This is a genomic window from Crocinitomix catalasitica ATCC 23190 (assembly GCF_000621625.1).
Taxonomy (GTDB): Bacteria; Bacteroidota; Bacteroidia; order Flavobacteriales_D; family Crocinitomicaceae; genus Crocinitomix; species Crocinitomix catalasitica.
The window spans coordinates 173,014-224,171 of sequence record NZ_JHXV01000006.1 but is presented as its reverse complement, the minus strand read 5'-3'; the positions used below and the strand labels follow the sequence as shown (position 1 = coordinate 224,171).

38 protein-coding genes and 1 pseudogene (1 of these 39 running past the window's edge) are annotated in these 51,158 nt (G+C 34.5%); 20 read left to right on the top strand and 19 right to left on the bottom strand.

Annotated elements, in window-relative coordinates; all coding sequences use genetic code 11:
- The 4 genes from T367_RS0104955 to T367_RS0104940 form a co-directional block, all read right to left on the bottom strand.
- Window positions 1-1,883, bottom strand: a 1,883-nt coding sequence (locus T367_RS0104955; protein ID WP_027418852.1) for an immunoglobulin domain-containing protein, incomplete at its 3' end; no start/stop codon positions are given.
- 20 nt (window positions 1,884-1,903) lie between these two features.
- Window positions 1,904-2,254, bottom strand: a complete 351-nt coding sequence (locus tag T367_RS0104950) for a hypothetical protein (RefSeq protein ID WP_027418851.1) — start codon at window positions 2,252-2,254, stop codon at window positions 1,904-1,906.
- Between the two features lie 361 nt (window positions 2,255-2,615).
- Complete coding sequence (locus T367_RS23675; RefSeq protein ID WP_027418850.1) at window positions 2,616-3,317, bottom strand: energy transducer TonB; 702 nt, start codon at window positions 3,315-3,317, stop codon at window positions 2,616-2,618.
- Between the two features lie 143 nt (window positions 3,318-3,460).
- A complete protein-coding gene (locus T367_RS0104940) occupies window positions 3,461-3,895 on the bottom strand; it encodes a hypothetical protein (protein ID WP_027418849.1) in 435 nt (144 codons plus the stop codon).
- Window positions 3,896-4,021: 126 nt separating this feature from the next.
- On the opposite strand from T367_RS0104940, the gene T367_RS0104935 reads away from it, so the two are divergent.
- Window positions 4,022-4,453, top strand: coding sequence for a RidA family protein (locus tag T367_RS0104935; RefSeq protein ID WP_027418848.1), 432 nt, complete (start codon window positions 4,022-4,024; stop codon window positions 4,451-4,453).
- Window positions 4,454-4,464: 11 nt separating this feature from the next.
- Window positions 4,465-5,040 (top strand): tetratricopeptide repeat protein, encoded by a 576-nt coding sequence (locus T367_RS0104930; RefSeq protein WP_027418847.1) that lies wholly within the window; start codon window positions 4,465-4,467, stop codon window positions 5,038-5,040.
- Between the two features lie 240 nt (window positions 5,041-5,280).
- Here T367_RS0104930 and T367_RS23670 read toward each other — a convergent pair whose 3' ends face one another.
- Window positions 5,281-8,322, bottom strand: coding sequence for a M1 family metallopeptidase (locus T367_RS23670; protein ID WP_051568354.1), 3,042 nt, complete (start codon window positions 8,320-8,322; stop codon window positions 5,281-5,283).
- A 222-nt stretch (window positions 8,323-8,544) separates the two neighbouring features.
- On the opposite strand from T367_RS23670, the gene T367_RS0104915 reads away from it, so the two are divergent.
- The 3 genes from T367_RS0104915 (at window position 8,545) to murA (ending at window position 12,643) form a co-directional block, all read left to right on the top strand.
- The gene (locus tag T367_RS0104915; RefSeq protein ID WP_027418846.1) at window positions 8,545-10,569 is read left to right on the top strand and encodes a thioredoxin domain-containing protein; all 2,025 of its coding nucleotides are present in this window, start codon (window positions 8,545-8,547) and stop codon (window positions 10,567-10,569) included.
- An 85-nt stretch (window positions 10,570-10,654) separates the two neighbouring features.
- Window positions 10,655-11,329 carry a DUF4290 domain-containing protein gene (locus T367_RS0104910; RefSeq protein ID WP_027418845.1) on the top strand — a complete coding sequence of 225 codons (675 nt, stop codon included), beginning with the start codon at window positions 10,655-10,657 and terminating at the stop codon, window positions 11,327-11,329.
- A 6-nt stretch (window positions 11,330-11,335) separates the two neighbouring features.
- Window positions 11,336-12,643: a UDP-N-acetylglucosamine 1-carboxyvinyltransferase gene (gene murA, locus T367_RS0104905; RefSeq protein ID WP_027418844.1), complete on the top strand. Its 1,308-nt coding sequence runs from the start codon at window positions 11,336-11,338 to the stop codon at window positions 12,641-12,643.
- A 485-nt stretch (window positions 12,644-13,128) separates the two neighbouring features.
- Here the strand turns inward: murA and T367_RS0104900 are convergent, their stop codons facing one another.
- The 4 genes from T367_RS0104900 to T367_RS0104885 all read right to left on the bottom strand — a co-directional run bounded on the left by T367_RS0104900 (window position 13,129) and on the right by T367_RS0104885 (window position 16,197).
- Window positions 13,129-13,965, bottom strand: a complete 837-nt coding sequence (locus T367_RS0104900; protein WP_169736025.1) for a fructosamine kinase family protein — start codon at window positions 13,963-13,965, stop codon at window positions 13,129-13,131.
- 1 nt (window position 13,966) lies between these two features.
- Window positions 13,967-14,530 carry an aminoacyl-tRNA hydrolase gene (pth, locus tag T367_RS0104895; RefSeq protein ID WP_027418842.1) on the bottom strand — a complete coding sequence of 188 codons (564 nt, stop codon included), beginning with the start codon at window positions 14,528-14,530 and terminating at the stop codon, window positions 13,967-13,969.
- Window positions 14,531-14,596: 66 nt separating this feature from the next.
- Window positions 14,597-15,220 carry a 50S ribosomal protein L25/general stress protein Ctc gene (locus T367_RS0104890; RefSeq protein WP_027418841.1) on the bottom strand — a complete coding sequence of 208 codons (624 nt, stop codon included), beginning with the start codon at window positions 15,218-15,220 and terminating at the stop codon, window positions 14,597-14,599.
- A gap of 50 nt (window positions 15,221-15,270) precedes the next feature.
- Window positions 15,271-16,197 (bottom strand): ribose-phosphate pyrophosphokinase, encoded by a 927-nt coding sequence (locus T367_RS0104885; protein ID WP_027418840.1) that lies wholly within the window; start codon window positions 16,195-16,197, stop codon window positions 15,271-15,273.
- A 195-nt stretch (window positions 16,198-16,392) separates the two neighbouring features.
- Between T367_RS0104885 and T367_RS23665 the strand changes: the two genes are divergently transcribed.
- The 5 genes from T367_RS23665 (at window position 16,393) to porW (ending at window position 23,006) form a co-directional block, all read left to right on the top strand.
- Complete coding sequence (locus tag T367_RS23665) at window positions 16,393-17,115, top strand: fibrobacter succinogenes major paralogous domain-containing protein (protein ID WP_051568353.1); 723 nt, start codon at window positions 16,393-16,395, stop codon at window positions 17,113-17,115.
- Window positions 17,116-17,119: 4 nt separating this feature from the next.
- A complete protein-coding gene (locus T367_RS0104875) occupies window positions 17,120-17,911 on the top strand; it encodes a hypothetical protein (RefSeq protein ID WP_027418839.1) in 792 nt (263 codons plus the stop codon).
- A 248-nt stretch (window positions 17,912-18,159) separates the two neighbouring features.
- Window positions 18,160-19,452, top strand: coding sequence for an aminopeptidase P N-terminal domain-containing protein (locus tag T367_RS0104870; protein WP_027418838.1), 1,293 nt, complete (start codon window positions 18,160-18,162; stop codon window positions 19,450-19,452).
- Complete coding sequence (locus tag T367_RS21425; RefSeq protein ID WP_051568352.1) at window positions 19,452-20,231, top strand: alpha/beta fold hydrolase; 780 nt, start codon at window positions 19,452-19,454, stop codon at window positions 20,229-20,231. Before T367_RS0104870 ends, T367_RS21425 begins: the two co-directional genes overlap by 1 nt.
- A gap of 51 nt (window positions 20,232-20,282) precedes the next feature.
- On the top strand, window positions 20,283-23,006 hold the full coding sequence (gene porW, locus T367_RS0104860; RefSeq protein WP_027418837.1) for a type IX secretion system periplasmic lipoprotein PorW/SprE: 2,724 nt from the start codon (window positions 20,283-20,285) through the stop codon (window positions 23,004-23,006).
- A gap of 290 nt (window positions 23,007-23,296) precedes the next feature.
- Here porW and T367_RS0104855 read toward each other — a convergent pair whose 3' ends face one another.
- The 5 genes from T367_RS0104855 to T367_RS23660 are packed head-to-tail and all read right to left on the bottom strand — an operon-like array spanning window position 23,297 to window position 29,623.
- Window positions 23,297-24,625: a DUF58 domain-containing protein gene (locus tag T367_RS0104855; protein ID WP_035842566.1), complete on the bottom strand. Its 1,329-nt coding sequence runs from the start codon at window positions 24,623-24,625 to the stop codon at window positions 23,297-23,299.
- A 3-nt stretch (window positions 24,626-24,628) separates the two neighbouring features.
- Entirely contained in the window at window positions 24,629-25,732 is a 1,104-nt protein-coding gene (locus tag T367_RS0104850) for an AAA family ATPase (protein WP_035842482.1), read from the bottom strand.
- Complete coding sequence (locus tag T367_RS0104845) at window positions 25,732-26,994, bottom strand: DUF4350 domain-containing protein (RefSeq protein WP_027418834.1); 1,263 nt, start codon at window positions 26,992-26,994, stop codon at window positions 25,732-25,734. The genes T367_RS0104850 and T367_RS0104845 overlap by 1 nt, the downstream gene beginning before the upstream one ends.
- Entirely contained in the window at window positions 26,995-27,759 is a 765-nt protein-coding gene (locus T367_RS0104840) for a hypothetical protein (protein WP_027418833.1), read from the bottom strand. It lies immediately after the preceding gene.
- A complete protein-coding gene (locus T367_RS23660) occupies window positions 27,752-29,623 on the bottom strand; it encodes a stage II sporulation protein M (protein WP_051568351.1) in 1,872 nt (623 codons plus the stop codon). The genes T367_RS0104840 and T367_RS23660 overlap by 8 nt, the downstream gene beginning before the upstream one ends.
- Before the next feature lie 196 nt (window positions 29,624-29,819).
- On the opposite strand from T367_RS23660, the gene mscL reads away from it, so the two are divergent.
- From mscL to T367_RS0104820, 3 genes are all read left to right on the top strand, one after another.
- Window positions 29,820-30,230, top strand: a complete 411-nt coding sequence (mscL, locus tag T367_RS0104830) for a large-conductance mechanosensitive channel protein MscL (RefSeq protein WP_027418832.1) — start codon at window positions 29,820-29,822, stop codon at window positions 30,228-30,230.
- A gap of 23 nt (window positions 30,231-30,253) precedes the next feature.
- Complete coding sequence (locus T367_RS0104825) at window positions 30,254-31,240, top strand: DUF3078 domain-containing protein (protein ID WP_027418831.1); 987 nt, start codon at window positions 30,254-30,256, stop codon at window positions 31,238-31,240.
- 141 nt (window positions 31,241-31,381) lie between these two features.
- A complete protein-coding gene (locus tag T367_RS0104820) occupies window positions 31,382-32,203 on the top strand; it encodes a hypothetical protein (protein ID WP_027418830.1) in 822 nt (273 codons plus the stop codon).
- A gap of 275 nt (window positions 32,204-32,478) precedes the next feature.
- Here the strand turns inward: T367_RS0104820 and T367_RS0104815 are convergent, their stop codons facing one another.
- Window positions 32,479-33,276, bottom strand: coding sequence for a hypothetical protein (locus tag T367_RS0104815; RefSeq protein WP_027418829.1), 798 nt, complete (start codon window positions 33,274-33,276; stop codon window positions 32,479-32,481).
- Between the two features lie 115 nt (window positions 33,277-33,391).
- Between T367_RS0104815 and T367_RS0104810 the strand changes: the two genes are divergently transcribed.
- Window positions 33,392-34,792: a carboxylesterase family protein gene (locus tag T367_RS0104810; RefSeq protein ID WP_169736024.1), complete on the top strand. Its 1,401-nt coding sequence runs from the start codon at window positions 33,392-33,394 to the stop codon at window positions 34,790-34,792.
- A 378-nt stretch (window positions 34,793-35,170) separates the two neighbouring features.
- Here the strand turns inward: T367_RS0104810 and T367_RS0104805 are convergent, their stop codons facing one another.
- The 4 genes from T367_RS0104805 to T367_RS0104785 all read right to left on the bottom strand — a co-directional run bounded on the left by T367_RS0104805 (window position 35,171) and on the right by T367_RS0104785 (window position 41,923).
- A complete protein-coding gene (locus T367_RS0104805) occupies window positions 35,171-36,883 on the bottom strand; it encodes a hypothetical protein (protein WP_157454127.1) in 1,713 nt (570 codons plus the stop codon).
- 488 nt (window positions 36,884-37,371) lie between these two features.
- The gene (locus T367_RS0104800; RefSeq protein ID WP_084274311.1) at window positions 37,372-38,946 is read right to left on the bottom strand and encodes a T9SS type A sorting domain-containing protein; all 1,575 of its coding nucleotides are present in this window, start codon (window positions 38,944-38,946) and stop codon (window positions 37,372-37,374) included.
- Window positions 38,947-39,364: 418 nt separating this feature from the next.
- Window positions 39,365-40,453 (bottom strand): ChbG/HpnK family deacetylase, encoded by a 1,089-nt coding sequence (locus T367_RS0104790; protein WP_027418824.1) that lies wholly within the window; start codon window positions 40,451-40,453, stop codon window positions 39,365-39,367.
- 498 nt (window positions 40,454-40,951) lie between these two features.
- On the bottom strand, window positions 40,952-41,923 hold the full coding sequence (locus tag T367_RS0104785) for a fibronectin type III domain-containing protein (protein WP_027418823.1): 972 nt from the start codon (window positions 41,921-41,923) through the stop codon (window positions 40,952-40,954).
- Between the two features lie 255 nt (window positions 41,924-42,178).
- On the opposite strand from T367_RS0104785, the gene T367_RS0104780 reads away from it, so the two are divergent.
- The 6 genes and pseudogenes from T367_RS0104780 to T367_RS23650 form a co-directional block, all read left to right on the top strand.
- Window positions 42,179-43,093 carry a hypothetical protein gene (locus T367_RS0104780; protein ID WP_157454126.1) on the top strand — a complete coding sequence of 305 codons (915 nt, stop codon included), beginning with the start codon at window positions 42,179-42,181 and terminating at the stop codon, window positions 43,091-43,093.
- Between the two features lie 453 nt (window positions 43,094-43,546).
- A pseudogene (locus tag T367_RS25275) lies at window positions 43,547-43,672 on the top strand (transcriptional regulator); the annotation flags it as partial.
- Entirely contained in the window at window positions 43,673-45,775 is a 2,103-nt protein-coding gene (locus T367_RS0104770) for a type I restriction-modification system subunit M (RefSeq protein WP_027418821.1), read from the top strand. It begins immediately after the preceding pseudogene.
- Window positions 45,775-47,067: a restriction endonuclease subunit S gene (locus tag T367_RS23655; RefSeq protein ID WP_051568350.1), complete on the top strand. Its 1,293-nt coding sequence runs from the start codon at window positions 45,775-45,777 to the stop codon at window positions 47,065-47,067. The genes T367_RS0104770 and T367_RS23655 overlap by 1 nt, the downstream gene beginning before the upstream one ends.
- On the top strand, window positions 47,064-50,531 hold the full coding sequence (locus T367_RS21405) for a type I restriction endonuclease subunit R (RefSeq protein ID WP_051568349.1): 3,468 nt from the start codon (window positions 47,064-47,066) through the stop codon (window positions 50,529-50,531). The genes T367_RS23655 and T367_RS21405 overlap by 4 nt, the downstream gene beginning before the upstream one ends.
- Window positions 50,532-50,603: 72 nt before the next feature.
- Window positions 50,604-51,158, top strand: partial view of a hypothetical protein gene (locus tag T367_RS23650; protein WP_051568348.1) — the beginning only. It continues 855 nt past the right edge of the window; the window shows 555 of its 1,410 coding nt (coding positions 1-555); its start codon is at window positions 50,604-50,606; its stop codon lies beyond the right edge, outside the window.

The following is a 51,158-nucleotide window of genomic DNA, read 5'->3' as shown; positions in this document are numbered from 1 at the left end:
GATCCATCTCCAAAATTCCAAAACCATTCATAATCTTCTCCGCCCGGTATTCTTGTTCCGTCAACAAAATCAATTTCATTAATTAAACAAGTACTACCTAATCCATCTGCTGATGATGATGTAACACCATCAATTGTTACTTCATATTCAAAGTCTGCAGTTGGTTGTGGGTGAACTATAACTGTAAATATTGCCTCATCATCTGGACAAGGAGCAACACCTGTTACAGTATATTCGAATGTATAAGTACCACCTAGACCACCAACATCAAGCACACCTGTACCAGCTGTAAATTGTCCTGAAGCTGTTACCTCTCTAAATCTTCCTAATGGATTTGCTCCTTCACTAATTAAATCATGTAAATCAACAGTTACACCGTCTTCACCACATAATTCGATTGTATTATCATCACCTGCTGCACCAAGTCCACCAAAATCAATGATAACACGCATAGTACTAAAACAGCCATTTGCTGTATCTCCAATCATCAACCAAACTTCATCATCTGGTCCCATAAAATCATCTTCATACAAAGGATCAACTTGTTTAGCGCTATCTGGTCTTTCAGAGAAGAAATTCCAGACAGCATCTTCAGTATCATTTAAATCCATCCATTCTAATAAATCTAATTCAAAATCTTCACAGAACGGTCCTGGATCAGTAATTTCTAATTGCGGTCCTTCAGAATAAACGACAACAATAGTTTTCGTAATTCCTGAAGTTAAACATTCTGAAACCGGTGTTCCTTCAACAACATAAGTAGTTGTTTCAGTTGGAGAGGCTTCAGTCGTTGGTCCTGTCGTTTCAGTTAAACCTGAGTCTGGAGACCAAGTCCAATCATAATCACCTGCATTTGGTCCATCAACAGTAAGAGTAACAGGATTACCAGCACAACTCGTTACTGAATCAACTGTAGGATTACACTGGCTAATTACACCTCCACCAATACCACCAGCAGACTCATAATCGATATAATATAAACTCGCAAATGCACCTTCTAAGGCTTCTTCATTTAAAACGATGGCAAAAGTAAAATTAACTGTATCATTATCAGGAATATCTGATTTATGAGCTAAAGACATTGCTTGATCACCAGATTCCGTAGCACCTGGTGTACCTTCTAGACCAATAGCATTCCAAATATCAGAACCACTTCTATTACTAAATCCTCTATAAGAAACACGGAACTTATCACCTAAAGCACCGAACCCTAAATATGAATCCCAAGGTGTTGATTGTTCTGCAGACACCAAGGCTTTTTGACATTCGTCACCGGGCTGCGAAACAATTGTATTTTGTGTTACAAAAGATCCACCAATTGGTTGATTATTATCCGGGTCAACATTTCTATAATAATAAACATCTGTTAAATCCTCACCGGTACCGTTATAAATACTCACTTCTGTTGTGTAAAATAAATCAGTAACAAATAAATGATACTTAATATTAATCGTTACATCCTCAACTTCACCTTCCCATTCGACAGTGATACAATCACCTACTCTTGTGTGCGTGATTGCACCATCAGGAGTTGTCATAATTTGGTTAATATTATAATTGTTCCCGTAATTAACACCGTTAATTTCTATTCCCCAACCATTTTCAGGCGATCCTGGTGTAAAGAAATCACCATCATAATCTACCCAACCATCTCTAGCCGGATTTGCAACGAAACCACATGGTGTGCCAAAAGCACCGCCTCTTGAATGGAAACCAGCACCTTCTGCAGTTCCTTCTTGTCCTCCTGCACCACTAATTGCAATTTCTACATAGTCACCAATTGCATATCCATTTCCACCTTCAATCTGTGCAGAAGCAACTGATCCTATTGTGATAAATAAACAAAACAAAAAGGCGTTTTTAATTTTATCTAGCTTTAACATATAATTTTTTTTATCCTAGTTTATTTACAAATACTCTTTAAATAATCATTCCACCAAACAATATCATTTGGTGTAGAAGTTCGATCCGTATGAATTCTTATCAACATTACATTATTCGCATAATCTGCTTTTAATGAAACTAAATTATTTGATTTAAACCCCATTAATTTTTCTGCTGCAGCTTCATTTTCGAAACCAAAAACACTAAGATCAGCTTTGTAATATTCTTGTATTGGGCTAGATGCATCAAGAGTTATACAACAATTTTCAGTACTTGTTGCTGAACCATAAACGATCTCACTATCTCCTTCTTGAGCAAAGGTGGTTGCCTGTACAAATAAGACAAACAATAAACTCTTAAATAATTTCATTCGAATAATTTTTAAATTTTATACTCTGTAAACCGAAACAACAACAAAAACGTTGCATGGGAGGCAAATCTATTCTAAAAAATCTTAAATTCCAAGTGAAACTCTGCATTAAACAGTTTTAAACGTGTATGTTAAATATTTCTATTTACAAATATTAAATGAAGACAATTTGCTCTACACGTATTTTATTACTGACATGCAATCAAATAGGTTCAACTTGAATTCCAAACGTCCCTATTATTGTACCAACAAATTCAAACATCTAATCTCATTCGACTAATAACGGTAGAATGTTATTCTCAGAAATAAAAAAACCAGCCTCAATTTAATGGGCTGGCTCTAATTCTAATTATTTAGTAGCTTAATCTAACTTAATATTTAAAGGAAGAATGAAACTAACGTTAACAGGCTTTCCTTTCACCTCACCAGGCTTCCATTTCGGCATTCCTTTTACAACATCTATTGCGGCATTGTCTAGTGGCTTTTCAATTCCACGTACAATATTTACCTTATCTATACTTCCGTCTTTTTTAACAACAAAACCGACATACACCACACCTCCTTTAGAGATCAAAAAGTTTGGAATATCAATATTGTCAACGATCCAATTTGCCATAGCCGCCTCTCCCCCGATAAATGCCGGTGGAACATCAACATCCAAATCAGAAAAAGTAGAATCAACTGCAGGCCCTTTTCCGCTGCTTGATCCACCTGGGATAGGATCAGTCATTACAATAATATTTGTTGTAGTATCTTTGTCTCCATCTATTGCAACCAAATCAATTATTTTATCAACCAGAATAATTGAATCTATATCATCATACCTGATTACATTCTGTTTTTTCGGCTGTTGTTCTTCAATCGTATAAATTTTTTCAATTGGTGGCTCTTCGTCAATTGTACCTGGAATATTCTTGTCAGCAATAAAATATGGCGAAACACTTTTCGCTGATACATATTCAAAAGCTGCCAAACAAAGACCACCTGATAGAATTAAACCGATTTGAAAAAAAGCATACCTTTTTTTCTCAAGGTTGGCTTTAGGACTTTTTTTAGAAATCATAATATTTTTTTTTAGTAAAACATATTATGAAAATTGCAATTGGCGTGCCAACTACGGTAACGACTGATTATCTGTATAATGTATTGACTAACCTGTTATATTTTTGTTAAAAGCGTATATCGAATTAAACCTTTTGATTAAAGTTAAGTCGATTTTTTAATAAAAACAGAAAGAATATTCCCGGCTATAAGAATAATACCCATGGTAATCCACACATAACCCCAAAGGCTAAAATCGAATGTAATTGGATCGTTAAAAACTAATAAACTTAGAACAATTATAATCGTCGATATCACCATATTACCAATAGCTATATTTCTGACAATACGAAAAGGTTTTTTAATCAAAATATAAGTTGTCAAAATAAAAATTGTCAATATTAGCGGGAAGGTAAATACTACCGCCTTTTGTGTTAGGGCAGGAATATCTGCGATCCCATAATAAGATATGCGATCCATTTCATTGAGATGGGTTATGAACCGATTTTCATTTGCACGATAAATATTAGAACCAAAAAAAACTGCGATCAAAATCATTAAAAATGATAAACCAGCTGATACCAGATGAGGAACCTTCATTTATTTGTGTTTAATGTTCGTAGATGAAAAGTAAGTTAAAACAAATATAATTCATTAGAACCGAAATTCTCGAAGTCATACTTTTTAAGTTGAAGCAAATGGGTATATTTGTAACAAAATTAAGCAATGTCTGAAAAAATTAGCACATCAAAGGCACCAAAACCAGTAGGATTGTATCCTCATGCACGAACAGTTGGTGAATTATTGTTTTTATCAGGAGTTGGTCCAAGAGTAGCTGGGTCGAATAAAAACGATTCTGCCGTTCCAGGTTTAGAGCTTGACCATAATGGTAATTTTATTGCTTTTGACTTTGAAGCGCAATGTCGTTCTGTATTTGACAATGTGAAATTAATTTTAGAAGCTTCTGGTTCATCATGGGATCAGTTGGTGGATGTTACCGTTTTCTTGGTTAATATGAAAAGAGATTTTCACGTTTACAACCGCGTTTATGCAGAATATTTCAAGGACAACCAACCTTGTCGAACAACTGTTGAAATCAACAGCCTGCCTACACCAATTGCTATTGAATTGAAATGTATTGCAACAATCAAAAAATAAAATCATAAAGAATGTTTGGATTAATTATTAAAGGAGCCTTAACATTAGGCTCGTTATTATTCACTATTTTCCTATTCGCTTCTGGATCTTGGGGTTGGGGAATCATGTTTATTTTTATAACGGCAATTTTAGGGCTGTTTATTTTCAGAAATGAAAATTTAATCATGGCTGCCTTACAACTGCGTCAACAAAATATGGAGAAGGCTAAAAAGTTTTTAGGCCGTATTAAACAACCTCAATACTTGTTTCGAGGACAAAGAGCGTATTATTTCTTTTTAATGGGTCATGTAAATTCGCAAGGTTCATCAATGGGCCAAGTAGAATCCTATTTTAGAAAAGCTTTAAGCATTGGTTTAAAAAAAGATTATGACCAAGCCATGGCAAAATTAAGTATTGGTGCTATTTGTTTACAAACTGGCAGACGAAGAGAAGCAGAATCGATGTTGAATGAAGCGAAGAAACTAGATACTAAAGGTATGCTAACTGATCATATCAAAGGTCTTAAAAAACAAATGGGAAGAGCTACATCTCAAAATCAAATGAGAATGGCGCAAATGAGTAAAGGCAAAAGAGGGAAGATGAAGTAGGCTGATTAGGCGTTGTTTGTTGATCGTGTCATGTATGTCCCTGATATAAGTAGACAGATTATTTAACTACTAACTTATTACGCTGCATAATTATAAACATCTTCAGGCTCTTTAAAGTCGATTACTCAATTTGGACTTGAAAAATTATAATTACTCACAACTTGTTATATTATAAATTCGCCACCTGTTAAGGCGGTTAATTAGTCTATAATTGGATATTCTCTATAAATCGTATTCTTTTTACAATAGGGCGGTTGGAACAATTTCATTCAAGTTTAAACCATTCATGTTTAGGGTGAATCGCACTGTTCGCATATAGTTCCCTAAGGTTGCTGTACTTGTTTTTAAATTTGGCGTTTCATAAAGCGGGAAATACACTCCAAAGATGTCACCAATCTCAATTGCAAGTCCAGCATCGCCTACTAATTCAAGATTATTATTAATTGTAAAAGCACCGATATCTCCGTAAACACTTAAGAAAGGAATGTAAGGTAATTGAATAGTTAGATTTAAGGCGGTAATAAAATCATTTGATGTCCCAAAGTTTGAAACCGTTTTAAACCCTCCTTGATTCAAGATTCTTTGTTGAGCGAATAATCCGGAGGTTCTATTCCGTCCGAATAAATAATGTTCGTACGTTACATCTTGTGAACCACTCTGACCACCCAATGAAAAAGCAAAACGACCATCCTGAATTCCTCTTGACAACAAGTTCTTTCCGGCATAAAATCTCAATCCTATCTTTTTCTTTTTTTCTTTTAGATAAGTCAGCTTATAATTAGCCGTCAATCCACTATTCAATACTTGATTTGTATAAACGATGTCCTCTAACATATTTGTCGAGGTATAAAAATCGAAACGAATATCTAAACGGAAATCCGATCTGCCGTTTTTATAATGCAAATCATATAATCCACTTGCTCCATATAAATCTCTACTGCGTTCAAATGAATTTTCGCGTACAATATGTCCGAGGAATTTTATATTTTGAAGATTGTTTTTTCGTTTATATGGTTTGCCAAAAGCAAAATTTAAATAGGGTCTAACTACCCAATAGTTCCCTACCTTATTTCTTGCATCATCTTGCGTTTCTGTTAGGCCTTGTCCGAAACTTTTTCCTTCAACTCCCAATGTTACCATTCGAATGTTTTTTGCAGGTACCCAAGAATAATTTATATCAGCCAATCCAGCAATGTTAGATTGTCCAAAAGAAAACATTGGCGCTAAAGTATATTCTAATTTATTTTTAGGAAAAGTAATATTGTGGAGCGCTATCCCGATCATAAATTTATCGTAAGCATTAAATCCAGCGATTGGTAACCAGTTCGCATTCCAGTTTTTCCCTTCATTGTCTCCAGCAAGGAATTCCAAACTAAAAGGTTCAACACGATTAAAAACTTTGTCATTTCTCCAATAATTATTGTTCGAATTCATATCAGGCATCACACCTGCTTTATCAATTATTATCTCATCAAAATCGACACCATCGAACTCGGTAATAAGCTCACCAGCATTCGGCTTAATCCAATTGGTTGCGACAATTTTTCCTGATTTTAATCCATCGACTCTACAAGGACCTGCAATTTGACCTTTATTTGAAACCTTTACAACCGTCTTTTCATTTTCAAGACTTACACTTTTGATTTTAAAGTCAATTTGTTTAGTCGTTTGAATAATGTCATCAAAAAACCATGAGAAATCTTCTTTAACTTCTGCTTCAAAAGCTGCACGAAGGTCAGCGGGTTGCGGATGTTTAAAATGCCAATCGATAAAATATTTTTTCATTATTTTATCAAATACTTCTTCTCCTAAATAGTCTTTTAAATAAGTGAAAGCTAATCCAGTCTTTCCATAAACAATTGCACCATAGTTTATCGATTTATAATCATCAGCTTCCAATTCAATTGGTTGATCTAATCCTAAACCTGCTACCGATTTATAGGTAAGCATTGACATATCGTAGTGACTTAAACTATCTAAATGGACTTTTGGACCTATACCTCCCAACATATCTGTTAAATAAGAATTGTTCGGATATTTCGTTGCGATATATCGCATCTCGTTAAGTGTATTTAACCCCTCATCCATCCATGCATGGCTCCGTTCGTTCGAACCCAACAAACCATAAAACCAATTGTGTCCTACCTCATGAACAATAACTATTTCAAGATCTATTTCCGTCCTTGTTTCTCCAATTACAGTAACATTCGGATACTCCATACCACCACCCGCACTAATTGTTCCATCTACGGCAGTAGCCTGATTATATGGGTAATCACCATTCCATTTAGAATAATAAAACAAGGCATCATTTATATATGTTACAGCATCTTGCCAAACTTCATAATTTTCAGGAACAAACATCGCCCATGTATCCACTTTTCTATCACTATTAGGAAGTACAACTTCACCTTTTAAAACTTCAAATCTTTTATCGGCAAACCACGCAAAATCATGTACATTGTTCTGCGTAAATCGTATCGTCTTAAAATCCTCCGCTGATGGAGGGAATGAGGAAGTACTAGACTCATCAGCAAATCCTTCTTCTAAAAATTTCTTCGCTGTTTCTTTCGCTTTACTCGACAAGAACTCAATCTCGCTTTCTGTTTGCAAATCACCGGTTGCCCCAACGACATAATTCTTTGGTAACGTTATTTCAACATCAAACGACCCAAATTCAGAATAAAACTCTCCTTGTGTTAAATAAGGCATTTGATGCCATCCTTCATTATCAAAAACGGCTGGCTTAGGATACCACTGTGTAATTTGATAAGACTGACCAACGAATCCTAATCTTGAAATATCACCCGAAGGAATTTTTACTTTGAATGGTGTTGATACCGTAATTTTTTCACCAGGTTTAAGCGGAGTATTCAAAGTGATTTTACAAATATCAATATGTACTGCGTCAAGCGACCAATTAACCTTTGCATCGTTTACTTTAAAGTCTAAAGAATCGATATAACCAAGCTCTTCAGCACTTGCCGTTTCTAAAGCATCATTCTTATCCCGATTTAACTGTATTGCTAATGCTGTTTTATTATTTTTATATGCATTTGGCCAAAGATGAATGTAAATTTCATTTAAAGTTGTTTTTGAATTATTGGTATAATCAAACTCTTCGTAACCGTCTAAAAAATTTGTTTTGTCATTTAATTTAACCTGAATTCTAAAGTCGACTTTTTGTTGGAAATAATCTTGAGCGTTGATATTATTAGTGCTTACCAATAGTAAAAATGCTAAAATTTGGAAGAGAAAGATGCGATCAAATAAACTTTTCATACTTAAACTTAAAGAAATGGTATATATAAATGTAATTGAATTATATTGTTTCTCTCAATTTTTAAGTAAATTCTATTTTAAGATGCTTATCTTTACTTTTATTAATCTATCTTATTCTTAATGTCTATTTCTCGCATCTTTAATTTAGTCACGATATTTATTTTATGTCTTAGTTTTTCATCCTGTTCGAATGGTAGTTTACCAGCAAATAACACGAATGACATGGACACTACTGTTCACAAGCATACCAATGCATTAATTGATGAAACCAGTCCGTATTTATTGCAACACGCGCACAATCCTGTCAATTGGGTGCCATGGAGTGACGAAGCTTTTGAAAGAGCCAAAGCAGAAAATAAATTGGTGATCATTAGTATTGGATATTCGTCATGTCACTGGTGCCATGTAATGGAAAGAGAAAGTTTTGAGCAAGAAGATGTCGCTGCATTAATGAATGAACATTTCATCAATATTAAAGTAGATCGTGAAGAGCGTCCAGATGTTGATCAGGTTTATATGGATGCTGTTCAATTAATGACCAACGGCAGAGGTGGCTGGCCCCTAAATTGTATTACTTTACCTGATGGGCAACCAGTTTATGGAGGAACTTATTTCGAAAAGAAACAATGGCTTCAAATTCTAACCGATTTACAATTTAATTATGAAAAATCGCCTCAAAAATTGGAGGAGTATGCAGCGAAAGTAACTGCAGGTGTGCAACAATCAGAATTGATCACATTATCTACAACCGGAACGAAATTCAACCGTGATGAAATAAATGAGATGGTGAAAAATTGGGAAAAAACCTTAGATTATGCTGAAGGAGGAAGTCAACAAACTCAAAAATTTCCACTGCCAAACAGTTATGATTTCTTAATGCAGTATGCTTTCCAAACAGGAGATGAAAAAATAATGCAACAAGTAGATTTAACACTTGAAAAGATGGCCTTGGGTGGTATTTACGATCAAATTGGCGGAGGATTTTCACGTTATTCGACTGATGAAAATTGGAAAGTTCCACATTTTGAAAAAATGCTTTACGACAATGCACAGTTGGTTTCTTTATATGCGAAAGCTTATCAAAGAACTCAATCCGCGACTTATAAGAAGGTTGTTTACCAAACTATCGAATGGTTAAAACGAGAAATGATGACCAAAGAAGGGTCTTTTTATTCGGCTTTAGATGCGGATAGTGAAGGCGAAGAAGGCAAGTTTTACATTTGGACAAAAGACGAATTATCAACGATACTTGGCGAGGATTATTCTTTCGTAGAAAAATACTATAACGTAAATAAAAAAGGACTTTGGGAAGGGAATTATATTCTATTAAGACAAGTTACAAATGACAAATTCGCTGCAGACAGCGACCTCAGTATTGAAGCGTTGACTAAAAAAGTAGACAAAATCAATAAATTATTACTTACCGAACGAAATAAACGTATTAAACCAGGCCTGGATGACAAATCCCTAACCTCTTGGAATGCATTAATGACAATTGGTTTATTAGACGCATATGCTGCTTTTAATGACGAAAAATTCTTGCAGATGGCCATTAAAAATGGCAAGTGGATCATAGAGAAACAAATGAAAAAGGATGGTCATTTATTTCATACATACAAAGAAGGAAAAAGTACTATTCCAGGATTTTTAGAGGATTATGCTTTTACAATTGCTGCATTTACAAAGCTTTACGAAAATACTTTTGACGAATCTTATTTGGAAAAAGCGGATCAATTGACTGCTTTCGCTAAGTTACATTTCTTTGATGATCAATCTGGTATGTTCTACTTTACTTCAGATGAAGGCAGTTTAATCGCTAGAAAAATGGAAATTTATGACAATGTAATACCGAGCTCAAACTCTGTAATGGCGAACGAGATGTATAAATTGGGCATTATTCTAGATAGAAAAGAATACAAGGAAGTTGCAAAACAAATGCTTGCTAATGTGATTCAAGAATTTCCGAAATATGGCAGTAGTGTTTCAAATTGGGGAATATTAGCACTCAATTTAACTGGAATATATTATGAGGTTGCAATAACAGGTGACCGGTCAAATACACTAACCAAATCTTTGCAAAAACATTATATTCCAAACAAAATTGTTTTGGGTGCAACAGATAAAAGTGATTTGGCATTATTGGAAGGTAAATTCTTAGGAGAGCCAATGATTTTTGTTTGTATTGAAGGCGCTTGTAAATTACCAAGTAATTCGTTAAAGGGTGCTTTGAAACAACTTAAAAACTAAGCTTAATTCATTCAAAATTGTGAATTAACAGGAAATTAATGCAAATAAAATTGGGTTTTATCAAAAAACCTTAAATTTGAAAACTATGATAGATAACGATTCGCTCGTATACAATACAGCGCGACCAAAAATGCAAATTCCAGAATATGGGAGAAATGTACAAAAGATGGTCGATCACGCTGTTTCTATTCCAGATAAAGAGCAAAGAAATAAGGTTGCAGAGGCAATTATTAAAGTGATGGGGGAATTGAAGCCTGAATTGCGTGATGTAGAGGAATACAAACCGAAGTTATGGACACATCTATTTATCATGTCTGATTTTAATTTAGATGTCGATTCACCTTACCCAATGCCAAAAAGAGAGGTGTTGAGCGCAAAGCCAGAAGCTTTAGATTATCCTCAGAAGAAAATCAAAATTGGTCATTACGGGAAAAACGTTGAAATTTTAATTGGTAAAGCAATTGAAATGGAAGATCCGGATGAGAGAGAGGCCCTAGTGAAAACTGTTGCCTGTATGATGAAACAATTTTATCTGACATTCAATACGCAATCTATCGATGATAAAACAATTGCTGATCATATCAAAAAACTATCTGACGGAAAAATTATCTTAGAAGACTTGTCTTTCTTACCGTCTACTGGTTCTATTCTAAAAACCGTTACTCCTGTTAATAATGGCAGTAATAACAAGAAACAGAATAACAATAAGAACAGAAATAATAATAACAAGAACCGTAATAAAAATCGAAAAAGATTCTAAATAGCTATGGGCGCTTTTGAAATTCATGGTGGTAAACCACTAAAAGGAGAACTAACACCTCAAGGAGCAAAAAACGAGGCTTTACAAGTTTTATGTGCTGTCTTAATGACTCCTGAAAAAGTTACAATCAGTAACATTCCGGACATTGTAGATGTGAACAAATTAATCAATTTGTTACAAGCAATGGGTGTGAAAATTGAAAAGGTTGAACGTGGTACCTACAATTTTAAAGCTGCTGAAATAGATTTAGAGTATTTATTGACTGACGATTTTACCACTCGTGCTTCAGGGCTTCGTGGTTCAATCATGATAATCGGTCCACTATTGGCACGATTTGGTAAGGCATATATGCCAAAACCAGGTGGTGATAAAATTGGTCGTCGAAGATTAGATACCCATTTTGAAGGTTTTGAACAATTAGGTGCTAAATTCACTTTTGATCCAAAGACTTTTTTCTATACTGTCGAAGCAGATAAACTGAAAGGTAAATACATCCATATGGATGAAGCTTCTGTGACAGGAACAGCAAATATTGTAATGGCTGCTGCAATGGCTAAAGGTAAAACTACCATTTACAATGCTGCTTGTGAACCTTACTTACAACAATTGTGCAAAATGCTGAATAGCATGGGTGCAAAAATTACCGGTATTGGATCTAATATGTTGACAATAGAAGGTGTTGATTCGTTAGGTGGATGTTACCACCGCGTTTTACCTGATATGATCGAGATAGGTTCATTTATTGGATTGGCAGCAATGACCAAATCAGAAATCACGATTAAAGATGTGAGTTACCCTGATTTAGGAATTATGCCAACAATTTTTCGTCGCTTGGGTATTCAAATCGAACTAAAAGGTGATGATTTATACATTCCTGCTCAAGATTCGTACGAAATAGACACTTTCATTGATGGTTCAATTCTAACAGTTTCAGATGCTCCTTGGCCAGGTTTTACACCTGATTTATTGAGTATTGTTCTAGCAACTGCTACACAAGCCAAAGGTTCTGTTTTGATCCACCAAAAAATGTTCGAATCAAGATTATTCTTTACAGATAAATTGATTGATATGGGTGCACAGATTATTTTATGTGATCCACATAGAGCTGTTGTAATTGGAATGAACCATGAGCATAGGTTAAGAGGAATTAGTATGACTTCTCCAGATATTCGTGCGGGTGTTTCTTTATTAATCGCTGCTTTATCAGCTGAAGGAAAAAGTACGATCCACAATATTGAGCAAATTGATAGAGGTTACGAAAATATTGATTTCAGACTGAACAATTTAGGTGCTGATATTCGTAGAATTGGATAGCTCAGAGAAGATAGTTGTTCCTCCTTTGCTATTGGATAAGGAGGACGCGTAGATAAAAATCTTTATTTCAGGTTGTAATTAGGGTATAAGGTCTAGTTGATAACGATTAGAATTGACTACATTTTTCTATAGTCCTCTTAGCTTCTTTGGCGCCTTATGCGGTTAAAATAATTAAATAGTCCATTGTCCTAAGCCTTGACATTTCAAACCTACCGCCTATTCTCTTTTGCCTCTTGCTTAAAATAAAAGTCTATCCGCAGATAAGTCCCGAAGGGACGACATAAAATAGCGGAGGAAGCCATTCCTTCGGTAGGAATTTTACATTAAGTAAGTTTAAAACCCTGCAAGGGTGCAATATATTTTTGAGTGGGCATTTGAATTTTAGATGAGCATTTAGCGGTGCTAAAAATTTGTCACTGATGAACGAAAACTTATATGGTCAAAGTAATTCTTCATCAATTCTCGCGCATTCTATGATAAATACTTTATTTAAACGCTTCTAAAATATTGGCCACCTTATCCCAATACGATCTGCCAAATAGGTTTACATGAACTAATAATGGATATACCTGATTGTACTTGATACGCTTTTCCCAATCTTGTTCTAATGGTAAAAAAGTGTCGTAATGGTGGAATAAAGACTTGTCAAAACCACCGAATAAATGCATCATTCCAATGTCCATTTCACGGTGTCCATAATAAACCGCTGGATCAATAAAAAACGGTTTGTCACCAGCACGAATGATATTGCCTGACCATAAATCACCATGTAATAACGTCGGTTTTTCGACAGGATATAAATCAGGAATTTTTTTATAGAATTTTTCGATAACTTTTGCCTCTACAAAATTAACATCGCCGTTATTAACAGCCATTTCAACCATCGGCATTAAACGTTCATTTATAAGAAAGTCTGCCCAATTATCATGTTGATTATTCTGTTGAACCAACGATCCTATGAAATTTGATTCATCTAATCCAAATTTATCCGCTTTTACCTGATGTAGATTAGACAAACTATTAGCGAAATTCTTCCAGTAATTTGACACAGGTTCCTTCTGTTCAATATAATCTAAAACCAAATATTGTTGATCTTCAAATAAACCAAGATCTTTAACCTCTGGCACATCTATTGTCGACCCTAAAAGTTGTAACCCCCCTTTTTCTAAGGCAAACATATTCGGGTAAAATTCAGCTTTATTGATCTTAACAACAACAGACTTATTGGCCGTATCAACTTTAAAAACTTGATTAATATCACCACCCGCAAGCTTTGATACGGCAGTATAACCCGGTAATATTTTATCGAATAATTCTTTCACCTTATTTATTGTTCCAAGCACTCATTGTTTGGTCGAGACCAATTGTAACAAAACTCTTAATAAATTCTGTAGCCACTTCAATCCGATCGTCTAAAGTCATTAATTCGTCTTCATTCCATTGTCCCAAGACATAATCTACCTGACGACCTTTTGCAAAATTATCACCAACACCAAATCTCAACCTTGAAAATTGATCTGTATTCGATACTGCAATAATATCCTTTAATCCGTTGTGTCCGCCAGCACTTCCTTTACCTTTTAAACGCAATACACCAAAAGGTAAAGCCAAGTCGTCTGTAATGACCAAAACACGCTCCAATGGAATCTTTTGCGCCTGCATCCAAAAATTGACAGCTTTACCACTCAGATTCATAAAGGTGTTCGGTTTTAATAAAAGTAAATTTCTCCCTTTATGTTTTACTTGTGCTATTTCACCTAAACGACCAATATCAAAATTCACCTCATTTTGTTCAGCAAATTTATCTAAGACTTTAAATCCAATATTATGTCTTGTTTCAGCGTATTTAAAACCTGGATTTCCCAATCCAACGATAAGATAATTCATATTATAAAATAAAAAAAGGTTGCTACAAAAGTAACAACCTTTTCATTAATATTTATGATAAATTGATTAAGCTTCTGCTTCTTCAGTTGCTGCTTCTGCACCAGCTTCTCCTTCAGCACCTTCTTCATCATCACCTTCATCAACAGCACCTCTAGCCATTTTAATTGAACAAACAACTGCGTTTGGAGCATTTAAAATTTCTAATGTATCTGTAGCTAAATCTTTAATTCTAATTGAATGACCAATTCTCAATTTAGTAATATCTACTGTAATTGAATCAGGCATGTTATCAGGTAAAGCAAATACTTTTACCGTTCTAAAAATCTGTTGTAAACGACCACCGTTTAATACACCAATTGCTCGTCCTTCTAAATGAACTGGTATGTTCATTTTCACCTTTTTCTTTGGATCTAATTCGATAAAATCAACATGCCAAATTTTGTCAGTAACTGGGTGGAACTGGATATCTTGAATTATCGCTCTTGTTGTTTTACCATCAACATCAACATTGATCAAGTAAACATTTGGCGTATAAACCAATTTTTCCATATCTACATGAGATACACTAAAGTGAGTTTGTTTTTCTCCGCCGTAAATTACACATGGTACGTTACCACCAACTCTTACAGCTTTCGCATCCTTTTTCCCTACGTTCGCTCTAACCGAACCGCTCAATGATACTTCTTTCATATTTATATAATTATGATCGGGTGTTATTTTGCCCGATCTGTGTTTACTTATTAAAAGTGACGACTGATAGACTCGTGTTTAACAAGACTATGCATCACATCTGCATATAACTGCGCTACGCTTAGCACTTTTATTTTGTCAGATTTTTGTTTTAAAGGAATTGAATCAGTTACTACTAATTCAGTTAATCCAGACTTTTCAATTCTTTCGTATGCCGGCCCTGAAAGCACAGCATGTGTACAAATAGCTCTTACCGATAAAGCTCCGTTTGATAAAAATAAATCAGCTGCCTTTGTTAATGTACCAGCAGTATCTACCATATCATCAACTAAAATAACATCTTTACCACGTACATCACCAATCACTGTCATTTCTGCCACCTCATTCGCAACCTTACGTTGTTTATGACAAATTGCAAGACCCAAGTCTAACTTTTTAGAATAAGAATTTGCTCTTTTTGCACCACCAGCATCTGGAGCTGCAATAATTAAATTCTTAGAATCAATAGATTGAATATAAGGAACAAATATTGTTGATGCATAAAGGTGATCAACTGGGATTTCAAAGAAACCTTGAATTTGATCAGCATGTAAATCCATTGTCATTACTCTGTCAACACCGGCAACTTCCAACATACTTGCAACCATTTTTGCACCAATTGCAACTCTTGGTTTGTCTTTACGGTCTTGACGTGCAAAACCGAAATAAGGAATTACAGCTACGATTGATTTCGCTGAAGCTCTTTTTGCAGCATCAGCCATCAATAATAACTCGAACAAGTTTTCAGTTGGTGGCATGGTAGATTGGATTAAAAATACATCCTGACCACGAACCGTCTCCTCTAACGAGGGTTGAAATTCACCATCACTAAACTCCGTAACAACAACGTTACCAAGCTCTTTACCGAATGTATCAGCAATACTATTTGCCAATTCACTTGTTGCTCTTCCTGAAAATATTTTTACTCCCTTAGACATGCTTTCCGATTTGGAAGCGCAAAGTTAGCTTTAAATGTGTAAATAGCCTCGTTTTTTGCTGATTTTTTGGATCCTATTTAAATTCATTTCAACTTATTCTTAAAATGCAGATGATTTAATTAAAAAAAGGGAATAAATACTTATTAAATAAATACTTATTTTTAGGCATTAAACCCTATAGAAATAAATGCTAAAATGAAATTTAGTTACCTGCTCCCTAACTCTTGTAATATCACATTTATTGCTCTTGTTTTTATAACACCCCTGATCTTTAGTTGCAAACCCAACTTATCTATCTACCCTGAAATTATTGATGGTGATGGCGTTGTAGATGCCGAAGGGAATTTTTATCCGACTGCCATTTATGGCGACCAAGAATGGATGAGTGAAAACTTAAAAACTAGCTTGTATTGCAATGGTGACACCATTCCATATTTAGGCGAAAATAAAAAATGGGTAATTTACGACAATGACCCTATAAACGACAGCCTTTTTGGTAAACTATATTTGTACGGAGCAATTTATGATACAGCCAATATTTGCCCTTGTGGCTGGCGTGTACCAACTGATGCCGATTTTGCAAAGTTTAATAATTATTTGGGAGGGCTTTATGATGCTCTCCCATTACTAAAAGATGGAGGTAGATTAGGACAAGGTGATGGCTTGTGGAATGATAATTATTCTGCTCAAGTAGATGGGCGATCCCTTCATTTTAAAGCTTTGCCCGCGGGATATGCCATTGGTATAGGTACAATGGAGTATAAGAAAAAAGATACACTAACACGTTTTTGGTTGAACTATCCAAATGATAATGGAGAAGGCAAGAACTTCCGCATTGGACAATTTCAATATGTCGAGTTAGAAACATTTGATTTTAAATGGATTTACGCATCGGTGAGGTGTATTAAAGATTATTAATACTATGAAGAACTTTTTATTGCTAAGTTTTTTGTTTTTGGTGAATACTACCGCGATTGGCCAGGAGGACGAATACGATTTTAATTATGACACCATAACTTTTGCTTTTGGTGTTGAGTTAGGTTATGGTTTTGCAAAGCCCATTCAATACGATCATAATAGCGAATATTTTTTTTATAGTAACGGGGCTGGACGTACTGCAAGTGTTTCACTGATGAGCAGATTTAGTTATAGAAAAGTTTATTTTGTTGCAAGTTTAGGGTTTGGAATGAGTAATACTGAGCAAACTTATGTTATTGGAACTTTGAAGGACCTCAGCATTGGTCATACATTTAATCAAAAAACACAGAATATATTAGGCGAATTCACTATTGGACGGAAATTTAATATAAATGAAACTACGGACCTAAACTTAGGTATTGGATTGGGATTGGTTAGCGAAAATTTTACGTATGGAAAACCCATCAATGGCAATATCAATTCTTTAAACTCACACATAGATAATCACCTTGAGACTGATGATGTTTTTGATGAATCACCTGGTTATAATATAGATGATATGACTTATAATTATGAATTGAAAATCAACCAGCCTTTTCAGGTTGCGCCAATATTTTTGGCAGGCATAGAAACAAAATTAAAAAAAGGTAGCATTTTATTGGCTTGTGATATTAGCATCAACAATATGGCATATTCAACCGTGGTTAAATATTCGGGAAATAATTATAGTGCATTTGCCAATACCAAATATGTAGCATCAACCTTTGGTGTGAACTTGACTTATTATTTTAGGTAAGAGTTCCACTAGGGATAGTAATGGCAGCGAAAAACTTATTATTTGTGTGAAAAAACAAATTTATTGGGCGACTTTAGAAGCCCCATTAAATTGTATTTTGAACCAGAATAATTATTATTTTGCTATAATGTATAGCCCGTACAAGTGGCCTAAAAACCTTTCATACAATTCTGCCCTCAATAAATTTGTAAGCCTTAATTTATTCGTAACTTTAACTTTTTAGAAATTACAAAATAGTTGATATTACCATGAAATACGAGAAAATAAACCGCGAATTATTTATTAAGAATAGAGCAAAATTTATTGCTCAAATGGCACCAAAATCAATCGCTATATTCAATTCGAACGACATTTATCCGATTAGTGCGGATAGTACAATGCCTTTTCAACAACACAGAGATATATTTTATTTAACGGGTGCTGACCAAGAGGAAACAATTTTAGTATTGTTCCCGGACGCTTTTAATGAAGAACACCGAGAGATGTTATTTGTAAGAGAAACAAATGAGCATATTGCTGTTTGGGAAGGTGAAAAATTGACTAAAGAAGCTGCCTTAGACAGAACTGGAATAAAGGATGTTTATTGGTTAGATCAGTTTGACACGATTATGAAGGTTGTGATGGCGCAAGCTGAAAATGTTTATTTAAACACCAACGAACATACGCGTGCTAATACTACGGTTGAAACACGTGAGGATAGATTTATTAAAGATTTTAAGGTTAAATATCCAGTTCATAACATTAAAAAGAGTGCACCAATAATGCACAGTTTAAGAGCGATAAAGGATAGCATTGAGATTGATTTGATGCAAACTGCTTGTAATATTACGGAAAAGGCTTTTAGAAGAATTTTAGGTTTTATAAAGCCAGGCGTTACGGAATATGAAATTGAGGCGGAGATTATGCACGAATTTTTACGTAATCGTTCGAAAGGTTTCGCTTATACACCGATTATAGCATCGGGGAATAACGCGAATGTTTTACATTATATTGAGAACAACCAAGTTTGTAATGATGGCGATGTGATTTTAATGGATTTTGCTGCTGAATACGCGAATTATGCGTCTGATTTGTCAAGATCTGTTCCGGTTAATGGGAAATATTCTCCACGTCAAAAAGATGTTTACAATGCTGTTTTACGTGTGAAAAAAGCGTCGGAAAACTTATTAGTTCCGGGTACTTATTTAGCCGAATACCATAAAGAAGTTGGTAAATTGATGGAAAGTGAATTGGTTGGATTAGGTTTGTTGGATTCGACAGATTTGAAGAATCAAGATCCAAAATGGCCTGCTTATAAAAAATATTTTATGCACGGAACATCTCACTTTATTGGTTTGGATACGCATGATGTTGGATCGTGGACGAAACCGATTGAGGCTGGCATGGTGTTTACTTGCGAACCTGGAATTTACATTCCTGCTGAAGGGTTAGGTATTAGAATTGAAGATGATTTGGTAGTGCAAGCTAACGGAGCGCCTAAGAATTTAATGGGCAATATTCCAATAGAAATTGAAGAGATAGAAGATTTGATGAATGCATAATGATGCAGGAATTTAAAGGCGTTACGGGTTCACTATTTTTTAAGCAATTAGGAATTGGTGAGCCCGTTGTTTTATTACATGGGTTTTTAGAGGATCATCATATTTTTGATGCTATGACACCTCAATTAATTGACTTGGGATATCAGGTTATTCTAATTGATCTACCAGGACATGGTTCGAGCAGATTTCAAGGTGAAATTTGTACGATGGAATTCATGGCTGGATTAGTAAATGAACTATTTGATCAATTAAAAATTGATTATCCATTTATTTTTGGTCATTCGATGGGTGGATATGTAGCCCTTGAATTGCTGAAATTACGCACCGCAAAGATTTGCCTTTTACATTCAAATTTTTGGGAGGATGATGCCGAAAAGAAGAACAATAGGAATCGGGTAGCGAAGATTGTTGCCACCAATAAATCACTCTTTATTAACGAGTCAATTCCGTCATTATTCTATCAAACGAACCGTTCAAGATTAAAGGTAGAAATTGAACAATTGAAGAAAATCGCCCTAAAATTAGCGGCTGAGGAGATAATTGCGGTGACAAGAGGCTTAAGAGACAGGAAAGACAATACAATTTTACTTAATCACCATTCAATTTCCATAATTCAAGGAGAATATGACCCGGTGATACCTAACAATAAGTTAAATGAAGCCGTTGAACAAGCAGCAATAAAACCAGAGATAATTCAGATTCCTAATGTTGGACATATGAGTTTTTTAGAAGCACCTGCTGCTTTATTTAATGCAATGAAATTAGTGCTTTTTAAATAAATTAAAATATTTTTGTTGATTATCAGTTATACTAAGTCGAATAAGCTTAAAATGAAATTGAAAACTACTACATCTTTACTTTTAACTGTTGTCATCACTTTTGGCATAGCATTGTCTTGCTCTACTGAAAAAGATGCCCTGTTGAATATCGGTTATCATAATATGACAGCGCGGTACAACGGTTATTTTAATGCAGGTGTTATCATTGACGAGACTTTGGCTAGTTACAGAGAATCCTATAAAGAAGATTATACAAAATTATTGCCAATTGAGGTTTTGCCATCAGAAGATGAAGTGATTGGTGTAACACCACCACTTGATGACGCTACTAAAAGATTAGAAACTGTTATTGTTAAACACAGTATGCCTAGTCCAGAGGTTGTGACCAATAAAAAAGAAGAACGCTGTAGATGGATTGATGACAATTGGTATTTATTGGCTAAAATCAACTTCATTAAAAAAGAATATAACGATTCAAAGACCAAACTTAACTTTATCATCAATACATATAAAAATGAGACTTCAATTTATGAGGCTTATATTTTATTGGCAAGAGTTCATGTTGCTACTGGTAATTTTCCTGAAGCCAATCGCGTACTTACAATTGTAGAAAAAGCAAAAGAGGATGCTGCAACTGCGGGCAAAGAAAAAGCTAAGAAATCAAAAGTAAAATTAAGCAAGTACCAAAAGAAGAAGAAAAAAGAGGCGGAGAAGAAAGCAGAGAAAAAGAAAGCAGCAGAATTTCCAGAGAAATTACAAGATGATTTAGAACTTGCTTTTGCCGAGAAGTATATTGCGCAAGAAGAGTTTAAAAAAGCAATTGACCATTTAGAAAACGCGATAGAATTAACAAGAAAAAAGAGAATTAGAGCGCGTTACCAATTTATACTCGCACAATTGTATACCAATCTAGGGAATGGTAGTCAAGCAGCAATCAACTACAATTTGGTTGCGAAATCAAATGCGGCTTATGAATTGCGTTTTAAAGCGAAGATATTAAATGCATTGAGCGCAACTTCGGGCAAAGATGTATTGATTAAAGAGCTTGACAAAATGTTGAAGGACGAAAAAAATAGTGAGTATAAAGATCAAATTTATTACGCAAAAGCTGAGTTGGATATGAAAACGCCCGATGAGACTAGTGCAATTGAAAATTATTCGAAATCTGTTTTATGGTCTGTTAACAATAACCGTCAAAAAGGTATCAGTTATTTAAAATTAGCAGACATTCATTTTAACAAAACAGAATACCTCAGCGCACAGCGTTATTATGATAGTTGTGTTCAGGTTTTACCTGAAGATTATCCTGGATTTGAAGGATTACAAAGTAAAGCGAATGGGTTGGCTGATTTGGTTCAGAATTACGAGACGGTTGTTTATGAAGACAGCGTGCAAAGAATTGCATCGATGTCTGACAAAGAACGAATCAAATTCATTGAAAAAACAATCAAAGATATTGAAACTGCAGAAGAACTTAGAAAACAAGAAGAAGAACGAAGATTAATTGCAGCGCAAGATCGAATCAATGCTATTGCTCCAAGTGGCTCGGGTAAATCAGGTAAGAGTTATTTTTCTAATTCAAAACTTGTAGCGTCAGGATTTAACGATTATAGAAAATTATGGGGACAACGTGTTTTAGAAGACGATTGGAGAAGGTCTGATAAAAATTCGGTAGCAGTATTTTTGAATGATGACGGAGAAACAATAGACTCGCTCTCTGAAGATAACGGTTTAACTGTTGAGCAACTTTTAGCAGACATTCCTTTGACCAACGAAGCGATGGATTCGTCCAACAATAAGCTTATGAATTCGCTCTATAATTTAGGGATTATCTATAAGGAGCATTTGGCTGAAGAAAAACAAGCGATCTCTTATTTTAACGAAGTGATTAATAGAAATATTGAGCACGACAAGGTATTGCCGGCATACTACCAATTGTATTTAATTCACACAAAGAATGGTTCACCGAAAGCGGACGGTTACAAGCAATCTATCCTCAATAAATACCCTGAAAGTGAAATCGCTCAAATTTTGATGGATCCAGATTATTTAAAGAAAAAAGAAGATTTAGACAAGGCAGAGTTTGAAGCGTACAAATTAGTGATGTTAGATTATAGTAGACGTCGATATGGACCTGTTATTACTGCTGCAAATAATGTGTTCCAAAACGAGAAAGACAATCAATTCATCAATAAATATTACCTTTTAAAGGCTTTTGCTATCAGTAAAATTGATGCTGGTAATACGAATGCTATTTCAGAACCACTTAAGGATTTAGTACAGCTTTCTCCGGACAGTGAAGAAGGTAAACAAGCAAAAATTTATTTAGGGAAATTACAAACAGGTGAACCTATTGTACCTGAAGATGATCAAACTAAGGCAGAAAACAATGTTGAGGAATCCCCATATGTGGTAAATAATAACGAGAAACATTTTTTCATTCTTGTTTTCCCTAACAATGCTGGAAATGCTAGTAAAGCAAAGGTGAGTATCTCTAATTTCAATAAAAATTTCTTTAGTAAATCAGAATTAAGTTTAACTAATTCTCCACTTGGAAGTGACGACCAAATATTTATTATCCGTTCGTTTAAAGATGCTGACGAGGCGATTAAGTATTTAAAAGGATTTAGATCGGATGCTGCTGTTAAAGATATTGGCAGTCTTGCTAAAGATCACGAAACGTTTGTGATTAATTCTAAAAACTTTGCAACACTTTTCAAAGAAAAAGATATAGCGCAATACATGACTTTCTTTAAAGCGAATTATAATCTATAATTTTTGTTTAGGGCGTATTAGTTTTTGATGAGGAGTTGGGCGTTATTGGACTGGAGTGATAGTTAAGTGTTAGCGCTTACAGGATTCTCTTAAGTTGTAGTATTGAAGGAATAGTTCTTCTTTCCATCTCCTATCTTTTTAGCAACTCTTTTCTAATTTCAAATCTACTTTTAGCTTTAAGCTCGTTGAAATTGATCTTCCGACTTTTTCTTTGTCCGACGAAGCTTTCATCGAGGTTCGAATCCTATGTCGAAGGACTTAGCGAAGATGGATCTTTTGTCCTTCTGTCTCTATATTACCCCTCTTGCTTTCAATTCTAAATACTTATTGATTGTATCTATCGTCAAACTCTCAGGCTTTGTTAAAATGGCTTGAATTCCATTCTTTCGCAATTCTAAAGCAATCTTCTTCTTATCCATTGCATATTTTTCTGCAAACGTCTTAAGATAGATATCTCGAACGAATTTAGGTTCTGATTCTGCCTGTTTAGCCACCTCAGTATTCTCAAAAAACACCACTACTAATACGTGTAGCTGATTAATTTTTTTGAAGATTGGTAAGATTCTTTTTAATGCATATTCAGATTCGATATTGGTGTACAACATCACCAAACTACGTCCTTTAATATGATTCCTGATGCCGTTATAAAGCATCTCATAGTTCGCTTCTAAAAAACGCGTCTTTTGATTGTATAAAACCTCTATTATTTTTTGCAATTGCCTATTCGATCGATCCGCCACTAATTTTGATCCCAATTTATCTGAGAAAGTCATTAAACCTGCCTTGTCACCTTTAAGTAATGAGACATTAGAAAAAGCCAAAGTTGAATTAATCGCATAATCTAACAATGAAAGCTGATTAAACGGCATGCGCATACTCCTACTCTTATCAATTATCGAATAGACATGTTGTGCCCGTTCATCTTGATACTGGTTGACCATTAATTCGTTTCTACGACTGGTTGCCTTCCAATTAATCGATCTAATATCATCGCCTTGCACATAATTCTTTATCTGCTCAAATTCGTTATTATGCCCCAAACGTCTTATCTTTTTAATACCAGACTGTGCCGTTTTTGCAAATACTTTTAATTCGTATTTCTTCATTTGCAAGATCGATGGATAAGTGGGAATATCTTCAATGTGATTCAACCTAATACGGCGTTGGCATAAATCCGTTAATGTAGAAGCGAATACAAGCATCTGTTTGAATTCATAAATACCTCTTTCAGTTGGTCGAACGCTATAATCTACTTGATGAGATTGAAAAGGTGTGAGATTAAATTTGAAATTTAAATCCCGTAATTGCAATTGTACTGGAGCTGTATCATACAACAGAATTTTAACAGGAAAGGAGTAATTACTTAAAATCGATATTTTAACATTATTCTCATCACCCAATGACATCGGATTCGGAACATTCCGCGAAGCTTCTATTGCATCTTTCTTATAGAAAAGAAAAAACACCTCTATCAATACAATGGCTATAAATACAACCAAAATAACTTGCCCTGTAATGAATAGAATTGGATAGATAAAACCCAATACAAAAACGAATGCAATAAGGATAATGCAAATAAAAAATCGATATGAGAGGTAAAGACCTTTAAGTAATTTCATCAACTATCTTGGAACTTCTATTTCATGAACTATTTCTAAAATAATATCCTCTGTTGTCATTCCTTCCATCTCAGCTTCTGGTGTAAGAATTAAACGATGATTTAACACATGTGGAGCAACGAATTGAATATCGTCTGGCACAACAAAATCTCGTCCTTGAATTGCGGCCATTGCTTTCGATGCTTTTAACATTGAAAGCGAAGCTCGCGGAGAACCTCCCAAATACAATTTGGCATGATTTCTTGTTTCATTCGTAATTTTAGCGATATAAGAAATCAATTGATCTTCTATTTTTACTTGCTGAACAATGTCCTGAATTTCTTGCAAATCATTCGCAGAAAAAATGCCGCTAATTTGTTTTAGATCCGGGGCTTGTATATTATTCTTATAGCGTTTCAAAATTTCCTCTTCATCACTTAATGTTGGATAATCGATCTTGATTTTGAATAAAAATCGATCCAATTGCGCTTCAGGTAAATTATAAGTTCCCTCCTGTTCTACCGGATTCTGAGTCGCTAAAACCAAAAACGGGAATGCCATTTTATAGACATGGCTATCATAAGAAATTTGACGTTCTTCCATCACTTCAAATAAAGCGGCTTGCGTTTTAGCCGGCGCTCTATTTATCTCATCAATTAAAATGATATTAGAAAAAATTGGCCCTTGCTTAAAATCAAAAGATCCATCTTTTAAATTATAAACCGAGGTTCCAATCACATCCGAAGGCATCAAATCTGGCGTGAATTGAATTCGACTGAAATCTACAGACAAAGTTTTAGACAATACTTTCGCCGTTAAGGTCTTTGCCACTCCAGGCACACCTTCTAGTAATACATGACCGTTAGAGAAGATTGCAATTAGTAAAAGATCAACCATCTCTGTCTGTCCGATTACAAAATTAGCAATAGCAGCACGCGTATCAACGACCTTTTTCTGAATGAAATTCAGGTTAAGGTTTGATCCGAATATATCTGCTGACTCATTCGTTTCAGCAATAGGTGAGTCTGTCCCTTCACTATGATGTTCAGTATTCGTATTTTCCGCGTTTTGCCCCTCATGCTCATTTGCATTTTCTTGTGGCGTTTCATTTATCGAATTCTCTTCCATTATCTACAAGTTTTATGAAATTGTTCTATCTTTTTATGTAATAAGATCAATGCATCATCTGTTACATTTTTCTCTTTCTCTAATCTTTCAAATTGTTTAAATATCTCTCGAATAAGTGCTGGATCAACATGCGATTTGATGGCAATTTTTTCTACAAACTTCTCATCCCTCTTATTCGATTGAATATAATACCGTTCAGCAATAAAATTTAAAAATGTACGCTCCTTTAATTTAATGAGTTTATTGTGCTTTTTCTCCTGTAAATACAGCGAAGACAGGGTGTCAATATATTGTAATGAGGTGTTTTCTTTCATATCTATAGCAGGAACTAATGGCTGCGTTCTTTTCCCCTTAAAAACAATGTACAAAAGTGCCCCGATCAACAATAAAAAGAGTGCCCAATAAAGCGGTGGATGTTGCATTATAAATTCTAATACACTTCTGCGTTCATCTCCCCCGTCATCATCATTATTATCATTGTGCCATTCTAAATTATATCTATCCCATTGAATGCGTCCGGGAGGCAAATGTTTTAAAACGTTTTCTGCATATTGAAAACCTTCTCTTTTGGTCATTGAAATGTTTGTAAACAAATAAGGATTACTGTGTAAGAAGATATGCCCATTTCCATATTTTATATGAACAAAATTCCATTGATCAGTTGTACTTGATCCAATTGATTGAACAGATTTTAAATGTTCATTGTCAAAAGCAAATTCGTTAAAATAAAACCAAAGTCTTTCTGAGACCTTGTTCTGTTTGATAGATTTAAAAGTGTATCTTTTTGCTGCTAAATCAGGATGATGGAATTTAAAGTGTTGAATTGTATCTGCCAAGACTGAGTCTCTAAAAATCCAATTTCGATCGTAACAAATCTCATCTAAAAATTCGGTTGGAAAATACTCTGCCGACATAAATGCGACATTACCAGCGTCTACAAAATCTAATAAATACGTAGTTGAAGCTTCACTTAGAAAATTGGTTTTCCCAATAAAAAAATAAATATCATTCTCATCAGGATTGTCAACCAGCACATCCGATAATTCTTGATCCAATTCAATGAAGTTACCGAATAAGCCAACAGTGTCGATCAGTTCTTTCATGATATAAGTACCAAAAGGACCAATTTCTGCAGGTTTATAAGATTCTGTCCAATCATCCGAACTGTTTTTAGCAGAACGACTTTGACCAAAAAAGTAAATCAGTACAATAAATACTAAAATTACGCCTCCGAGGATATATATTTTATTCGACTGCTTCACTTATTCAATTCCAAGTTTATCCAAAAATGTTTTAAATCTAGGCTCTAATTCTTTAAACTTATCAGCATCAATTTCACGTTTACCATACCATATTAATTCAAAATAACTGACCGAAATACTAAAATCTCCAAAGGATTCATGACCGGACATCTCTTGCAGATAGTGAATATTCGTTTTTTCTTTTTGCCATTGAATCCAATTCTTCTGCGTTAAACCGCGAATAATAAAAATAAAATAGATTCGGATGGCTCCACGATAATCGCTATTGTCTATAGCCTCTTTCAATAATCTTTCTAATTCTGTCAAGGGGATATCAACAGGATTCACCTCTTCTATCGGTAATGCATCACCAACCTTTGCTCCTTTTTTTTCAATGTTTAAGAATAAATAAACGATCAAGGCAACGATTATTACACCAAAAAGTCCAAGCAAGATGTATCCAAATACCCCTAAACCTTGGAAGGGTGATGGCGAAAAATCATAAGAACTATCTTGCTCCCGTTCTTCGTATTCTTCATTATTTGGTTCACCGTCATATCTACCAGATCCACCATCACCATCACTATTACTCTTAGAAGTACTCCCATTTCTTCTTTGCCCATCCTGATTGGCCCAATCTTTTGGAGCTTCACCGTCTTGGTACTCTACGCCATCTCGCAATTCTTGCCACTTATTCTTATCCAACTGATGGTCGTAAAGCGGATCATTTTGAGCGAATGCTGAAAAGGATATCACAAGAATTAATATGTAAAATACTTTATTCAAAATCTAAATTGGATTCAAAGTTTCTATTGCGCTTACCAAATTGTTCTAATTTATTATACAAACCAGTCGCCGTTGCTTTTTCATTCGCAGAATAATAACAGAATGCGAATGACATAAATGTTAAGGATAAAATAAACATGAAATAAAGCAAATAGATCAATCCATCTACCAGGTTAATAATGATTAAATAATGATCTGTAAATGTGATAAAAATAGTTGTGAGAATTTGATTAATCAAGTTAACCACCCCCATAAAAGGACTTGAAATAACCAGTGAAAACAGCAATGCCACTGCTATAAATCCAGCTAAAGACATTATAATATCCAAATAGGCATGTTTTGCCGAATTTATTCCTTTTCCTATCGCTTTAATGAATGATATTTCTTCAATAACAGCAGTAATTGGAATTAGATTCAAAAATGGAGAAATGAAGAAAAGTAAGATGTATAAATAAACTGGCGAAAAAATAAGAATAGAAAAGATAATCACGGAATAGATAGACAAAGCTATCGCATGTTTTAACATGAATTTAAAATACTGTTTATAAAAATTCTCTTCATGTACTGGTTTTAGACAATAGAAAACAGCTCCTAAAATTAAAGTAAGTATCAGTGACCAACCAATAAATTTATAATACCTGAAATCGTGGTCCGTTCCAAATAAAACACCCGAATATTGATTCCAGCTTAAATGATAATTAAAAGCATTTACATCTAAGTAAAAGATGAGTGCTAATAAGATTAAGGCTATTGGTAAAATTACGCTCATCATGATTTTTGTAAGCGGTCTAATTTTAGTGATAAAGTAGGTAAAGGTATCAGTAAAGATTGCGCCAGATTTTCGAATTTCGTGCCAATTAATTTCTTTTTTTGAAATGAATCTAGGTACTTCTTTTAAAACAATTTTATCTGGATGTCGCTTTGCAACAATGAAAGGATAAATCACATAATACATTATTATAATGAGGAAGGAAGTGCCAATAATTGCGGCCTTTACCCAACTGCCCATGGTTAAATAGTGCCTTGTTACATAACTCTCAAGAAAACCGGCCATAATAAACACAGGAACCAAACTCAATAAAATAATCATGCCTCTTTTAGCCGAGAAAATTAAGGATTGCATTCGCGTGAAACTTTTCGGAAAAATTAAACCATTCCCCAACGTAATTCCTGCTGCTCCGGCGATAACAATTGCTGAGATTTCAAATGCGCCATGGATCCATATTGCCAAAAACGAAGTCAACAATAAACCCTTTGCATGAAACCACCATTGAAAAGCCCCGAGCATGATGCCGTTGGACAATAAAATAACATAACTCCCAAGCGAATAAAATATACCAAAAGTAAAGGCAAAAAATGCGACCCTTATATTATTCATTGTAATACGTAAAAACATATCCCCTTGAGAAGATTCTCCATAGATACCCATTGGGTTTCCATCTTGAATTCTTGCTTCCGTTGCGGAAACATAACTTTTACCTAGAATATACTCGACAAATTCAGGATTGTAAGCTTGTGAGACTGCTCCTACAAAAATTGCCAATGAGAAAAATATAAAAGCTGCTAATAAATTATGGCGACTTCTGTACATTTCAAGTGGAACGGTGAATCGCCAGAAATTGACAAAACTGCCAATTGGTTGTTTCTTTTGCTTATATAGTCGCGTGAAAACACCTTGAGATAACTGATTGAGATATACACGAACAGAGCGCCGAGGGTAAAAGGTTTTCGCATAAGACAAATCCTCTGTAATTTCTGTAAACAATTCTGAAACCTCATCAGGGTCATTATTATTGCTAGCAGAAAATTTTTCAAATCTTGCCCACTTGTCCTTATTCTGTGCTATAAAATCAGTTTCTTTCATTCAAAGTAGTGCTAAAAATAACGTTTTTTTTCAAGCGTAATTAATTAATTCTTATTTGAATAGTACAAATAAATCCGATAAGTGGTCATAAAAGGCAAATCATCGAAAATTGATGCAACTTGAACGATTGAATACTGAGATGTTTGCAGCTAATTTATTATTATTGCAGTCTAAAACCAACTTAAATAGATAAATTATGTTAAAAGAATTCAAAGCGTTTATTTCAAAAGGGAATGTTCTTGAAATGGCGGTAGGTTTAATTATGGCGACTTATTTTGGCGCGATTGTTAAATCATTAGTAGATGATATTATAATGCCTCCAATTGGTAAATTATTGGGTGGAGTTGATTTCTCAAAATTAGCTTACGAAATACAAGCTGCTGGGATTGATGAAAATGGTGAAGAAGTTGCTGCAGTAGCAATTAACTACGGTAATTTCATCAATACTATCATTACTTTTATTATCGTTGCTTGGGCAATCTTTATGGTAGTTAAGGCTTATAATAAAATGAAAAAGAAACAAGAAGAAGCACCAGCTGCTGCTCCTCCTGCACCAACGAAAGAGGAAGTATTATTAGCTGAGATCAGAGACTTACTTAAAAAATAAAAATACAATAAAACAAGAATTAAATGAAGAAGTTATTATTTGCAATAATTGCATTTGGTAGTGTTGTTAGTTTTGGACAGGTTACCGAAGGTGAAGAAACATTAGTTAAAGAAAATACTGACACACTTGACGGGTGGAAAAAAGGTGGTTACTTTTCATTAAACGGAACGCAAGTGAGTTTAACGAATTGGGTAGCCGGTGGTGAAAATTCTGTATCTGTAAACGGTCTTTTTGGTTTATATGCCAACTTAGTTAAAGGCTCAAACACATGGGAGAACAATTTTACAATGGGTTATGGTTTAATGAAGCAAAGTTCTGAATTATTCGGATCTTCAGGTGGAAAATGGATCAAAACTGATGATAGAATTGATATCACTTCAAAATATGGTAGAAGAGCGAGTAAATCGTGGTACTATGCTGCTTTAATGAATTTTAGAACACAATCAACTGCTGGTTATGACTATGCTGTGGATGATGTTACTGAAATCTCAGGCTTTATGGCTCCAGGATATTTCTTAACTGCTATCGGTATGGATTATAAACCAAACGATAACTTCAGTTTATTCATTGCGCCAATTACTTCTAAATTAACTTTTGTTAATGATCAAACTTTAGCAGATGCTGGTAGTTTTGGTGTAGACAAAGCTTTTACTGATGAAAATGGAACTTTTGTTGAAGGGAAAAGATTCAGATCTGAATTTGGTGGATATTTAAGAATGACTTACAAAGTTAAGTTAGCACCGAATATCTCATTCCAAACAAAGGCTGATGTGTTCTCTAACTATCTAAACAATCCTGAAAGATTAGATGTTAGTTGGGAGAATTTAATTGAAATAAAATTGTGGAAATTTTTATCTGCAACCATTTCAACGCACTTAATTTATGATGACGATATTAATATCAGTATTTATAATGATGTTGATAACCCAACGGTTGCGACAGGTTCAGGACCTAGAGTACAGTTCAAAGAAGTATTCGGTTTAGGACTTTCTTGGAAGATCGACCAATAACAATAAGCGTACTAAGTAAAAAGGCGTACAAAAATAGCTTTTGTACGCCTTTTTTATTTCATAAAATGACGATTACTAAGTATAAATACGTATATTTGAACTGAAATTATTATTTACAAACGTATAAAACCCCAAAATAAAATGCGTACTCCATTAATCATAAACAAACTAAAGTTTACTTTTTGTTTAATCTTTGCTTTTAGCTTAAATTCATTTGCCAATTTCTCTATTGAAGGTCGTTACCAAGGTAAGGGCATTTATGTTCAGAGTCCTTCAGACCAAGACGGATTCGGCTTCTGTATCAGTAAAGTGAGTATTAATGGAACTGTTATTCCTGTTGATATTTACTCTAGTGCATTTGAAATTGACCCAAGCGCATACAACTATAATGTTGGCGATAAAATATTTATTGTTTTTGAACATGAAGCAGGTTGTAAACCTAAATTATTGAATCCAGAAGTATTATTACCTACAAGCACATTCATGCTTACAGATATGTCTTGCGCTCCATCTGGGCAACTAAGCTGGGCAACAACTGATGAATCAGGACAACTCGATTTTATTATTGAGCAATTTAAGTGGAATAAATGGGTAGTAGTTGGACAAGTTTTAGGAAATGGAATTCCAAGTTTAAATTATTATACTTTCGATCTTATCCCTCATTCTGGCGAAAATACGATTCGTGTTAGCCAAATTGATAATACGGGTAAAAAACGTATCGCTCAAGAAATAAAATTTATTAGCAGCAATACTATCGTTCCTAAATTAACGAAATCAACAACGAATAAACAGCTATTATTTACAATAGCGGACAAAAGCACTAAAACCAAATTTGAGATTTTTGACAATTACGGAAATATCATTAAAAAAGGATACAATAATCTTGTTGATTATAGCAACTTTAAAAAAGGTGTATATTATATCAATTACGACAATAAAAATGAGAAAATTTTTGTTGATTAAAGTTTAACGATGAACCCTATCATCTCATAAAAAAAAAGACCTTCTGTTTGCTACTCAGAAGGTCTTTTTTCGTTTAGTATTGACCGTGGCTGAAATGTTCTGGCGTTAAATGGTAAGTTAGTAACCTAAAAATCAACCAGTCAATACTTAAACTATTTTCACCGCTATGCGGCTTAACTTAACTCCTCCCGCTTTGAGATTATATTAAGTTGTTGCTTATATCATCTCTATATGTCAATTCGTTTAAAAGGTAACCTGATCTGGTTGATTTATTTTTATTTTCTTTTTACAAAAGGGTAAATCCCAATGATGGCTTTGTAAAATGATTTATCATCTGGAAATATAAATTCTTCTGTTTGTTTTCTATTTTTAGGATTATCAATAGTTAAGTAAATCTTTTTATCTACTTGCTTTAATTCCTTAATCAAAACATAATGCTGTTGTGTTATCTTAAATTTTCCTCCTGGGTTTTTAAATTGATTCCATGATGTCCATGCTATAATTTGATTGCCACTTGATAAATGCTTTTGAATATCTCGAATTGAATGCAAAAATGTTTTCGCTGGAATCAATTGAATACGGAAATAACCCGTTAAGAATTGTTTAATCTGATAAGGCATTGTAATTCCTTGCCAGTTATTTAAAACTGTTTTAGGTTTATTCGCATAACCAGTGATAGGATTATAGAAAGCTTTAATTGAAGTCTGCAAAACAAATTCTGCAGGACTTAAACCAAATCGTTCTTGTTCCACCGTTAAACTTTTACTCGTTTTTATTTTTGATACTAAAAAAGACTTGGGTTGATAAACCCCATTCGCAAATAATTGAGCCGCCATTTTAACCAGCGCAACAGGATCTAAAATTGCCACAACTTTAAGTGCGGTCGTTATTCCACATATTGGATGACTGCTTTGTGTAATTTCTGAAGGATTCTCAATCATTTTTATCAAAGAATCTTTGAACTCCTCAACAGAAATACCAGGGAAAGCAACTTCTAATCCATTACATTTTGGACTAAATTTATTCAATAAATTCAATGCTTGCACTTGCGCTACTCTATTTCCATTCTCCATCATACCCCATACAATACAAAAACGATGCTAAAATTTATAAAAGAGTATTAATTTATGTTAAAACGATTGCTTTCATCTAAAAATGAATATCTTGCATAGAAATAACAAACGCAATATGAGAGTACTTTTTCCTCTTTTTTTAATCCTTTTTAGCTTTTTAGCTAACGGACAACTTCCTTATACAACCAACGAATTTACTTATACGGTGGAAACTGATGTTGAATATGCTCAAGACATTAATTATGTAGGAATCAATGAAAGCCTTTTAATGGATATTTATCGTCCTGTTGGTGATAATAATTGTACCAGACCTTGTTTGGTTTTAATTCATGGTGGCACATTCATCGCAGGGAGTAAAGCTGATGTGAATATTGTTAATATTGCGAGAAGTTTTGCTGAAAAAGGATGGGTTGTTTCCACGATAAATTATCGATTGGGAACGCTAAAAAATAGCTATCACGAGCGTTATGCTTTTTGTGGTGACGACATTGCCGCACCTTGTGCTTATATTTCAGACAGTACAGAAATTTATCGGGCTAACTACAGAGGACAGCAAGATGCTAAAGCTGCTATTCGTTTTATGAAGAATAGACACGAATTGGATTCGACTGACGTGAATAATTTCTTTGTTACAGGTGAAAGTGCAGGTGCATTCATTGCCTTTGCAACGGCATTTATGAATAATGAAACTGAAAAACCTGTTTTCTGCGGAGTTACAGATGATGGTCCAAGCCCTGATGCGGATTTAGAAAGTTGTTTACCTGATGGGTATAGTTTAACTCGACCAGATTTAGGTCCTGTTACGGGAACAAAAAATTTAGGCGGTTTTGATGCTTCCGTTCAAGGTGTAGGCGGATATTACGGTGGTATGATGGATTTAGATATGTTAAACGATGAAACAGATTGGCCTGTTTTGTATATGTTTCATCAAGGGTCGGATGTTGTCGTGAATTATGATTATGGACGGGTTTTAGGTCGAATAGATTGGGAATGTTTTGCACCGACCAGCTTATGCCAACCTTATGCTAAATATCCACGCGCTTATGGATCTAAAGGTATTGAAACGTATCTTGCTACTTTAGGATCAAGTCCTACAAGAACGGTTGAAATTATAGAGAATTATGAATATATGGGTGATTGTTTGGATAACGGTCATTCAATTGATAATTGGATAACCCGGTCGAATAATATGGCTGAATTATATGCAACAAGGGTTCAGGAAAATGGGAATACACCAAATGATGGTCCCTGCTTTGCCGCTATAAATGAATCTCAATTATTGCCTAGTTTTAAAATCTATCCCAATCCAACAGATGCAAAATTTACGGTTAAAATTGAAAATTACAATGTAACTGGGGAATTGAAAATTTATAAAATAACAGGTGAGTTACTATTGACTAAAACAATTCTAAATTCAATTGAACTTGAATTTGAATTTGAACCAGGTGTTTATTTGGTTGACATTAATTCAGGCTCAAAAGTAGACATTGTTAGACAAAAATTAATTGTTTATTAAGCCCTCAATAGCCATACAGCATGACTTAACGCTGTATTCCCGTTTTACCTTTCTTAGCAAATAGTGTTTAATCAGTATTTTATAACGCTATTATAATCAAGTTAATAATTACGCTCAGGCAACCTTTTTAAATTGTCAACCGTTTCTATAACGAATCATAACTACAATTGAATGTTGTTAATTTTAGCAATACTTCGATTTAAAAAATGTTTTATTTAGATTTTAATTGTACTCTTTTTTCTGTGTAAAAAAACAATTATTGTTACTCGAAAAACATAATATTTTATATTACACATGAGTAAAAACGTTAAAAAGGATTGTTGCGGAAGTGACAGTCCTTTTTTAATTTTAAAATCACAATTTTACTTGACCTGAATGTTATTGGTAAATTGTTCCTATCTGCTTCATTTGATCTTTCGAAACATAAATAAACTCAGTGTAAACTTCGTCCAAAACTACTATCGACATCTCTTCATTTCCATTGGCAGCATCATGTAGTTGGTTCATGAAAATGTGCAAATTTGACAAATTCCAATACTCTTCATAATAATAATCGACAAATTCTAATTGATAAATTGTATCGTTCAAAAAAGCCTGCACAAGTATTATAGGATCAGTGTCCTCAGCATTAAAAGTGGTTGTCGCGTGAATATCTATCCCGTCTAATGCCCCATCACTAATCGCTTTAAATTTCTCAATTAAATCATTATAATCATCAAAAGCGTAATCACTGCTATTAAAATAACGATTGGAAATATTGAATAAATTTTGAGAAGAATAAATATACCCATCTTCAAAATATGTCATCGCTCTATCACCTTCGGCTTCAGTGAAAAAGTCAATGCTTTTTAGCAAATTTATATGTTCCGCATATTGATCTTGCCAGCCGTTTACACCATTCAATAAATATTCTTGAAGCCACCCATCATTAACAAAATCATTAATATATTTTTCAGCATTTAAACTGTCCATCTCTTTTAAAATAATTGGCAATTCGCTTAATATATCCTCACAGCTAAAACAATACGCATCTCCAAAATACAATAGTTCAAAATTTTCTAACATTGTTCTTATTAACCTAGTGTCAAATTCAACTGAATATAAAGTTGGCGCCTGTAACATTGCCGCATAAAAAGTGCTTGGTTCTTTAAAGCCTAATAAAATTTCTTTCCTACTCAGCAACATACCAAATTTTAGCAAATATTCTTCGGCTAAATCACCCACCGTATAATCGTCATAAAACACATTGGCTATATCTTTAAATCGCTCGTCACCATAATTAAAAATAAAAGTCAATAAATCTTTTGGTGGATTGCCGTATTCGTAATCCATGTCCATGGTCTCATAATCGTTTGCAGGAATAACATTTTCTGTATAGATTAATTCGCATATTTCAAATACTTCATTTTCTATTTCTTTATTCCCATTCGCTATATATGTTGGAAAGCTTTCTATTACACGTCCGACATAAGAATTACTGTAAATACCATCATGAATTTCATGTTTAAAGAATAAAAGCGGATCAATTGTATTTGGTGCATTCGCTAAATAAAAAATCAAATCTCCATTAAACATGGATTGATCGCTAATAAGATGTTTATACATCGCATCAAACCCCTCTTGAATTTCTAATTTCCCCAATAATTCAATGACTAATTTTTCCTCGTCTTCATTTTCCGACCATAAATTGTTTACTATTGCCGATCTTAAATTCTTCTCTTTAATTGTATATGGATAACCATCATAAGCTGGCATCAAATTTCTATACATCATTTCTTTAATGTCAGAAAATGGTTCGGATAATTGAGCGATTAACGTATTAATTACACGTAAATCTCCTTTTTTATAACGCTCTGCTGCGCTTAAATTGACGTTTCTATTGTGAAGAAACTCCTTTTTATTTGCCAATAATTTTTTGTGGATTTTTTCAACCGCTTGGGGCCGAGAAATAATTTTTATTTCGTACTCTTCTTCAGTCTCATCAATAGAATCCATCAATTCTGTATCCGAAAAAATAATGCTGTCTTCAAGTTCAATTTCCGTATCTGCGCAACTTATTAGCACGGCTAAAACGCAAATAAAAATACTCATGTGGATCTTTGGTTTTTTAATCGAATTCATGTTAGGGTTTCCAAAAATTTAATGCGAATAAATTTAATCTTAATTTATTAAAAACATGTGATTTAAGCCAGATTTTGCGATTTAAAGGATATTTGTGATATTTTTTACCACAGATTACTCAGATTACCACAGATTTTGCGATTTGAAGGCTGTTGTTGTGTTGAGTTCTAAAGGATTTTTGCAGATTATTTTCGATGTGTATTATTCAGAGGACATATGACCCCTACCCTTCGACTGATGCTCAGGGCGACGCAGGGGTCAATAAAGGATCCAGTACTCACGATTTTTGACGTGGTCTATTCCTCCTTCTCAGAGAAGTTCAAGATGCACGTTTGTCTGAAATTACAAGCGGGCCTTTGTGGCCTTAGTGAAAACCTTGGCGAACTTTGTGGTTAAACTATTTTTATGCCTTCCTATTTACTAACAACTATTCACTCTTGTGAACGCCAGTGAGCAACCTACTCCTTCACAAACTTCTCACTCCCCAACATCTCTCCACTTTCACTCACAACATTCAACACATAAACCCCAGTTTCAAAATGTGAAATATCAACCTCACAGGTGATATCGTTGCTATGGAGTTGCCATTCGTGCACTTGTTGACCATGAATGGAGTGAATAGTAATGGTAACAGGTTCAAAATTATCTTGGTGGTGGTAATAAAACAAAGTGTTTTTTGCTGGGTTGGGGTAAATTTTGCTTTGCACTGTTTTAACTGGATTATCTATCCCCAAATCATCATCTTCACAACCTGGTACTAAACAACCATATTCGTCTGTTTTTACAAGCCATGCTTTTTGACCGGGTAGGTCGGTAATTTCGAGTCGATCAAAAGCCTGACCCACCATTACAAAACCGCCGTCTGGGGTTTGTTCAACGTCGTATAAGTAATGTTCATTACCCGATTCCGCCAGTGGAACTTTCATGTATTTACGGTGCCATAATAATTCCCCGTCAATATTAAACTTTACTAAACAGCCCATAATACCTGTCTCTGTATGGACATATCCAGTTACCACAAATTCCCTTTCATTTAAAGGCAATATTTTTGTGAAATTCTTGGCAAACCCAGAAGTATAATAATCACCATAAGGTATCTCCCATGCCACCGAATAATCTTCATTAAGTTTAACTACACGAGATTTATATAATATCCCATCGTATTCTGGATAATACAATCCTATTCTGCCCCCATATAAAAAGCCACCGTCCGCAGTTCGGGTTAAGCTATTACAATCGTAACTTAAATCATCTTCATAATAGGTATGTTCTTCTAGTAATTCCCCCAGTGTATCAATTTTCATTAAACGGGTATGGTGCCGGACCTCTGAAGTTTCATGTGCGTCTTTGCGGTAAGCGCAACCTATCATTAATTCGGTGTCGTTCAATTGAACCATGCTGGCAGATCTTAGCGTATTATAAGTTGCAATACTGTCACCATAAAAGGTTTTTTTGTACATCAAGTTACCGTGTTTGTCTAACCTGAAAAAGGTGATACCTCCTAATGAACTACCCAAATTAAACACATGAACGATTCCGAAATAGGTACTGTCTGCACTTTGTATTAGCGTAGAAGGGTTTTTACCGTCGTTAGAATCTTCAATATAAAATGAATTATTATAATTCATAGTGAGTATTTCACCAGTAGGAGAAATTTTCACAAACGTAAAGCCAACTTTGTTGTCGGCATTATATCCATAAATATAACAGGCTAAATTTCCATCTAACGTTTTAATAAGGTTATTCCCTAACCATAAATCCATCCCTAAAGTATCAGCATCTACAATAGTTAAGGTATTAATACTTCCGTCAAAATTATATTTGATAAAATTTCCTTTTCTATCATAAAAGCCTGGTAAAGATCCATGCCCCCCTCCTACAAAATAACAAGAATCAGTACTCACCACACTTCCAAACATTGAATTACTCGCCCTATCAATTTCGTACCGCTCATTGATAGTTGGTTGCGCAAAAACAACAGTCATTAGCATGAATGAAAATAATAAAAGGATATAGTGTCGGGGTTTTAACATGGGTGTTGCTTACTAAATTACAATAATTAAGTGAGTTGAAAAAAGATTGTGTACTGATTATTACTTACTAAGGAATAAGAACTCAAGACAAGCGACGAATTCACTACGACTCGTATCCGCGTTAGTGATTGCAGCGGATATCCTTTTTTCTACGTCAAGTGGAAAAAAGATTAGAGCGAAAAGCACGACCATCCCCAACACTTTGGGGAGGGTAACGCCCAAATTAACCGGCGAAATATAATATAGCGACCGTGATTTTGCTTTCATTTTCTTGTAAGCACTCAGCATAAATAATGGAGGACGTCTCAAATTGTTCAAATCGTATAAACTGAATATAAACAATTGATTATGTTTCGTTTAAAACGAATGTTTGTAATTCGTTCAATTAAATTAAGGTTAAGCGAACGTTAAATCAGACCTATACGACGGAACTTTTACTCATTGAATTTGTATTGTTTTTTGCGAATAAAATAAAATCTTTGCAATCGCTCCACGAACCTGTTGTTAGGTATTCAGAATTGAGTTGTTCTAAAATAAAATCTTTGTATTTATGGAGGGCTAAATATTCTATTGTTCGACCATCAAAATAGGCCAAATCAATGCCTTTATAACCTGCAACATGCGTTGCCTTACCAGCCAACTCAGCGTCCATTACTTTTCCTTTTCGCAAGTGGAACATGAACTCAATAATCTCTGCTCTTTTGCCATAAGGGCCCGCAGCTGCAGCTTTATCAAACATGTTTTTAATTTTTCTCCTTTTGGCGCGAAGTGCTGCGTGAACATCTCTAGGATCTGCTGCAAAAAAATTGTCCATTACACCGTAAAACCGATTGTCCATATAATCTGTCGTACAATAGGATAAGGATTGATTGGGGAAAAAACCTAATTTGCGTAGTTCGTATGCTCCCTCTATCTGAGATCTGTCTTTTGATTTTTTAGCGAGTTTAATTTTGTTCTGCAAGGCATAATATACCCAAGTTCTACTCGCAGGATACGAACGCGGATTGCGCACTGGTAAATTCAACTGATTGGCAATATCAATTAATGCGCGTGTATAGGGCGGGTAAAACCATAAAGCATCGTGGTGATTCGAAATATGGGTGATGAATGGTGCAATTTTAGGGTTTCCCAATAAAACATTTGCTTGCGCCAAAAGCTCTCCTTTCACCGCTTCATAACTTGCCTTGCTATTCAAAGTTTGAAAGGAAACAAATTCGTTTATATTGGAACCTGTTTCTAATATTGGTTTTAAATCGCTGTGATTTGTTAAAGCATTGCCCGAAGTGATTGTAAAATGTATCCCCAATTCGAGGTGGGGAATATTTGCTGCTGCATCGATTAATTTTAGGGTATTGTAAACACTTTTCTCTCCTTTGGGACCGAAGTTTGGCAATACCTCAACCGAATTGATAATCCCCTTTTGAACGAGGTCAATAATGCCTTCGTTGATAGAGTTTTCTACTCCGAAATCGTCAGCGGTGAATATTATTTTTGTTTTGAAGGACATGCCTTTAAAATTAGGGATAATTCTTGGAAATTGAAATTCAGCAGACTGAATTATAGGAGTTTGACAGGGGTTATAACGCCCCTTCAGGGCTTTTTAAGAAACATAGGATTAACATCCTATGTTGACTTATATCATCCCTTCGGGATTATTTGAGGGGTGCGGTAGAAGTGTAGGATTTGCATCCTATGTTGACTTATGACATCCCTTCGGGATTATTTGTGGGGTGCGGTAGAAACATAGGATTTGCATCCTATGTTGACTTATGACATCCCTTCGGGATTATTTGTGGGGTGCGGTAGAAGTGTAGGATTTGCATGCTATGTTTACCTATGGCATCTCACCGACTGCTGCTCAGCGCGGAGTATGGGTGTAATTCTAATGAATGAATGCAGTAGGGAAAATAGTGCTATATTTCACAAAGAAGTGATTGCAAGCACGCATGTCAATTTTACCGGACTAACGACTCAGTACTATAAACTCAATACTAATAGGCCAAGCCTAATAAACCACCTCAACCACTTCACTCATTTTAGTACTTTTACCGCTTTGTAAAACCATATTGATTTTATAACGATAAATATTGTTCATGGACAAATGCTGATCGGTGTATGCGCTAGTGTTTTCGTGGATTGACTCCACTAATCTGAAAGGTTGTTCATTTTTACTGCGATAGATTTGAATGGCATAAATATCCGAAACTTGATGATTCCATGTCAATAAAATGGTTTTTGCTGTACGGTCAACTTCGGCTTTTAATTGATTGGGGGCTGCTCGAAAACCAACCTCATAAACTAAGTTTAATGGCTTTGAAAATGACCGATTTTCTTGTTCGTCTTCGGCGAATAAAGTATAGGAATATTTCATGCCAATTTCGCAAGTTGTGTCAACGAAATTAATTTGATCTGCAACAATTTCAATCACCTCTTCTTTTACTTTTGACTGTTTAAGGATTCCCGTTTTTATCACGTCATCACTTTTAGAATTCGCCCAAGTTAAAGCAATACCACCATTTTCAACTTTATAGGATTTAAAAGCAGGTGGAACGGGTGGAATGGTGTCTGGCTTCAGTAATTTAATGGGTGGTGTCAATGTTGAATTATTATAATTTAAATCGACTGTTCGGATGCGATAATAAACCTCCGAACTGAGGTTGTCTAAATACAAGGTGTCCCGATAAATAAGGTCTGTTTTTAATGCTGTCGTGATTTCAACAAATTCTTCCCGCAAAGTATTCGTGCGGTAAATTCTATATCCTTGTATGTCTTGATCAGCCGGAGGTGTCCAAGTTAAGGTTGCGACGCCTAATGAATCTATTTCACCATTAAAATCGGTCGGTTCCGCCGGAGGTTCTTGGTCTAGCGTAAAATAATAGGTAGGGTACGAATACATGGTATCACTGTCTTCAGACAATGCCGCAAGTTTAAAAAAGTGCCGATCACCGGTTGGAATCTCAGCTTTGAATTGAATCATACATGAATCGTTATTCGACTCAAATTTATCTACAAATTCGTATAAAGAATCGTGGTAAGCTGAGCGGTATAAAATAAATGCGGCTGCTTTTTCTCCTTCGTGATTGGGGATGTATGTTCCATATATTTCACGGACGAGATCGACTCTTTTTATCGTGTCAATTTATATATATATATGTCAAATGCACTGATTTACTTTACATTAAAACAATACGGTTTAAAATAAAATATTATATTGCAGCTCAAATCTAACGATATGAAACTTACAATACTCATGATAACCGTGACGATGTGCTATTGCCAATCGGCAATTAGCCAAGCACCGTTTACAATACCAGTCAAAGATCCTATTAAATTAAAAACTAAAATACATGAAGATGGTAGAGAATACTATGAAGCTGTGGATAAAGCAACTGATGTAAATGAAGACATACATAAAGGAAAAGTCGTTTCCTTTTTTAATAACAATGCGCTTTCATATTCTCTGCTAAATATAGGGGAAAATAGGTTGTCTGTAAGTTCTCAAGTAATACATTACAAGTTATTTTTTGGCAATCCAACAAAAGAATCATTTGAGCTACGTCATAGTCAGACAAAAGAAGCATATAATGATAGAATTCAGAAATATAGAATTAACTTACCTATCCTAGTAATTTCAAAGCTTTCAACCAATTATGATTCAAGTAATTCAGCAAGCGCGTTAGATCTTGTTGATTATGAAGCAGCGCCAATCACAATAAGAACAATGCCCTCATTCGCAATACCATTAAATAAAGATAAAACAGATAAATTATTTTGGGGTTTCTACATAGATATGAGAGCTTTAAATATACGAAATGGCTTTGGAAATAATACTTTGGAAATAGTAGGAGGAAGTGGAATCGGAATAACTTATACTGGTGCGGCTGAAGTAATGGGGTATAATGACAATGGAAATTTTAATGAAGGTACTTTTTCTATCTCGCTCATATTACAAGCGGCAACAGGTGAAAAACACATTATGCAACAACTATACAAAACTAACGATCAATATGTTATGTCTTTTCAAGGTTATCTAATAATAAATTCTTTAGTTAATAGAAGTTTAAATTTAAAAATAGGTTATCAACAGTTATTTAATGAAACTGTAAATGGATTGAAAACAACTTTTTCTATTGCTTTTGGTGTATAGTTTAAAAGAATATTGCATAGCTAAATATAATAACCTATTTATTCTTCCATCTTTCATGCCACTTATGTCTCTCATATCCCCAACTTTGAGGTCTTGTAAGACAATAAATCATAACTAATTCGATGTATTTCATAACCTATTGTTAAAATTAGATCTTTACCCATGCCTATTATTTGTAAACACTTTAAATAATTAGTGTGATCTATAAGAAAAACAAACATTTCATTTATAACGTCATCCTCAGCAAGTTACATATAATGCATGTAATAGAAAATAAAAAGGTAAACAAATTACATGTTATATTTTGAATTGCCAATAAATTTTTGATACATATTAAATGTGTTTGCTGAATAATTACTCATAAATTAGGCACTCTATTTAAAATTGCGTCAAATAAAAAACGATTTATTAGTAAATGTAATTAAATAAATAGGAGAACACAAAGCTTAAAAAAAGAGTTACAATATGGTGAATGGTTATGTACAGAACAGACAACAACCAAGACTTGAAATTCTATTTGAGATTGCGAAAATCCTTGATGTTGAAGTAAAAGACTTAATACAAGAAGAAAATAAATAAATGGAAAATATAAACCAGTTCGCAGATTTTATCTGGGCGATAAAAGAGTTAATCAGAGACGAATATGCAGAAAAAGACTATGAGGAAGTTATACTTCCTTTTACACTTTTAAGACGTTTGGATTGCGTTCTTGAAGCAAATCAAGAAGCGGTTGACAAAGCATTTGAAAAGCATAGCAAGCTTCCACCTGACACAAGAGACAAACTTTTAAAAAATGCTTCAAAGCAACAATTCTATAATACGTCTGGATTTACGTTATCTAAACTGGTAAAATCTCCTTCTGATATTGGAGAAAACTTTGACGCTTACTTAAAGGGATTCAGCACAAACATTAAAGACATCCTTTACAACTTTTCAGGTGGCGAAGAAAAAGGACTTTCCCCTATTTATGAAACACTCCTAAGAAAAGAACTACTCTACATTGTCACTTTGGAATTTACCAAAATTGACCTACATACGAATGTGGTTGACAACCACACAATGGGTACTGTTTTCGAAATTCTAATTCGAAAAGCAAAGGAAACCACAAATGAAAAAGCTGGACAGTACTATACGCCAAGAGAAGTTGTCCAACTCATGGTAAATCTTGTTTTCGCAGGAGAAGAAAAAAAATTGAATGAAAAGGGTGCTGGAATCATGATTTATGACCCTTGTTGTGGAACTGGAGGAATGCTCACAGAAGCTAAAGAACATCTTGTAAATACAATTAATAAGGATTTAGATGTCTTTCTGTTTGGTCAAGAAATAAACGAACAGACTTATGCGATTGCCAAATCTGATGTTTTAATGAAAGGTGAAGCAGCCGACAACATTAAACATGGTAACACTATTACAAAAGATAAATTGATTGGAAAACAATTTAACTACATGCTTACCAATCCACCTTTTGGAGATGACTGGAAAAACATGCGTGAGTATGTAGAAGAAGAAGCGGAATTGGGTGCTTCTGGTCGATTTCAAGCAGGCTTACCTGATGTAAGTGATGGCTCGTTGTTGTTCTTACAGCACATGATTGACAAAATGAATCCAAAAGGTTCAAAGATTGGGATTGTCTTTAACGGTTCTCCACTTTTCAACGGTGATGCAGGCGGTGGCTGGAGTAACATTAGAGGTTGGATTTTGGAAGAAGATTTACTTGACACCATTGTAGCTTTGCCTAAAGATTTATTTTTTGGAACACCAATTAGTACTTACATCTGGGTATTGAACAACAATAAACCAGAAGAAAGAAAAAACAGAGTTCAGCTAATCAACGGTGTTCATAACAACTTTACTGAAAAGCTCAGACGCAGCATTGGTAAAAAGCAATACAAAATATCTGACCAGGGAATTGCTGACTTAACACAAATGTATATCAAGTTTGATGATGCTACAATCCCAGTAAGACAGGATGATGAAAAAAACAAAGATACAGAAGTTGTTAAGATTTTTGATTACGAAGATTTCAAATACCGCAAAGTAATTGTAGAACGCCCTTTGAGATTAGCTTTTGAAGCCAATGAAGTAAGCATCAAAAGACTAAAAGAACATAGGAAATTTATTGAGCTAGCAACCAGTAAAAAGAAGAAGCCAGAAGATGCTAGAAAAGACATTGAAAAAGGAATCTCGAAACAAAAAGAATTTATTTCAGCTCTTGCAAACTTAAAAGATGATGGTCGAATTATGGACGACCATTTGTTTTTCACAAAACTGAATAGAGGACTTTCTTCCAAACTCAACAAAGGGCAAATCAAACTTTTTAGAGATACGATTGGTGAGAAAGACGAAGAAGCCAATGAAGTTTTTGATAACCCATTGGAAGAAAACGACCAAACAGGACCCGTAAACACTTGGGAAGTGAAACCACTATACGACACTGACTTACGAGATTCCGAAAACATCCCTTGGAAACAAGATGTGGACGATTACTTTGCGACCGAAGTACTGCCTTTTGCTCCTGATGCTTGGATGGACAGAGAGAAAGACAAAATTGGTTATGAAATACCTTTTACCAAGTATTTCTATGAATACAAACCCTTGCGGGATTTGGATAAAATAATGTCAGATATCAATGCTCTGGAAGAAGAAACCGAAGATTTATTGGAAGAAATTAAAGAGGATTGATGAAAGCACATAAAGAATATAGAGTCGTTGATATACCGGGATTGTACACAATACCTAAATCTTGGATTGATGGTAAGTTTAAATATAATGTTTACTACCAAGAAGGACCTGGTCTAAGGCATTGGCAATTTATGGACAGAGGTGTTAAGGTGATATGTGTTACAAACATAACAGAGAACGGCATTGACTTTTCATCTTATACCAAATACATTTCGAAAGAAGAATATGAAAGCAGTTACAAGCATTTTACGGTAAAAAAGGGAAATTTATTAATCGCCAGTTCAGGTGCAAGTTGGGGCAAAATATCAGAATACGATTCAGACGAAATTGTTATTCTAAATACCAGTACAATAAGACTTGAAACATCAAAAAGGATATTAAATTCTTTTCTTAAATACTTGCTTGAAAGTCAATATATACAAGACCAACTTTCAATTTTAATAACTGGTTCATGTCAACCAAATTTTGGACCGACCCATCTTTCAAAATTGGACATTTGTTTGCCGAGCGATATTGATGAACAACGCCAAATAGCAGCCTATCTTGATTACAAAACAACCCAAATAAACCGCTTTATTAACAACCGAAAGAAGCAAACTGAGTTGTTGGAAGAGCGTAAAGCCAAAACCATTGAAAAAGCAATTCTAAGAGGAATAAACAAAGAAATAACCTTGAAGAATTCGGGGTTTGATTGGATTGGCCAGATACCAAATCATTGGGAAATATGGAAACTTAAATATTTAGCTCGAATCACAACAGGTAACAAAGATACTGTAGATAGAGAAGATGACGGAGAATATCCATTTTATGTTAGGTCTGATAATGTTGAGCGGATTTCAACCCATTCATTTGACGGTGAAGCAATTCTAACTGCTGGTGATGGTGTAGGAGTTGCAAAAGTTTTTCATTATGCGTATGGAAAATTTGACTTCCATCAGCGAGTTTATTGTATTTATAATTTCAGGAAAGTTTTGGGTAAGTATGCTTACTATTACATAAAAACTAATTTCATCAAAGAAGTGAAAAAGCAATCAGCTTCAACAACAGTGGATTCTCTACGGTTACCAATGTTGAATAATTTTCAAATCACTTTACCGCCAATTCACGAACAAAAACAAATTATTAAATACGTAGAGAAGGAGTTAAATGATTATGACGAACTTATCTCCAAATACCAGAATCAAATCGACTTGATGCAAGAGTATAAAACGGCTTTAATCAGCAAAGCGGTTACAGGCAAAATAGATGTACGAGAGTGGCAACCCAAACAAACAGTAAATGAAACAGTATGAGTGGAACAAAAGAAATACACTTTGAAGATACCGTATTTGAGTATTTAGCAGCAAGCCCATTGTATGAGGTTCGTATAACCAATCAATTCGATTTAGATAGTTTGGCAGATACTGAAGTTCTTACCAATTTCATTAAAACTACTCAACCAACTGAATGGAAAAAATTAGAAAAAAACTTCCCTGGTCAAGAAGTTGAAACGGTTTGCAAAGAATTTAATCGCTTAAAACTAAAAAGAGGTGTACTCACTTTATTCCGAGATGGTTTTGTATTGGCAGGAATCAAATTAAAGTTTGCTTACTTCAAACCTTCTACTGGTTTTAATGAAGCTCATAAAAAGAAATATGAAGCGAATCGTTTTAATGTTGTTCGTCAATTTCATTATTCTAAAGCTACTCCTGATAATTCAATAGATGTTGTCATTCTTTTAAACGGACTTCCATTTATTTCAATGGAACTTAAAAATGAATTCACAGGACAGAATGTAACCCATGCTCAAGAACAATATCGTAAACGCAGAGATGCCAGAGACCCATTTTTAAGGTCATGTTTAGTACATTTTGCTGTTGATAATAATACGGTATTCATGACAACCAAATTGGCAAATGGTGATACAAACTTTTTGCCTTTCAATCGTGATACTAAAAACCCAATCATTGAAAATAAGTTTGCTTCATCTTACTTATGGGAAGAAGTGTTACAAGCAGATAGCTTATTAGAGCTTTTGCAGAATTACATCCACTACGAGCAAGATGAAAAAACGGGAGAAGAAAAAACAATTTTCCCAAGATACCACCAAAGAGATGTTGTTAAGAGTTTACTTAAAGATGTTAAAAAAACAGGAACAGGTAAAAACTACTTAGTTCAACATAGTGCTGGTTCTGGCAAATCAAATTCAATAGCTTGGTTGGCTCATCAATTAGCAAACCTTTTTCAGGAAGGTAATGAAGACCCTGTTTACGACAGTGTAATTGTAATTACAGACCGTAAAGTTTTAGACAAACAATTACAAAAAACGATTAAGCAGTTCGAGAAGATTAAAGGAACTGTTCGGAAGATTGATAAAAACACCAAGCAATTAGTAAAAGCACTTAAAGATGGTGATAAAATTATCATTTCAACCTTGCAAAAATTTGGTTTTGTTGGCGAATTAGGAAAAATTTCAGGAAAGAAATTTGCCATTATTGTAGATGAAGCTCACAGTTCTCAATCTGGTGAAAACGTAAAGGATTTAAAAGTTGCTCTAACAAATGAAGAAGCGCTAAAAGCTATCATTCCGCAAGATGATGAGAACGAAGAGCCAAAAGACCCAGTTGCAGAAGAACTAGAAAAAATAATGGCAAGTAGACAGCAATTGCCACATCTTTCATTCTTTGCATTTACAGCAACACCAAAACCTAAGACATTAGAAATTTTTGGTATTCCAGATAAAAATGCCAAATCAGGTTATCGAGCGTTTCACCTTTATACAATGCGACAAGCTATTGATGAAGGCTTTATTCTTGACGTATTAATCAACTACACAACTAAGTCTACCTATTTTGAACTTATAGAAAACGAAAAGGCTGAAAACGATAAAGAATTTGAGAAATTAAAGGCTAAGCGTTTGTTGATAAATGAGGTCAATAAACATCCCTACGCTATTGACTATAAGTCAAGAATAATGCTTGACCATTTTATGGATAAATCATACCATAAAATAAATAAACGAGCCAAAGGAATGCTAGTAACCAGTTCGAGAGCACATGCAGTTTTGTACAAATTGGCTTTTGACAAAATCATTGAAGAAGACAAATTGCCAATTAAATCCTTGGTGGCGTTTTCAGGCACAGTTGAACTGGAAGATGAAAAGTACACAGAAGATGGAATGAATGGCCCAAAAGCCAAAGATATTCCAGATACATTTGAGAAACCGCTATTCAAAATACTCATTGTAGCGAACAAATATCAAACTGGTTTTGACCAACCCTTATTGCATACAATGTATGTTGATAAGAAACTTGGTGGTGTAGCTGCTGTTCAAACATTAAGCAGACTTAATAGAAAGCCTAAAGGAAAGCAAGACACATTCGTAATCGACTTTGCGAACACACAAGAAGAAATTCAAAACGCTTTCCAAGACTTTTACCAAGGTACTTCCCTCGACCAAGGAACAGACCCTCAAAAGTTATATAATCTGAAATATGAGATTGAAGTGATGGATGTATTCACTTCAGATAATGTTGAGTATTTCGGTGATATGTTCGTTATCAAAAAGGTGAAATCTGAAAAGTTATCTCCGTTTTTCCAAAAGATAGTTAATGAAAATTATGACAAACTAACAGATGAGGAGAAGGATAAATTCAGGAAGCAGATAAACAAATATGTTCGTCAGTATTCCTTCATTTCTCAAATCATCACTTTTGTTGATGCAGACTTGGAACGATTCTACCTTTTTGTAAAACTATTATACAAATATTTGCCTTACGAAAAAGAAACCCTTCCTCTTGAAGTTACCGAAATGGTTAACATGGACAAGTTCCGCATTCAGGAAGAAGAAAATGGCTCTATTCTTTTAAATCCAGAAGATGCCGTAATTGAAAATCCATCAGGAGACGGACACAAGGGAAAAACAGGTACACCAACTGAACAGCTTGAAATTATCATAAAAGAACTCAATGATAAGTTTTCAATTCATTTAGGTGAAGCAGACAAAGTTGTAAAAGGAATTAAGGACAAACTGCTTGCTGATGAAGGATTGAAAGCAAGTTTCAAAGCCAACAATATTGACGACATCAAAAGACTAAAACTTAAAGAAAGTATTGACGGTGCATTTATGGGCAATGTTGATGATTACTTAGGTTTTATGTCAAAGACAGAAGAAGACCCAGGATTTGGTAAGTTCTTCATGTCACATATGTTTCATTGGTTCAAAAATGTAATTGAAGAAGAAGGCAAAACAACTACAACGACTGGAATAGCTGCAAGCACAACTTTCTCTGGTCACTTATATTTAGACACAGACAATTTTAGAGAAGCAGAAAATGTTTTTTACACGTACAAAACCTTTGCGGAAAGTTTAGGATTTGAATTTCTAAATGATGGTGATTTCGAGAAAGGTTCTTGGCTTAAACGAAACATAATAATGCGTTTAAAGCGTGTTTTCCAAAGTGATGAAGCAAGAGAAGTATTCGAAAAAGGAAAGAAGGCATTAGAATTAGCACATTTAGATAAAGTACAGTCAGAAGTAAATAAGAATAACAGTGAAGCTGCCAAAGCACTTATGGACGCAGTACAAGATGTTCCAAATGCTGCAATGGCAATGGGTTCCTTAGTTGTAGTTAAAACAACGACAGATGGAGTGCCAAGCGTTATGATTCGCAATTTGACTATGGAGCAAGTAATTCAATTGGACAAAAATCCAGACTTGTTAAATAAACCACTTGAATTATTGAATAGAATAAATGGAAATAATTTATTGAATTGATCCGAAACTTTCAATCGTGCAGCATTTCATCCTCAATACAAATGGGCAAAAGCACATATTGGTATTGTTTCTATGAACTTCTCCCCTTATACCCTATCCGGTCATTTATTCGCCGGTGGAAGAATAGAACTTACACCTGGCAAATGGAAAATTCAAGCCATGGCAGGACGATTAAACAAGTCTGTAGATTATGATGCCGTCGAAGACAACCTCAATGAAATTGCTTTTCAACGATTTGGGTATGGCATAAAAACAGCATACGAATCGAAAGGATATGGTGGGGCAATTACATTTTTCAAAGCGCAAGACGATCCCAATTCAATCAATTATACGCCGCTTAATTCAGCTGTTGATCCTCAAGACAATCTTGTTATTGCCATTGAAGGCAAGGCTAAAATTCTTCAAAATTTAAACATCACAGCCGAATATGCTTTGTCTGGATTAACGCAAAATTTAAATGCTGTCAACGATTTAGAAGGAGAGCAAAAAAGCGTTATCCATCCTATCATCAATGGTAACAGCACAACGGCATTTTTTCAAGCCTATAAAACAGCATTAAATTATTCCTTAAAAACTATGAAAATCTCCTTCAATTACGAGCATATCGATCCAGGATATAAAACATTA

What these genes read in the sequence shown, in the direction of transcription:
- T367_RS23665 (WP_051568353.1), top strand. Translation starts at nt 16,393, where the DNA reads ATGAAATTTAGTTACCTGCTCCCTAACTCTTGTAATATCACATTTATT.
- T367_RS0104815 (WP_027418829.1), bottom strand. Translation starts at nt 33,276, where the DNA reads ATGGAGAATGGAAATAGAGTAGCGCAAGTGCAAGCATTGAATTTATTG.
- T367_RS0104930 (WP_027418847.1), top strand. Translation starts at nt 4,465, where the DNA reads ATGTTTGGATTAATTATTAAAGGAGCCTTAACATTAGGCTCGTTATTA.
- T367_RS0104915 (WP_027418846.1), top strand. Translation starts at nt 8,545, where the DNA reads ATGGACACTACTGTTCACAAGCATACCAATGCATTAATTGATGAAACC.
- T367_RS0104885 (WP_027418840.1), bottom strand. Translation starts at nt 16,197, where the DNA reads ATGTCTAAGGGAGTAAAAATATTTTCAGGAAGAGCAACAAGTGAATTG.
- T367_RS23660 (WP_051568351.1), bottom strand. Translation starts at nt 29,623, where the DNA reads ATGAAAGAAACTGATTTTATAGCACAGAATAAGGACAAGTGGGCAAGA.
- T367_RS0104890 (WP_027418841.1), bottom strand. Translation starts at nt 15,220, where the DNA reads ATGAAAGAAGTATCATTGAGCGGTTCGGTTAGAGCGAACGTAGGGAAA.
- T367_RS0104810 (WP_169736024.1), top strand. Translation starts at nt 33,392, where the DNA reads ATGAGAGTACTTTTTCCTCTTTTTTTAATCCTTTTTAGCTTTTTAGCT.
- T367_RS0104940 (WP_027418849.1), bottom strand. Translation starts at nt 3,895, where the DNA reads ATGAAGGTTCCTCATCTGGTATCAGCTGGTTTATCATTTTTAATGATT.
- mscL (WP_027418832.1), top strand. Translation starts at nt 29,820, where the DNA reads ATGTTAAAAGAATTCAAAGCGTTTATTTCAAAAGGGAATGTTCTTGAA.
- T367_RS23675 (WP_027418850.1), bottom strand. Translation starts at nt 3,317, where the DNA reads ATGATTTCTAAAAAAAGTCCTAAAGCCAACCTTGAGAAAAAAAGGTAT.
- T367_RS0104910 (WP_027418845.1), top strand. Translation starts at nt 10,655, where the DNA reads ATGATAGATAACGATTCGCTCGTATACAATACAGCGCGACCAAAAATG.
- T367_RS0104870 (WP_027418838.1), top strand. Translation starts at nt 18,160, where the DNA reads ATGAAATACGAGAAAATAAACCGCGAATTATTTATTAAGAATAGAGCA.
- porW (WP_027418837.1), top strand. Translation starts at nt 20,283, where the DNA reads ATGAAATTGAAAACTACTACATCTTTACTTTTAACTGTTGTCATCACT.
- T367_RS0104770 (WP_027418821.1), top strand. Translation starts at nt 43,673, where the DNA reads ATGGAAAATATAAACCAGTTCGCAGATTTTATCTGGGCGATAAAAGAG.
- T367_RS0104780 (WP_157454126.1), top strand. Translation starts at nt 42,179, where the DNA reads ATGAAACTTACAATACTCATGATAACCGTGACGATGTGCTATTGCCAA.
- T367_RS21405 (WP_051568349.1), top strand. Translation starts at nt 47,064, where the DNA reads ATGAGTGGAACAAAAGAAATACACTTTGAAGATACCGTATTTGAGTAT.
- T367_RS0104855 (WP_035842566.1), bottom strand. Translation starts at nt 24,625, where the DNA reads ATGAAATTACTTAAAGGTCTTTACCTCTCATATCGATTTTTTATTTGC.
- T367_RS0104785 (WP_027418823.1), bottom strand. Translation starts at nt 41,923, where the DNA reads ATGATTCAATTCAAAGCTGAGATTCCAACCGGTGATCGGCACTTTTTT.
- T367_RS0104875 (WP_027418839.1), top strand. Translation starts at nt 17,120, where the DNA reads ATGAAGAACTTTTTATTGCTAAGTTTTTTGTTTTTGGTGAATACTACC.
- T367_RS0104790 (WP_027418824.1), bottom strand. Translation starts at nt 40,453, where the DNA reads ATGTCCTTCAAAACAAAAATAATATTCACCGCTGACGATTTCGGAGTA.
- T367_RS0104805 (WP_157454127.1), bottom strand. Translation starts at nt 36,883, where the DNA reads ATGAGTATTTTTATTTGCGTTTTAGCCGTGCTAATAAGTTGCGCAGAT.
- T367_RS23670 (WP_051568354.1), bottom strand. Translation starts at nt 8,322, where the DNA reads ATGAAAAGTTTATTTGATCGCATCTTTCTCTTCCAAATTTTAGCATTT.
- T367_RS0104825 (WP_027418831.1), top strand. Translation starts at nt 30,254, where the DNA reads ATGAAGAAGTTATTATTTGCAATAATTGCATTTGGTAGTGTTGTTAGT.
- T367_RS21425 (WP_051568352.1), top strand. Translation starts at nt 19,452, where the DNA reads ATGATGCAGGAATTTAAAGGCGTTACGGGTTCACTATTTTTTAAGCAA.
- T367_RS0104820 (WP_027418830.1), top strand. Translation starts at nt 31,382, where the DNA reads ATGCGTACTCCATTAATCATAAACAAACTAAAGTTTACTTTTTGTTTA.
- T367_RS0104950 (WP_027418851.1), bottom strand. Translation starts at nt 2,254, where the DNA reads ATGAAATTATTTAAGAGTTTATTGTTTGTCTTATTTGTACAGGCAACC.
- T367_RS0104935 (WP_027418848.1), top strand. Translation starts at nt 4,022, where the DNA reads ATGTCTGAAAAAATTAGCACATCAAAGGCACCAAAACCAGTAGGATTG.
- pth (WP_027418842.1), bottom strand. Translation starts at nt 14,530, where the DNA reads ATGAATTATCTTATCGTTGGATTGGGAAATCCAGGTTTTAAATACGCT.
- murA (WP_027418844.1), top strand. Translation starts at nt 11,336, where the DNA reads ATGGGCGCTTTTGAAATTCATGGTGGTAAACCACTAAAAGGAGAACTA.
- T367_RS0104800 (WP_084274311.1), bottom strand. Translation starts at nt 38,946, where the DNA reads ATGTTAAAACCCCGACACTATATCCTTTTATTATTTTCATTCATGCTA.
- T367_RS0104850 (WP_035842482.1), bottom strand. Translation starts at nt 25,732, where the DNA reads ATGGAAGAGAATTCGATAAATGAAACGCCACAAGAAAATGCAAATGAG.
- T367_RS23655 (WP_051568350.1), top strand. Translation starts at nt 45,775, where the DNA reads ATGAAAGCACATAAAGAATATAGAGTCGTTGATATACCGGGATTGTAC.